Source organism: uncultured Bradyrhizobium sp. (assembly GCF_936943645.1).
Classification (GTDB): Bacteria; Pseudomonadota; Alphaproteobacteria; order Rhizobiales; family Xanthobacteraceae; genus Bradyrhizobium.
In genome coordinates this window covers 1-54861 of sequence record NZ_CAKZJO010000014.1, presented here as the reverse complement: position 1 = coordinate 54861, position 54861 = coordinate 1, and the positions used below count along the sequence as shown (strand labels likewise).

General features: G+C 65.4%; 51 protein-coding genes. 29 read left to right on the top strand and 22 right to left on the bottom strand.

Going from position 1 to position 54861, the window contains the following annotated elements; translation table 11 throughout:
• Window positions 1–76 precede the first annotated feature (76 nt).
• Window positions 77–1339, bottom strand: a complete 1263-nt coding sequence (locus tag Q0743_RS01775) for an NAD(P)/FAD-dependent oxidoreductase (RefSeq protein ID WP_298239878.1) — start codon at window positions 1337–1339, stop codon at window positions 77–79.
• 310 nt (window positions 1340–1649) lie between these two features.
• Between Q0743_RS01775 and Q0743_RS01770 the strand changes: the two genes are divergently transcribed.
• Window positions 1650–2822, top strand: a complete 1173-nt coding sequence (locus Q0743_RS01770) for an ABC transporter substrate-binding protein (RefSeq protein ID WP_298239877.1) — start codon at window positions 1650–1652, stop codon at window positions 2820–2822.
• Between the two features lie 211 nt (window positions 2823–3033).
• Here the strand turns inward: Q0743_RS01770 and Q0743_RS01765 are convergent, their stop codons facing one another.
• The 12 genes from Q0743_RS01765 to kaiC all read right to left on the bottom strand — a co-directional run bounded on the left by Q0743_RS01765 (window position 3034) and on the right by kaiC (window position 16225).
• Entirely contained in the window at window positions 3034–4911 is a 1878-nt protein-coding gene (locus Q0743_RS01765; RefSeq protein ID WP_298239876.1) for a sugar phosphate isomerase/epimerase and 4-hydroxyphenylpyruvate domain-containing protein, read from the bottom strand.
• Window positions 4908–5966: a Gfo/Idh/MocA family oxidoreductase gene (locus Q0743_RS01760; RefSeq protein WP_298239875.1), complete on the bottom strand. Its 1059-nt coding sequence runs from the start codon at window positions 5964–5966 to the stop codon at window positions 4908–4910. The genes Q0743_RS01765 and Q0743_RS01760 overlap by 4 nt, the downstream gene beginning before the upstream one ends.
• On the bottom strand, window positions 5963–6700 hold the full coding sequence (locus Q0743_RS01755; protein WP_298239874.1) for an ABC transporter ATP-binding protein: 738 nt from the start codon (window positions 6698–6700) through the stop codon (window positions 5963–5965). The genes Q0743_RS01760 and Q0743_RS01755 overlap by 4 nt, the downstream gene beginning before the upstream one ends.
• A gap of 10 nt (window positions 6701–6710) precedes the next feature.
• Complete coding sequence (locus Q0743_RS01750; RefSeq protein ID WP_298239873.1) at window positions 6711–7454, bottom strand: ABC transporter ATP-binding protein; 744 nt, start codon at window positions 7452–7454, stop codon at window positions 6711–6713.
• Window positions 7451–8449 (bottom strand): branched-chain amino acid ABC transporter permease, encoded by a 999-nt coding sequence (locus tag Q0743_RS01745; RefSeq protein ID WP_298239872.1) that lies wholly within the window; start codon window positions 8447–8449, stop codon window positions 7451–7453. The genes Q0743_RS01750 and Q0743_RS01745 overlap by 4 nt, the downstream gene beginning before the upstream one ends.
• The gene (locus Q0743_RS01740) at window positions 8446–9321 is read right to left on the bottom strand and encodes a branched-chain amino acid ABC transporter permease (RefSeq protein ID WP_298239871.1); all 876 of its coding nucleotides are present in this window, start codon (window positions 9319–9321) and stop codon (window positions 8446–8448) included. The genes Q0743_RS01745 and Q0743_RS01740 overlap by 4 nt, the downstream gene beginning before the upstream one ends.
• 187 nt (window positions 9322–9508) lie before the next feature.
• Window positions 9509–10639 (bottom strand): ABC transporter substrate-binding protein, encoded by a 1131-nt coding sequence (locus tag Q0743_RS01735; protein WP_298239870.1) that lies wholly within the window; start codon window positions 10637–10639, stop codon window positions 9509–9511.
• A gap of 58 nt (window positions 10640–10697) precedes the next feature.
• On the bottom strand, window positions 10698–11576 hold the full coding sequence (locus Q0743_RS01730; protein WP_298239869.1) for a shikimate dehydrogenase: 879 nt from the start codon (window positions 11574–11576) through the stop codon (window positions 10698–10700).
• Between the two features lie 144 nt (window positions 11577–11720).
• The gene (locus Q0743_RS01725) at window positions 11721–12683 is read right to left on the bottom strand and encodes a LysR family transcriptional regulator (RefSeq protein ID WP_298239868.1); all 963 of its coding nucleotides are present in this window, start codon (window positions 12681–12683) and stop codon (window positions 11721–11723) included.
• 69 nt (window positions 12684–12752) lie between these two features.
• A complete protein-coding gene (locus tag Q0743_RS01720; protein ID WP_298239867.1) occupies window positions 12753–14231 on the bottom strand; it encodes an HWE histidine kinase domain-containing protein in 1479 nt (492 codons plus the stop codon).
• A 5-nt stretch (window positions 14232–14236) separates the two neighbouring features.
• A complete protein-coding gene (locus tag Q0743_RS01715) occupies window positions 14237–14524 on the bottom strand; it encodes a circadian clock KaiB family protein (protein WP_298239866.1) in 288 nt (95 codons plus the stop codon).
• 3 nt (window positions 14525–14527) lie between these two features.
• Window positions 14528–16225 (bottom strand): circadian clock protein KaiC, encoded by a 1698-nt coding sequence (kaiC, locus tag Q0743_RS01710; protein ID WP_298239865.1) that lies wholly within the window; start codon window positions 16223–16225, stop codon window positions 14528–14530.
• A 38-nt stretch (window positions 16226–16263) separates the two neighbouring features.
• Here kaiC and Q0743_RS01705 point away from each other — a divergent pair, with 38 nt between their 5' ends.
• Complete coding sequence (locus Q0743_RS01705) at window positions 16264–16761, top strand: hypothetical protein (RefSeq protein ID WP_298239864.1); 498 nt, start codon at window positions 16264–16266, stop codon at window positions 16759–16761.
• 159 nt (window positions 16762–16920) lie between these two features.
• Here the strand turns inward: Q0743_RS01705 and Q0743_RS01700 are convergent, their stop codons facing one another.
• Window positions 16921–17097, bottom strand: a complete 177-nt coding sequence (locus Q0743_RS01700) for a hypothetical protein (RefSeq protein WP_298239863.1) — start codon at window positions 17095–17097, stop codon at window positions 16921–16923.
• Window positions 17098–17262: 165 nt separating this feature from the next.
• Between Q0743_RS01700 and Q0743_RS01695 the strand changes: the two genes are divergently transcribed.
• From Q0743_RS01695 to Q0743_RS01665, 7 genes are all read left to right on the top strand, one after another.
• Window positions 17263–18000, top strand: a complete 738-nt coding sequence (locus tag Q0743_RS01695; protein ID WP_298239862.1) for a LuxR family transcriptional regulator — start codon at window positions 17263–17265, stop codon at window positions 17998–18000.
• An 82-nt stretch (window positions 18001–18082) separates the two neighbouring features.
• Window positions 18083–18742 (top strand): acyl-homoserine-lactone synthase, encoded by a 660-nt coding sequence (locus Q0743_RS01690; protein WP_298239861.1) that lies wholly within the window; start codon window positions 18083–18085, stop codon window positions 18740–18742.
• Between the two features lies 1 nt (window position 18743).
• Window positions 18744–18962, top strand: coding sequence for a hypothetical protein (locus tag Q0743_RS01685; protein ID WP_097661687.1), 219 nt, complete (start codon window positions 18744–18746; stop codon window positions 18960–18962).
• Window positions 18963–19255: 293 nt separating this feature from the next.
• Window positions 19256–20173: a branched-chain amino acid ABC transporter permease gene (locus tag Q0743_RS01680; RefSeq protein ID WP_220014723.1), complete on the top strand. Its 918-nt coding sequence runs from the start codon at window positions 19256–19258 to the stop codon at window positions 20171–20173.
• Window positions 20170–21114, top strand: a complete 945-nt coding sequence (locus Q0743_RS01675; protein WP_298239860.1) for a branched-chain amino acid ABC transporter permease — start codon at window positions 20170–20172, stop codon at window positions 21112–21114. Before Q0743_RS01680 ends, Q0743_RS01675 begins: the two co-directional genes overlap by 4 nt.
• Window positions 21107–21874 carry an ABC transporter ATP-binding protein gene (locus Q0743_RS01670; protein WP_298239859.1) on the top strand — a complete coding sequence of 256 codons (768 nt, stop codon included), beginning with the start codon at window positions 21107–21109 and terminating at the stop codon, window positions 21872–21874. Before Q0743_RS01675 ends, Q0743_RS01670 begins: the two co-directional genes overlap by 8 nt.
• A complete protein-coding gene (locus Q0743_RS01665) occupies window positions 21867–22580 on the top strand; it encodes an ABC transporter ATP-binding protein (RefSeq protein WP_298239858.1) in 714 nt (237 codons plus the stop codon). The genes Q0743_RS01670 and Q0743_RS01665 overlap by 8 nt, the downstream gene beginning before the upstream one ends.
• A 122-nt stretch (window positions 22581–22702) precedes the next feature.
• Here Q0743_RS01665 and Q0743_RS01660 read toward each other — a convergent pair whose 3' ends face one another.
• Window positions 22703–24151 carry a glutamine synthetase family protein gene (locus Q0743_RS01660; protein WP_298239857.1) on the bottom strand — a complete coding sequence of 483 codons (1449 nt, stop codon included), beginning with the start codon at window positions 24149–24151 and terminating at the stop codon, window positions 22703–22705.
• Window positions 24152–24455: 304 nt separating this feature from the next.
• Window positions 24456–25814, bottom strand: a complete 1359-nt coding sequence (locus tag Q0743_RS01655) for an aromatic ring-hydroxylating dioxygenase subunit alpha (protein WP_298239856.1) — start codon at window positions 25812–25814, stop codon at window positions 24456–24458.
• Window positions 25815–25925: 111 nt separating this feature from the next.
• Here Q0743_RS01655 and Q0743_RS01650 point away from each other — a divergent pair, with 111 nt between their 5' ends.
• Both Q0743_RS01650 and ybaL read left to right on the top strand, forming a co-directional pair.
• A complete protein-coding gene (locus Q0743_RS01650) occupies window positions 25926–26711 on the top strand; it encodes an IclR family transcriptional regulator C-terminal domain-containing protein (protein WP_298239855.1) in 786 nt (261 codons plus the stop codon).
• A gap of 61 nt (window positions 26712–26772) precedes the next feature.
• The gene (gene ybaL, locus Q0743_RS01645; protein WP_298239854.1) at window positions 26773–28509 is read left to right on the top strand and encodes a YbaL family putative K(+) efflux transporter; all 1737 of its coding nucleotides are present in this window, start codon (window positions 26773–26775) and stop codon (window positions 28507–28509) included.
• Between the two features lie 17 nt (window positions 28510–28526).
• Here the strand turns inward: ybaL and Q0743_RS01640 are convergent, their stop codons facing one another.
• The 3 genes from Q0743_RS01640 to Q0743_RS01630 all read right to left on the bottom strand — a co-directional run bounded on the left by Q0743_RS01640 (window position 28527) and on the right by Q0743_RS01630 (window position 30835).
• Complete coding sequence (locus Q0743_RS01640; RefSeq protein ID WP_298239853.1) at window positions 28527–29207, bottom strand: transglutaminase family protein; 681 nt, start codon at window positions 29205–29207, stop codon at window positions 28527–28529.
• 89 nt (window positions 29208–29296) lie between these two features.
• Window positions 29297–29692 (bottom strand): group II truncated hemoglobin, encoded by a 396-nt coding sequence (locus Q0743_RS01635; protein ID WP_298239852.1) that lies wholly within the window; start codon window positions 29690–29692, stop codon window positions 29297–29299.
• A gap of 234 nt (window positions 29693–29926) precedes the next feature.
• The gene (locus Q0743_RS01630; RefSeq protein ID WP_298239851.1) at window positions 29927–30835 is read right to left on the bottom strand and encodes a helix-turn-helix transcriptional regulator; all 909 of its coding nucleotides are present in this window, start codon (window positions 30833–30835) and stop codon (window positions 29927–29929) included.
• Window positions 30836–30956: 121 nt separating this feature from the next.
• Here Q0743_RS01630 and Q0743_RS01625 point away from each other — a divergent pair, with 121 nt between their 5' ends.
• From Q0743_RS01625 to boxB, 5 genes are all read left to right on the top strand, one after another.
• Complete coding sequence (locus Q0743_RS01625; RefSeq protein ID WP_298239850.1) at window positions 30957–32498, top strand: benzoate-CoA ligase family protein; 1542 nt, start codon at window positions 30957–30959, stop codon at window positions 32496–32498.
• A 119-nt stretch (window positions 32499–32617) separates the two neighbouring features.
• Window positions 32618–33436 (top strand): alpha/beta hydrolase, encoded by an 819-nt coding sequence (locus Q0743_RS01620; RefSeq protein ID WP_298239849.1) that lies wholly within the window; start codon window positions 32618–32620, stop codon window positions 33434–33436.
• An 18-nt stretch (window positions 33437–33454) separates the two neighbouring features.
• Window positions 33455–33979, top strand: a complete 525-nt coding sequence (locus Q0743_RS01615) for a DUF309 domain-containing protein (protein WP_298239848.1) — start codon at window positions 33455–33457, stop codon at window positions 33977–33979.
• Window positions 33980–34094: 115 nt separating this feature from the next.
• Complete coding sequence (gene boxC / locus Q0743_RS01610) at window positions 34095–35783, top strand: 2,3-epoxybenzoyl-CoA dihydrolase (RefSeq protein ID WP_298239847.1); 1689 nt, start codon at window positions 34095–34097, stop codon at window positions 35781–35783.
• 151 nt (window positions 35784–35934) lie between these two features.
• Complete coding sequence (gene boxB / locus Q0743_RS01605) at window positions 35935–37386, top strand: benzoyl-CoA 2,3-epoxidase subunit BoxB (protein ID WP_298239846.1); 1452 nt, start codon at window positions 35935–35937, stop codon at window positions 37384–37386.
• 236 nt (window positions 37387–37622) lie between these two features.
• On the opposite strand, the gene Q0743_RS01600 is transcribed toward boxB, so the two are convergent.
• Window positions 37623–38423, bottom strand: a complete 801-nt coding sequence (locus tag Q0743_RS01600) for an SDR family NAD(P)-dependent oxidoreductase (RefSeq protein ID WP_298239845.1) — start codon at window positions 38421–38423, stop codon at window positions 37623–37625.
• Window positions 38424–38697: 274 nt separating this feature from the next.
• Window positions 38698–39756: a polysaccharide deacetylase family protein gene (locus tag Q0743_RS01595; protein ID WP_298239844.1), complete on the bottom strand. Its 1059-nt coding sequence runs from the start codon at window positions 39754–39756 to the stop codon at window positions 38698–38700.
• A 164-nt stretch (window positions 39757–39920) separates the two neighbouring features.
• Between Q0743_RS01595 and Q0743_RS01590 the strand changes: the two genes are divergently transcribed.
• The 10 genes from Q0743_RS01590 (at window position 39921) to phoB (ending at window position 49913) form a co-directional block, all read left to right on the top strand.
• On the top strand, window positions 39921–41315 hold the full coding sequence (locus Q0743_RS01590) for an OmpA family protein (protein WP_298239843.1): 1395 nt from the start codon (window positions 39921–39923) through the stop codon (window positions 41313–41315).
• Window positions 41316–41317: 2 nt separating this feature from the next.
• On the top strand, window positions 41318–41620 hold the full coding sequence (locus tag Q0743_RS01585) for a hypothetical protein (protein WP_298239842.1): 303 nt from the start codon (window positions 41318–41320) through the stop codon (window positions 41618–41620).
• 455 nt (window positions 41621–42075) lie between these two features.
• On the top strand, window positions 42076–43134 hold the full coding sequence (locus Q0743_RS01580) for a lysylphosphatidylglycerol synthase domain-containing protein (RefSeq protein ID WP_298239841.1): 1059 nt from the start codon (window positions 42076–42078) through the stop codon (window positions 43132–43134).
• A 28-nt stretch (window positions 43135–43162) separates the two neighbouring features.
• A complete protein-coding gene (locus Q0743_RS01575; protein WP_298239840.1) occupies window positions 43163–44455 on the top strand; it encodes an ATP-binding protein in 1293 nt (430 codons plus the stop codon).
• A gap of 151 nt (window positions 44456–44606) precedes the next feature.
• Complete coding sequence (pstS, locus tag Q0743_RS01570; RefSeq protein WP_298239839.1) at window positions 44607–45620, top strand: phosphate ABC transporter substrate-binding protein PstS; 1014 nt, start codon at window positions 44607–44609, stop codon at window positions 45618–45620.
• A 183-nt stretch (window positions 45621–45803) separates the two neighbouring features.
• The gene (pstC, locus tag Q0743_RS01565) at window positions 45804–46793 is read left to right on the top strand and encodes a phosphate ABC transporter permease subunit PstC (protein ID WP_298239879.1); all 990 of its coding nucleotides are present in this window, start codon (window positions 45804–45806) and stop codon (window positions 46791–46793) included.
• Window position 46794: 1 nt separating this feature from the next.
• Window positions 46795–47640: a phosphate ABC transporter permease PstA gene (gene pstA, locus Q0743_RS01560; RefSeq protein WP_298239838.1), complete on the top strand. Its 846-nt coding sequence runs from the start codon at window positions 46795–46797 to the stop codon at window positions 47638–47640.
• Window positions 47637–48455: a phosphate ABC transporter ATP-binding protein PstB gene (gene pstB / locus Q0743_RS01555; protein ID WP_298239837.1), complete on the top strand. Its 819-nt coding sequence runs from the start codon at window positions 47637–47639 to the stop codon at window positions 48453–48455. Before pstA ends, pstB begins: the two co-directional genes overlap by 4 nt.
• An 11-nt stretch (window positions 48456–48466) precedes the next feature.
• Window positions 48467–49183 carry a phosphate signaling complex protein PhoU gene (gene phoU, locus Q0743_RS01550; RefSeq protein ID WP_298239836.1) on the top strand — a complete coding sequence of 239 codons (717 nt, stop codon included), beginning with the start codon at window positions 48467–48469 and terminating at the stop codon, window positions 49181–49183.
• A gap of 22 nt (window positions 49184–49205) precedes the next feature.
• Window positions 49206–49913, top strand: coding sequence for a phosphate regulon transcriptional regulator PhoB (phoB, locus tag Q0743_RS01545; RefSeq protein WP_298239835.1), 708 nt, complete (start codon window positions 49206–49208; stop codon window positions 49911–49913).
• Window positions 49914–50166: 253 nt separating this feature from the next.
• Here phoB and Q0743_RS01540 read toward each other — a convergent pair whose 3' ends face one another.
• Window positions 50167–50679, bottom strand: coding sequence for a GcrA family cell cycle regulator (locus Q0743_RS01540; RefSeq protein ID WP_014491301.1), 513 nt, complete (start codon window positions 50677–50679; stop codon window positions 50167–50169).
• A 459-nt stretch (window positions 50680–51138) separates the two neighbouring features.
• On the opposite strand from Q0743_RS01540, the gene Q0743_RS01535 reads away from it, so the two are divergent.
• From Q0743_RS01535 to Q0743_RS01525, 3 genes are all read left to right on the top strand, one after another.
• Entirely contained in the window at window positions 51139–52347 is a 1209-nt protein-coding gene (locus Q0743_RS01535) for an aspartate aminotransferase family protein (protein ID WP_298239834.1), read from the top strand.
• Window positions 52347–53282 carry an ornithine carbamoyltransferase gene (argF, locus tag Q0743_RS01530; RefSeq protein WP_298239833.1) on the top strand — a complete coding sequence of 312 codons (936 nt, stop codon included), beginning with the start codon at window positions 52347–52349 and terminating at the stop codon, window positions 53280–53282. Before Q0743_RS01535 ends, argF begins: the two co-directional genes overlap by 1 nt.
• Window positions 53283–53582: 300 nt before the next feature.
• Complete coding sequence (locus tag Q0743_RS01525) at window positions 53583–54590, top strand: Hsp33 family molecular chaperone (protein WP_298239832.1); 1008 nt, start codon at window positions 53583–53585, stop codon at window positions 54588–54590.
• Window positions 54591–54861: the final 271 nt, after the last annotated feature.

Genomic DNA, 54861 nt, shown 5'->3' with positions numbered 1-54861 from the left:
CCCCCCCCGTCTCATATTTCGCTGCGCTCCATGTGAGCCGACCCTCCCCCTCCAGGGGAGGGTAAGAGAAACGTCCCTACACCACCTTGCTGCTCCCTTGCGTGATCAGCCGCGCCGCGCGCTGGTCGCGCGCGTAGATCCAGAGCCAGCTCAGCGCGACGCTGAGCCGGTGGCGCAGGCCGATCAGGAAGTAGATGTGGGCGATGCCCCAGATCCACCAGGCGATGGCGCCGCGCAGCTTCACCCTGCCGAAGTCGATCACAGCCAGCCGCTTGCCGATCTGGGCGAGGCTGCCGGAGTGCTTGTAGCGGAACGCACCCTTGTTCTCGCCGCGCAGCCGCGCCCTGATCGTCTCCGCGACATGACGACCCTGTTGCTTCGCCGCCGGCGCGATGCCGGGCACCGGCTTGCCGTTCCAGGCGTTGATGCTGGTGGTGTCGCCGATCGCGAAGATCTCGGGATGGCCTGGAATGGTGAGGTCGGCTTCCACCTGCACGCGCCCGGCGCGATCGGCGGGTGCACCCAGCCATTCGGCCGCGGGCGAGGCGCGCACGCCGGCGGCCCAGATCCGTGTCTTGGCCTCGAGCAGCTTGCCGCCGAACACCACGCCCTCGCGATTGATCTCGGTGACCGCCTGCCCGAGCACGACTTCGACGCCGATCTTCTCCAGCGAGGCCTGCGCGTAGGCCGAGAGGTCGTCGGGGAAGCCCGCGAGTACGCGAGGTCCCGCCTCGATCAACACGACGCGCGCCTTGTGGGTGTCGATGTTGCGGAAGTCGGCGGGCAAGGTGTGATGCGCCATCTCGGCGATGGTGCCGGCGAGCTCGACGCCGGTCGGGCCGGCGCCGACGATGACGAAGGTCAGCCGCGCCGCGCGCTTTGCCGGATCGGTCTCGCGCTCGGCGCGCTCGAACGCCACCAGGATGTGCCGGCGCAGGGTGGTCGCATCCTCCAGCGTCTTCAGGCCGGGCGCCCATGCCTCCCATTCGTCATGGCCGAAATAGGCGTGGCGTGCGCCGGTCGCGAGCACCAGCGTGTCGTAGGGCACCTCGCTGCCGTCGTCGATCAGTACGCAGCGTCGTGCGGAATCCACGCCGCTCACGGTCGCAAACAGCGTCGTCACCTCACGCCTGTCGCGCATGAGATGGCGGATCGGCCAGGCGATCTCGCTGGTCGCAAGCGAGGCGGTCGCGACCTGATAGAGCAGCGGCTGGAACAGATGATGGTTGCGGCGGTCGATCAGCGTGATTTCGACCGGAGCGCCTGCCAGCCGGTAGGTCGCCTCCAGCCCGCCGAAGCCGGCGCCGACGATAACGACGCGATGGGGATGTGCGGCCATGATACGCCCTCGAATCTCGCTGCTGCTTTGTCCTCATTTAAGTGCGGATCGGCCGTCGCGGTCCAATAGAGGTTGTCAATCGCGGCATAGGCGGGGTGTATCGATCCGGCGCGAAAAAGCGCCGCAGGCCTGGTCAGGCCTTGGCCGAAGTAAGTAGCATTATATTTCTTGCCATCTCCGATCGGGGCGAAATATGGTGCAGGGGCAGGCGCTGAGCCATTGGCGGCTCGACAGATTTTGCGTTCAATAGAGAAGGCCCAAGGCGGCGATCACCCCGCTTGCGGGCTCAATCATAAGGAGGGGAGTGATTATGAAAACGGCATTCTGGCTGGCGGGCGCAGCGGCGCTGGTGCTGGCGAGCCCGGCTTTCGCCGGCGACACCATCAAGATCGGCTTCGTCTCGACCTTCAGCGGCCCGACCGCCGTGATCGGCAACGACATGCGCAACTCCTTCGAGCTGGCGCTGGACCACATGGGCCGCAAGATGGACGGTAAGCCGGTCGAGGTCATCTACGAGGACGACGGCCAGAAGCCCGACGTCGGCAAGCAGAAGACCGAGAAGCTGGTGCAGTCCGACAAGGTCGATTTCATCGTCGGCTACATCTGGTCGAACGTGCTGCTGGCTTCGCTGAAGACCGCGGTGGATTCGCAGACCTTCCTGATCTCGGCCAATGCCGGCCCCTCGCAGCTCGCCGGTGAGCTGTGCTCACCCTACGTGTTCTCGACTTCCTGGCAGAACGACCAGACGCCCGCCGCCATGGGCCTCTACATGAACCAGAAGGGCGTCAAGAGCGTGTTCCTGATCGGGCCGAACTACGCGGCCGGCAAGGATATGCTGGCGGGCGTGAAGAGCACCTTCAAGGGCGAGGTCAAGGGCGAGGAATACACGGTCTGGCCGAGCCAGCTCGATTTCTCCGCCGAGCTCTCCAAGGCGCGCGCCTCGGGCGCGGAATCGATCTTCGTGTTCTATCCGGGGGCTGCCGGCGTGCAGTTCCTCAATCAATACGCGCAGGCGGGCCTGAAGAGCACGATGCCGCTCTACACGGCCTTCACCGTCGACGAGCTGTCGCTGCCGCTGCAGAAGGACAACGCGCTTGGCGTTCCCGGCGCGCAGGAATGGGTCAACGACCTGCCCAACGAGCAGAACAAGCGCTTCGTCGCCGACTACCGCAAGAAGTACACGGGTCTCCGCCCGACCTATTACGGCGCGCAGGCCTATGACGCGGCGCAGTTGATCAACAGCGCGGTGGTCGCGGTGAAGGGCGACACCAGCAAGAAGGACGCGATGAAGGCCGAGATGGAGAAGGCCAACTTCAAGTCGCTGCGCGGTCCCTTCAAGTACGGCAAGAACCACATCCCGGTGCAGAGCTTCTACCTGCAGGACGTGGTCAAGGACGGCGACGGCCAGCTCTCGCTGAAGACGGTGGCGACCATCGTCGAGAACGATCAGGATCGCTTCCACGATAAGTGCGCGATGAAGTGAGGTTGATGCCTCCCGCTGCTTCTTCCCCTCTCCCCGCGTGCGGGGAGAGGGTCAGGGTGAGGGGGAGTCTCCGCTGGGACGGTGACAGCGAATTCCTCGATAGTTCCCACATCGTCATTGCGAGCGCAGCGAAGCAATCCAGGGTCTTTCCGCGGAGGGATTCTGGATTGCTTCGTCGCTCCGCTCCTCGCAATGACGGCGTGGAGAGAGCCTACACCCTTGGCATGCTGGCCGACCGCACCTCGCGCGCCTGCGCTGCCAGGCGGATGCCGGCATTGGCTGCGCCAAATCCCTGATAATCCCTCCGCTCGACGATCTCGAAGAAGAAGCGCTCGTCGAAGATGTGGGTGTAGACCTGGAAGAACTCGCCGTCGCCTTCGCGGTCGTAGAGGATGTGGTTGGCGCGCAGCTGCGCCATCAGCTCCGGCGCGAGATCGTATTTGGCTTCGATGTCGTCGTAATAATTGGCGGGGATGTCGAGGAAATCCGCACCGCGCTTGCGCATCGCCGCGACCGTCGCGAAGATGTCCCGGCACGAGAACGCGACGTGCTGCACGCCTGAGCCGAAGAACTCCGAGATGAAGCGCGCCGGCAGCGTGCGGTTGGCGGAGGAGCCGTTGAGCACGAAGCGCAGGCTCTGGTCGGCATTGACGATGGCCTGGCTCTGCACGAGGCCCCTGGGATCGGCGATCTCCATCTGCGGCAGGCGCTTCAAATCGAGGATGCCGGTGTAGAACAACAGCCAGGACAGCATCTCGTCATAGGGCATCGACTGCGCGATGTGATCGACGGCGAGCAGCGCATCCGCGCTGGCATCGCCAGGGACGGGGACGGGCTCGAAATCGGTGTCCCAATTCTTGCCGGCCTGATCGAGGAAATAGAGCAGGCTGCCGCCGACGCCGTGGATCGCGGGGATTTCCAGCTCTCCCGGCCCGACCGGCTGGTAGAAGGTGCGCGCCTTCAGCGTCTCGGCGCGCTGCATGGCAAGGCCGGCATTGTCGACGTCGAGCGCGATGGCGCAGACGCCGGGGCCGTGGGTGACGTAGTGGGAATGGGCAAAGCCGTCGGTCTCGCTGTTGATGACGAGCTCGACCTTGCCCTGAGACCAGCGCTCCACGGCCTTGCTGCGATGCGCCCCGGTCTTGCGGAAGCCGAGCTGCGAGAACAGGCGGGCGAGGTCGCCGGCCTTGCTCTCGTTGACGGCAAACTCGACGAAGCCGGTGCCGCGGCTCTTCGCCTTCGGGGCCAGCGGCTCGGCGGCAAATTTCGGCCAATCCGGCGCAAGCTGGTCCTCCAGCAGGATCAGCGAGCGCAGGCCGTCGAGTGCGGTCTGCGCGGCCGAGCCGGCGCGGAACTGGTCGTTGAAGATCTCCAGCGACAGCGGTCCGGCATAGCCGGTTGCAGCAATCGCCGCCATGAACGCGCCGACCGGTAGATCGCCCTGGCCGGGGAAGGAGCGGAAGTGCCGGCTCCATGACAGGATGTCGAGCTCGAGCTTCGGCGCGTCCGCGAGCTGCACCAGAAAGATCTTGTCGCCGGGGATCGAGGCCATCGCACGGGTCGGAAACCCCGGCGCCAGCGCGTGAAAGCTGTCGAGGATGACACCGATCGCGGGATGATCGGCGCGCCGCACGATCTCCCAGGCATCGCGGTAATCGTTGACGTGGCGGCCCCAGGCCAGCGCTTCGTAGCCGACGCGCAGGCCCCGCTTGGCGGCGTGATCGCCAAGCTCGCGAAAATCGTCCGCGGCACGGTCGATGCCGCCGAGCGAGGCGGGCGAGACGTTGGAGCAGATCAGCAAGAGATCGGTGCCGAGCTCCTGCATCAAATCGAACTTCCGCTCCGCGCGGGCGAAGTTGCGGGTACGCTGCGGCTCCGGCATGCCCTCGAAATCGCGGAACGGCTGGAACGCCGAAATCTTCAGGTCCAGATCGCCGCAGAGCTTTGCGATGTCGCGCGGGCCTGCGCCGAACGAGAGCAGATCGTTCTCGAAGATCTCGACCTCGTCGAAACCTGCGGCGGCGATGGCGCGGAGCTTCTCGTCGAGAGGGCCTGAGAGGGAGACGGTGGCGATCGAGCGCTTGTTCATGCGGCCTGCTCCATGATCCGCCCCGGTGAAACTTTTTGGCCCGTGCGCGCGGCCTCGCTGACGGCTTCGACGACGGCGAGTGTTCCCATCGCATCCTCGGCCGTGATCAAAGGCTGTTCCTGACCCCGGATGACCGCGCAGAAATGCCGGAGCTGCTCGACCAGCGGATCGAACGCCGCTGGTGTCATCGTCTCGCGCGACAGCGGCGCATACCAGCCGGGCTGCTGGGCGTAGGACCACAGCTCCATGTTCGGAACAGAGAGCGATCCCTTGGTGCCGGAGAAAATGTAACAGGGTTGATCCTGCTTGGGGTACGCAGCGTTCTCGCCCGATGCCAGCTCCCAGCTCCACGGTGCCGGAGTGGCATCGGACACTGTCACCGTTCCCAGCGCGCCATTCGCAAAACGCAGCAGCAGCGCGGCGGTGTCCTCGACGGCGAAGCCGCGCACCTTGTTCGAGGTCAGCGCTTGCACCTCGGCGATCTCGCCACAGACGAAGCGGAGATTGTCGATGTCGTGGATCAGGTTGATCAGCAGCGGCCCTCCGCCGGGCTCGCGGCGCCAGGTCACCTCGAAATAGTCGTCGGGCTTCTTCAACAGCCACAGGCTGACCACGGCGGTGAGCTGGCCGAGCCGGCCGCTCGTCACCGCCTCGCGCGCGGCCTTGATGATCGGATTGTGCCGGCGATGGTGGCCGACCAGCATCGGCACGCCGGTCTGCCTGACGGCGGCGCAAAGTCGTTGCGCGGTGGCGACGGTCTCGGTCACCGGCTTTTCGATCAGCGCCGGCACCCCCGCCGCCGCGCAATCGAGTGCCATCGGCAGATGCAGCGTATTGGGCGAGGCGATGATCAAGCCGTCGGGCTTTTCCTGCGCCAGCAGCGCCCGATGGTCGGCATAGCAGGCGACATTGCGGGCTTGCGCATAGTCCTTCGCAGCAGGCGAGGGGTCGGCAATGCCGGCGAGCTCGCAATCGTTCGAGGCTTCGATCAACTCGATATGCCGGCGGCCGATCAGGCCGGCGCCGGCAACGGCGATGCGCATGCGCGCACTCATGCCGCGCTCTCCTCCATGGCGCCGCCGAGGAAGAGCTGGCCGATGCGGGGGTCGTTCAGGATGCGCTTGGCGTCGTCGACCATGCGGGTCTGGCCGAGCTCGAGCACGATCCCGATGTCGGAGATCTCCAGCGCCGAGCGCGCGTTCTGCTCGATCATCAGGATGGTGACGCCGCGGTCGCGCAGGGATTTCAGGATGTCGAAGGTCTGCTGCACCATCAGCGGCGACAGGCCGATCGAGGGTTCGTCGATCAGGACGAGCTTCGGCTCCAGCAGCAGCGAGCGCGCGATCTCGAGCTGCTTCTGCTCGCCGCCGGAGAGCGTCGAGGCTTGCTGCGCGGATTTGCGGCGCAGCGCCGGAAACAGATCCAGCGCCGCCTCGATACGCGCGGGCAGATCGAGGCCCTTGCCGGCCGCGACGCCGCCGAGCTCGATGTTGCTGCGGACGGACAACTCCGGAAAGATGTTGCGGCCCTGCGGCACGTAGCAGATGCCGGCATTGAGCAGCGCGCGCTGGCTCAAGTTCGTGACGTCGCGGCCGGCGAAGCTGATCTTGCCTTCGCGCAGCCTGAGCAGGCCGAAGATCGCCTTGAATACGGTGGACTTGCCGGCGCCGTTGGGGCCGATGATCGTGGTGATGGTGGCCGGCGGCACCGAGAAATTGGTGCCGTTCAAGATCGTCATCTTGCCGTAGCCGCCGACGAGATTGTGCACCGAGAGGATCGGCTCGCTCATGGTCTCCTCCTCAATGTCCGAGATAGGCTTCGATCACGGCGGGGTTCTTGCGCACCTCGTCCGGGCGTCCCATCGCAAGCACCCTGCCTTCCGCCATCACCATCACGCGCGAGCATAGCGACATCACGAATTCCATGTTGTGCTCGATCACGACGAAGGTTGCGTTCTTCTCGCGGTTGATCGCGACCAGCCGGTCCTTGAGGTCCGCCAGCATCGACGGGTTGACGCCGCCGGCGGGCTCGTCGAGCAGCACGAGGCGCGGGCCGCCCATGAAGGCCATGGCGGCGTCGAGCAGCTTCTGCTGGCCGTAGGAGAGGCCGCCGGCCGGCTCGTCGGCGAGATGGTCGAGCTTGAAGAAGCCGATCATCTGGTTGGCGGCATCCGTCAGCCCGGCGTCGGAGCGGCCGACCAGGCGCGAGGCCATGTTGCCCTGGTGCTCCTGTCCCGCGAGGATCAGGTTCTCGCGCACCGAGAGTTTCGGGAACACCTGCAGCAGCTGGAAGGTGCGGCTGACGCCGAGCTTGTTGAGCTCGGAGGGACGCAGGCCCGTGACGAGCTTGCCGTCGAGCTTCACTTCGCCGCCACTTGGGGTGAGCTGGCCGAGGATGCAGTTGAACAGCGTGGACTTGCCGCAGCCGTTCGGTCCGATCAGGCCGAGGATCTCGCCCTCGCGCACGTCGAAAGAGACGCCGTTGACGGCGTGGATGCCACCGAAGCTCTTCTTGATGTCGCTGACTTCGAGGACCGCGCTCATTGTGCCGTCTCCAGGCGCGATTTTGCGACGGCGCGCAACGCTGAGGCGGCCTTGGTGCGGCGTTCAGCGAGATAGCGGTCGAGGATCCCCAGAATGCCGGTCGGCGACCAGATCAGCAGCAGCATCACCGCGATCGCGTAGAGCATCAGATAATACCCTTCCGTGAAGCGCAGCCATTCCGGCAGCAGCACCGCGATCATCGCCCCCAGGAACGGGCCGAAATAGAAGCCGGCGCCGCCGACGATCACCATCATCAGCAGGTCGAGCGAGAGCGACAGGTTGAAGGGAACGGGATCGATATACTGCGTCAGCGGCGCATAGAGCGCGCCGGCGACGCCGCCCAGCGCCGAGCCGATCGCAAAGGCCATCAGCGTGTAGCGCCGCGTGTCGATGCCGAGCGATTGCGCGCGCAAGGGGTTTTCGCGCAGCGCCATGAAGGCGCGCCCCCAGGGCGAGCGGATCAGCCACCACACCGCGAGCGACACGATTGCGAGTGAGCCGAGACAGACATAGTAGAACGGCAGCGGCTTGTTGGTCGCGAACCCGAAGACGTGCGGGCGCGGAATGTTGGAGATGCCGTAGATGCCCCCGGTGAGCCAGCTCTCGTTGCGGAACACCAGGAAGGCGAGGGTGGAGAAGGCCAGCGTGACGAAGGCGAGATAGTGGTGCTGCACGCGCAGCGCGGGATAGCCGAGCACCCAGCCGACCGCGAAGCTCAAGGCAATCGCGACCAGGATCGCGGCCGGCAGCGGCCAGCCATGGGTGGTCATGATCGCCGCGGCATAGGCGCCGATGCCGACGAACGCGCCCTGCGCCAGCGAGACCTGGCCGGCATAGCCGAGCGTGAGGTTGAGTCCCATCGCGGCGATGCTCATCACCGCCCATTGGCTCAGGATGAACAGGCCGTAGCGGTTGAAGTTCATGGGAATCACGATCAGTCCGACGATGACGATGAGGCCGAGCGCGATCTTCAGGGGTTTGGCGAAGCCGCTCATACGGTGCGCTCCTCGGCGCGGCCGAGCAGTCCTTGCGGCCGGAACAGGATGACGGCAATCAGGAAGATCATCGGTACCGCCGCGCGGTACTGCGTCGAGACATAGGCCGCCGCGAGATTGTCGAGCACGCCGATCAGGAGGCCGCCGGCGATCGCGCCGCGTACCTGGTTGAAGCCGCCGACGATCGCGGCGATGAAGGCGGCCTGGCCCAGCACCTCGCCGGAGGAGAATTTTGCCAGGTAAATCGGCGTGATCAGCAGCGAGGCCAGCGCGACCAGGAAGGCGTTGATCAGGAAGGTCAGCAGGATCATGCGTTCGACCGGCACGCCGATGATGCGCGCCACCGTCGGATTCTGCGCGGCCGCCTGCATCTGATGGCCGAGCGAGGTGCGGTTCAGCAGCGTCGTCAATCCGACGACGGCGAGGATGGCGACGACGAGGACGCCGATGCTTTGCAGCGAGACGGCATGGCCGAGGATGGAGACGTCACCGGTCGGCACGATCGAGGGGAAGGGCGAGGCTTCCGCGCTGAAGAACTGCTTGACCGCTTCCTTGATGCCGATGGCCAGCGCCATGGTCGCGATTGCCAGCGGCAGCACGCCGTGGCGCATCATCGGGTCGACCAGCAGCATCTTGAAGCCGAGTCCGAGCAGGATCATCGAGAGCAGGATGCCGAGGATGATCGCGAGCCAGAACGGCGCGCCCGCATGCATCGCCGCCAGCATCAGGAAGGCCGGCAGCATCACGAACTCGCCTTGCGCGAAATTGATGGTCTGCGAGGTCTGCCACAGCAGCGTGAAGCCGACCGCGACCAGCGCATAGATCGCGCCGGTGGCGAGCCCCGCGACCAGAAGATCGAATAGGTTGGACATGTTCCCCTCTATCTTCTCCCTCGCCCTGATCTCTCGTCTCCCTCGCCCCGCTTGCGGGGAGAGGGCGGGGTGAGGGGGAGTCTCCGCAAGGACGGTGACAGAGAGACTCGCGGAGAGTCCCCCTCACCCGGAATTTGCTGGCGCAAATTCCGGCCTCTCCCCGCCTGCGGGGAGAGGCGAAGTAATCTCACTTCACCTTGGGCAGCACCTGCTTCACGACCTGCTTGCCTTCGACCACCTCGACCAGGAAGCTCTGGCGGTCGATGTCGCCGGTGTCGCTGAAGGTGACGTCCATCAGGATGCCCGGCTCGTCCGCGGCCTTGATGGTGAGGCCGTGCAGCGTGTCGGCGAACTTCTTCGGATCCACCTTGCCCATCTTCTCGGTGGTGGCCTTCACCATGTAGACGGCGAGGTAGCCCTTCAGGCCGTTGTGATCAGGCACATAATTGTACTTCTTGGAGAACTTCTCGCGGAATTGCTTGACCAGATCGACCGGCGCGTCGGTGGTGAGGCCGACATGGCCGCGCGCACCGTTGGCGGCGTCGCCAGCGAGCTCGATCACCTTCTGGCCGATCAACGTGGTCTCGCCCATCAGCGGCGCGGTGACACCCTGACGCTTCAGCTCTTTCAGGATACGCGCGCTCTCTTCTTCGTTGAGATAGACGAACACGGCGTCAGGATTGGCGGCCTTGATCTTGCCGACGTCGGCGGCGAAATCGGCCTGGCCGGCTTCGGTCGAGAGGTCGGCGACCACCTTGGAGCCGAGCCGTTCGAGCTCCTTGCTCACCATGTCACGTCCGCCGCGGCCGAAATCATTGTTGACCCAGACCACCGCGACGGTCTTCGCCTTCATCTCGTCGTGGATGTATTTCGCGACCTTCGGCATCGAGGATTGCTGGCCGAACGAGGTGCGGAACAGGAACTTGTTGCCGGCCTGCGTCAGCTCGGCGGCTTCGCCGCCCATGATCTGCGCGATGCCGGCTTCGGCGGCGAGGGGCGCCGTCACCTTCACCGAGCCGGAATAGCCGGGCCCGAGCAGCACATAGGGCTCGGCGTCGAGCGCCTTCTGCACCTGGGCGCGCGCCACGCCCGGGTTGGACTGCGAGTCGGCATGGGTGACTTCCAGCTTGCGGCCGAGCACGCCGCCCTTGGCGTTGATCTCCTCGATCGCGAGGTCGATGCCGTTCTTCCAATTGGTGCCGACGGTGGCGCCGCCGCCGGACAGTTCGGCGACGTCGGCGAGCTTGATCGCCTGGGCGTGGACGCTGGTTGCAGCTGCGAAGGCAAGCAGGGCGCCTGCCAGAATGGTCGTCTTCATGGTCTCTCCTCCCATTGTCTGTCGATGTGGTCCGCGGCCTTGTGTCCGGCCGCTTCGGTTACGCTGCGTGATAGGCCGAGCTTCGTGCCGCCATCACCTCGTCGAATGCCTCTCCCATGACCTCGGTCGATGGGGCAAGGCCCGTGAAAAGTTCGAACGCGTCGGCCGCCTGATAGATCGCAAGCTCCCGCCCGGTCATGATCCGCGCGCCCTTGGCCTGCGCCGCCGCCAGCAGCGGCGTGATCAGCGGCGAATAGACGGCATCCGCGACCCACAGGTTTTCGCGCAGCAACGCCGCTGGCACCGGCGTGTCGCGGTTCGGCAGCATGCCGACCGGCGTGCCGTTGACGAGGCCGGTCGCGCCGTCGAGCGCGTCCTTGACGCTTCCTGCCACCCGCGCGCCGCCATGCCTGGTCAGCAGCGCGGCGAGCTTTTCGGCCCGCGCAGGCTCGCTGTCGAAGATTCGGAGGTCCGTCACCTCAAGGCTCGCCAGCGCGAACGCGATCGCCTTGCCGACGCCGCCGGCGCCGATCACCGCCACCGCATTCCCGGCGGGCGCCAGCAGCGGCGCCACCGCGCGGGCAAAGCCCGTGGTGTCGGTGTTGTGGCCGATCAGCCTGTTGTCCCTGACGACGACGGTGTTGACCGCGCCCATCGCGGATGCGCCGGGCGCCAGCTCGTCGAGCAGCGGGACCACTGCTTCCTTGTAGGGGTAGGTGACGTTGACGCCGGCAAAGCCGAGCCGCCGCACGCCTTCCAGCATCAGGCTGAGGCCGGTCGCATCGGCGCCCGCCACCTCGATGAGCTGATAATGGCCGCGCAGGCCGAGCGCCTCGGCGGCGCGCTCATGCATGGCGGGGGAGGCGGAATGCGCGATCGGCGCGCCGATCAGGCCGGTGAGGAGCTTCTTGCTGGCGGCGTATCCGCGCTTGGACATGGTTCGCTATCGTCTCAAAGGGAGCGTTCGGTCCCGGTCATTAGCGGGGAAACCCGCGGAATTCCAAGGGGGCTTCCAACACTGACGATAGCCTTTCCCTAGGCTAACACAATTACCCATTTATCCGACAAACCTAACATCATGTTATTTCTTCCGCGCGCGCGCCGGCGCGGCTTTGCCGCTGCCGCCCGGCACAGCTTTGCTGTTGCCGCGGGCCGGCTCCACCGCGCGCATCTCGGCGCGCAGCGCCTCGATGAAGGCCTCGGCATGCAGCGACAGCGGTGCGCCGCGCTTGACCGCGATGTAGGTGTCGAACCGCGTCGGCTCGGTGATCTTCAGCAGCTCGATCCCGGGATAGCCGCCATGGGCCACCGTGAACTGGTCGATGATGGCGATGCCGAGCCCCGCCTTCACCAGGGCGCAGACCGTGGTGCCGAAGCGCGCGCGGATGGTGATGTTGTAGTCCAGTCGGTGGCGCGCGAAGATCTCGGCCATGATCCGCCCATAGGGGTCGTTGGGATCGATGCCGATCAGCGGATAGCGGGTGATCTCGGCGGCCGAGACCTGCTTGCGGCCGGCGAGCTCGTGGCCCGGCGGCACGATGCAATACAGCTCGCCCGAGGCGAGCGGCATGAAGTCGAGCGCGGAATGCTCCAGGCGGTAGCTCATCGCCACGCACTCGCCGCGGCCGAGCATGAGATAGTCGATGGCCTCCTCTAGCTTGAGGATGTTGATGTCGATGCCGAGATCGGGATAGCGGTGCCGCACCCGCTCGATCGCGCGCGGCACCATCACCTGCGAGATGCTGGGCACCGAGCCGATGCGCAATTCGGAGAGGCCGCCGCGGCCGATCTTGGAGATGATCTCGGAGAGATCGTCGACCTTCTTGTAGACGCCGTTGATCTGTTCGAAGATGTTCTCGGCTTCCGGGGTCGGGAAGTAGCGGCCGTTCTGGCGCTGGAAGAAACGGATGCCGAGCGAGCGTTCGGTGTATTTGACGAGACGGCTGATACCGGGCGCCGAGACGTTGAGCAGCTTGGCCGCGCCGCCGATGGTGCCCGTCACCATCACGGCGCGGATCACTTCAACCTGGCGCAGCGTCATCATCGCTTTATGTCCCGAATGTTCTCTCGGGATCATCTCACGGAAGCGGCGCCGCCATCCAGCGACAATATGTCAGGAGTGGAAGTGGCCGTATTTCGGAATCAGGATCTGGCAAACCACGCCGGTCGGCCGGTATTCCAGCTTCGTGCCGCCGTTGGGGCCGCTGCCGAGGCTGCGCGAGATCAGCGTCTGGCCGAACCCCGAGACCGTCGGCGGAGTCACGAGGGGGCCGTCGCGCTCTTCCCACTCGATCTGCAAGGCACCGTCGTCGAGCAGACCGATCCGCCGCACCGACAGCTTGCCGGCCCGGGTCGACAACGCGCCGTATTTCACCGCGTTGGTCGTCAGCTCGTGGAAGACGAGCCCGAGCGAGACGGCGGTCTTGGAATCAACGGAGATGTCCAGCCCTTCCAGCGTGATGCGTCCGCTGGAGAGCGTCGCGTAGGGCGCCAGCTCGACGCTCAGCACGTCCTTGATCTCAAGGTTTTCCCAGGACGCGTTGGACAGCAGCGTGTGGGTCGCCGCCAGTGCCTGGATGCGGCCGGAGAAGGATTTCTGGAAGTCCTCGATCGTACGCTCGTGGGATGCGGTGCGCGCGGAGATCGCCAGCACCATGGCCAGCGTGTTCTTGACGCGGTGATCGAGCTCACCCATCAGGAGCGCCTGGCGACGCTCGGCGGCCTTGCGCTGCGACAGGTTGATCAGCGTCACCACGCAGCCCTGCGTCCGCTCGCCGGACACGACGAGCGGTGCTGCGCTGAGCATGACGTCGGTGACGTCGACCGCCGATGTTTTCACGGCGGCCTCGAGCCCTTGCACCGGGGTGCCGCCGGCGGCCATCGCGACGATGTCGCCGCCGGACATCAGCTCGGACGCATCGGCGAAGGTCAGCTCGATCGCCTCCTCGAAACGCTTGCCGATCGGAGCCTCGGCACAGATCCGCTCGGCGGCGGCATTGATGTGGGTCACCCGGCCGGCGCGGTCGCAGACGATGACGGCCTCGTTGGCGGATGCGAGCACGGACCGCGCGAGGCGCTCCGATTCCTTGGCGGCGGCGATCTGCTCGCGCTCGCTGATGTCCGTGAAGGTGACGGCGACGCCGCTGACGACGCCGAAATCGATCGGAGCGCCGGTGAGCAGGAAGCTGCTCTCGTTGTCACCGACGCGCACGTGGATTTCAGCGGATTGCCGTTCCTGCAGCGCCTGCGTGAGAAGCCGGCGGAACGTGGTCTGGTTGACGGCATCGAGCATGCCGAGCAGCGCCTGTCCCGAGAGCATGCCGGCCGGCCGGTCCAGCAAGGTGCACAGGGCCTGGTTGGCGTAGAGCAACTGTCCCTCGGCGTCGAACGCGGCGGCGCCGATGTCCATGGCTTCCATGAAGGTGCGGTAGGAGTGGCCGTCTCCTTCGAGCGTGAACACCTGTTCGGTAGCCCCGCCCTTGATGACGACGGCGTCGATCTCGCCCTCGCGAATGGCCCGGAGCGTCTCCTCGGCCTCGTAAAGCCGAGCCTCGAGTTCATCCCGGGTCAACGCCGATGCGAGCGATACCACCGTCATCATTCCTCGACAGACAGATGAACTAGAACCTTCTGGGTGTCGGAAAGGTCCCCGATGATCTTGCGAATCGGGACGGGAAGCTCCTTCACCAGGGTGGGGATCGCGACGATGCCGTGCTCGCGGGCAAGCTGCGGCTGCTTCTTGAGGTCGATGACCTCGACCCGGTACTTGCCGGCGAGGTGCTCGGAGCAGATCTTTTCGAGATTGCGGATCGCGGCGAGCGATTTCGGCGTCTCGCCCGCGACGTAGAGGACGAGCTTGACGGGCTCGTTGCTTGATGCGGCCATAGTTCAGTCCTGCTTCGTCTTGCCGGCGGAGTTGCTCATCCCGCGTCCGCGCGCCATTTCCGCGGAATCGGTCCGGCTTTGCCGGAGATAGACTTCTTCGGCCTTGACGAGGCGCTTGAGCTCCGCCTCGTCGGCGTCGATGTCGGCCCTGAGTGTCTCGATCTGGGCCAGTGCACGCCGGCGGCGCTGTCCGACCTGATCCTGGATCCGCGCGACCTCGGCCAGCCGGTCGACTTCGGCGCGCCGTGTGCGGGCCTCCTCGTTGCGCCGGGCCGATCCGGTCAATGCGCCGCTCTCGCCCAGATACGGCTCCAGCAGGTGGATGCCTTTGTTCGACATGACGAACTCGCGCACCTGGTTGGAATGGGAGATGCCGCGTGCCTTCAGCAGATAGAGCTCGCGGTTGAACTCGCCGTTGGCTTCACGGTTGAGCAGCAGGATCCAGCCGTCCATCAGTGACGACAGGCCGGCATCAGTCTCCGCCTGCTGGACATGAGCCAGATGGGTGAACACGGCGGTGATGCCGTTGGACTTGAGGTAGTCGACGATGCGCAGCAGCATCGCCTGCACCTCGCTGATGTCGGCCGCTCCGGTGAAGGCGGAGATCGGATCGAGCACGACGAGCTGCGGCTTGAACCTGCCGATCTCGCGCAACATGATCGCAAGATGCATCTCGAGCGAATAGAAGGTCGGTCGCGCCGCGATATAGCGCATCTGGCCGCTCTTCAACCATCTGCCGAGATCGGTGCCGATCGACTTCATGTTGCGGACGGTCTGCCCCTCGGACTCCTCGAAGGAGAGATAGAGCGCGCGCTCGCCGCGTGCGCAGGCGGCGTCCGCCATCATGCAGGCGAGCGAGCTCTTGCCGGAGCCGGCGACGCCGGTGAGCAGGATGCTGCTGCCGCGATAGAAGCCGCCGCCGGTCAGCATGGCGTCGAGGTCGGGCACTCCGGTCGAGATGCGCTCGTCGAACACCTTGTGACCGAGGCCGAGCGAGGAGACCGGCAGCACCGAGAAGCCGTCCTCGTCGATCAGGAACGGATATTCATTGGTGCCGTGCGCGGTGCCGCGATATTTGACGATGCGCAGGCGCCGCGTCGAGATCTGGTTGTCGACGCGATGATCGAGCAGGATGACGCAATCGGAGACGTACTCTTCGAGGCCCTGTCGCGTCAGGCTGCCGTCGCCGCGCTCGCCGGTGATGACCGCGGTCAGGCCCTTCTGCTTGAGCCAATCGAACAGGCGGCGGATTTCGGCCCGCAGGATCGCCGGATTGGAGAACGCCGAGAACAGGCTCTCGATCGTGTCGAGCACGATGCGCTTGGCACCGATCTGATCGACCGCGAATTCGAGCCGCAGGAACAGTGCCTCCAGATCGTAGTCGCCGATTTCGGCGACTTCGGAGGGATCGATCTCGATATGCTCGATATGGATCTTCGACTGATCGATCAGCCCCTGCAGGTCGAAGCCGAGCGAATCCACGTTGGCGACGATGTCGACGGGGCGCTCCTCGAAGGTCACGAAGACCCCGGGCTCGTCGTAGAGCCGCGCGCCGTTGAAGAGGAACGTCGATGCGAACAATGTCTTGCCGCAGCCGGCCGAGCCGCAGACCAGGGAGGGCCGTCCCGTGGGGAGACCTCCGAGTGTCAGATCGTCAAAGCCTTCGATGCCGGTTGCGGATTTCGTGATGCCGTCAGTCATGCCCAGTCCTGGTTCCGGGCGTTTTTTCTAAGCAAAGAATGACGGATCGCCTAGAGGGGAGTCACCGCAATTTTGTCGCGCTCCGCGGGAACGAAAGCGGCCGTTCCTGGTTGGCCCGCTTCGTCTGCGTTGGCGCGGCCACAATCGAGCTGGCAGTATTGGGCCACCGCTGGCAGCTTTCGGACAGCCGATCGCTTCTGCATGAGACGGTGGTGATCTCGGCCATCGGCTTCGTGATCGCCTCTCCGTTCACTTGTGAACATACGCCCTTGTTGCGCCGGCTCATAAGGGCCGTGACGGAGCTGCCGTGGGTCGGTGACGAGATGAGCGAGTTCGAAGGCCGCATGCAAACCATCCTGGATGCGGCGCTTGATGCGGCCTTCAGTCACGTCAGGCATGGCGGCGATCATGAGAGCAGGAAGCTGATTGCCGCGCGGCTGATGGAAGCCGCGCGCTCCGGTACGACGGCTTTGGATGAATTGACGTCGCTGGGCCGCAATGCGCTCACCGATCTCGGACATGGATCGTCGGGTTGAGATCGGACAGGGGCGCGATCCCATCCGCCCGCTCGACGCGTGCCCGAAGGCGGGATGACTGAGGGCTTCCGCTGAAATCGATTGACCATGCGCGCGTGCCGATGGTCGGGCATGCGGAGTGGCTCGCGCTGACGGCACTCACGCATCACACGACACGGCTCAGCTCGCCGGGCCCTCCGGCAACAGACTGTCAACCAGCTCCGCGTGCTCGCTCTGCAGGACCTGGCGCGCGAACTCGATGATCTTCTGCTTGTTTGCCGTATCGCGGACGGCGAAGAACACGCGGTTCAATTCCAGGCCGAGCACGCTGTTGAGGGCGATGTCCTCGTCTTGCATTTGGTTTTCCCGCTGCGGACGCGTCAGGTGTATCGTGACGTCAATTCTGCCACAAGTAGTTTAATTCTTCAGGCCGGAAGAGCACCGGGAAACTACGGTCGCAGCGAATTGAGGCAGCCCCCGAATACGTGCTATATGAAAGGGCGAAGGTCAGGAAACGTACCGATGTCCGCCGCAGACGCCGTTGATTATGGCCGGGAGGCACTCGACTTCATCGAAGGCCTGGGTATCTATCGCAAGGTGCCCGATGCCATGCATGCGCTCGAGACGGCGTTCGGTCGCTTCGGTTTCGAAACCATCATCGTGACGGGATTGCCCAATCCCGACCAGCGGTTCGCGCAGATGGTGCTTGCCAAGCGCTGGCCGGCGGGATGGTTCAGCCTCTACACCCAGAACAATTACGACCGGTTCGATCCCGTGGTGCGGCTCTGCCGCCAATCGGTCAATCCGTTCGAATGGTCGGAAGCGCCCTACGATGCCGAGCTCGAGCCGAACGCGGCCGAAGTGATGAACCGCGCCACCGATTTTCGCATGTCGCGGGGCTTCATCGTGCCGATCCATGGGCTCACCGGCTACGAGGCCGCGGTGTCGCTGGGCGGCGTTCATCTCGACCTCAATCCCCGCAGCAAGCCGGCACTGCACCTGATGGCGATGTACGGCTTCGACCACATCCGCCGTCTGCTCGCCCCGGCGCCTCATCCGTCGACGCGTCTCACCCCGCGCGAGCGGGAGGTGATCTCCTGGGCCTCGCAAGGCAAGTCAGCCTGGGAAATCGGCGAGATCCTGCACATCACGCAGCGCACGGCGGAAGAGCATCTTGCAACCGCCGCGCGCAAGCTCGGGGCCGTCAACCGTACGCATGCAGTGGCGCTTGCGATTCGGAACAAGATCATCAATCCCTGAGCGACCTACTGGGAAATTTCCCAATACCGAACCCCGCCGTTTTCGAAGAGTCTGCCCCCATTGAGGCTCACTGGGGGTTTTCATGATTCACGCCATTTCTGCGCTAAATCGCCACCTTTATGAAGACGTGATCGAGCAGCATTTCCGGCTGCGCCATGAGGTCTTCGTCGAGGAGCGGCGATGGGAGACGCTGCGCAAGCCGGATTGCCGCGAGATCGATTCCTATGACGATGAGGATACTGTCTATCTGCTCGCGCTCGAGGGCCGACGGGTCATCGGTGGCCATCGGCTCTATCCCACGACAAAGCCCTCGATGATGAGCGAGGTGTTCCCGCATCTGGCGTCGGTTCGCGGCTGCCCCGCGGATCCCTTGATCTGGGAATGGTCGCGCTATTTCGTCGTACGCGATCGTCGCGACGGTGCGCTCAACCTGCAACTGATGGCCGCGGTGCAGGAGTTCTGCCTCGCGCAGGGCATCACGCAGGTCAGCGCGATCATGGAAACCTGGTGGCTGCCGCGCTTCCACGAGGCCGGCTTCGTGGTGACCCCGCTCGGCCTGCCGGCCCTGGTGGAGAATGCATGGACCATGGCGGCCACCATCGACATTCGTCGCGAGACGGTCGACGCCCTGCACGATCGTATCGGCATGGCTTCGGTCGTGTGTCAGGACGGCCCGCATCTGGATGCCGTCGCCCGTGCCAACCTCTGCGGCGCCACTGCCGCGCAACGGAAGAGTGCCTGAGATGTCGAACATGATGCGGGACAGCCAGATCATGGCGCAGACCAGGGACGAGAATCTCGGCTACATGTCCGACATGGCGCTCGAGCTGGCGCAGATGGCGGAAGACTCGGGGTTGGCGACGCTCGCCTATCTGTTCCGGATGGCGGCGCTGGAGGCCTCGACGGCCAACAGCGTGCTCACCGAACCGGGCGACCTGCCCGAGCAGATGACGTCGCACTAGACGCCGCTCTTCGCTCCAACACATTGCGGCACCCTCTCCCCGGCAACGGGGGGAGGGTGATCGTTTGGGTGCGGCAGGTTGCCCCAGCCGGCTCGGCAGCCTTCTTGCAGGGGCGTTTCGACCGCATGCACCCGCATGCAACAAAGTGCATGTTGGGTGTCGAATCGCTCTTGCCTCGGAACGATACTGCCATTACCCATTTTTCCGCCTTGATGAGGCAGGGGGAGCTCTTTCACTGATGGCGACTGCGTTCGAACATCGGCGCGACACCGCGTGCGCCTGAAAGAGTCTTGATGCTGCTCGTCGTCGAACAGTTCCTGAACGGATTGCAGTTCGGCCTGCTGCTGTTCCTGCTCGCCGCCGGCCTGACGCTGGTGTTCGGGATCATGGATCTCGTCAACCTCGCGCACGGCTCGCTCTACATGATGGGCGCCTATTTCGCGGCGACCTTCGCGGCCTGGACCGGCAGCTTCTTGGCTGGTGCGCTGATGGCGCTCGGGGCCACACTCGTGCTCGGCATCGTGCTCGAGATGAGTGCGCTGCGGCATCTCTATGGCCGCGACCATCTCGACCACGTGCTCGCAACCTTCGGCCTGATCCTGTTCTTCAATGAAGCCGTGCGGCTGATCTGGGGCCCGGCGGGCCTCGCGCTGCCGCTGCCGGCCTGGCTCACGGTGCCGGTGCCGATCCTGCCCGGCATTCACTATCCCGCCTATCGTCTCGCCATCATCATCGTGGCGCTATTGGTCGCGCTGCTGCTCTATCTCGGCGTGATGCGCACCCGGATCGGCATGCTGATCCGCGCCGGGGCCTCCAACCGCGAGATGATCGGCGCGCTCGGCATCAACATCAAGCTGCTCTACACGCTGGTGTTCGGACTTGGTGCCGCGCTCGCGGGCCTTGCCGGACTGATGCAGGCGCCGATCCTCACCGTGCAGATCGGCATGGGCGAGAACATCCTGATCCTCGCCTTCGTCATCATCGTGATCGGCGGCATCGGCTCGATCCGCGGCGCCTTCCTCGCCGCGATCTTCGTCGGCATGATCGACACGCTCGGCCGGGCCTTCCTGCCCAATCTGCTCCGGCAGGTGCTGAGCGGCGCCGCCGCCTCCACCGCCGCGCCCGCATTGTCGTCCATGCTGATCTACCTCTTGATGGCGATCGTGCTGGTGGTGCGGCCGGAGGGGCTGTTTCCGGCCAACCGTCGATGAAGAGCTTTACCGTGAGCAAGGCCGTCACGGCCCTGATGCTGGCCGGTCTCGTGCTGCTGCCGCTCTATTCGCAGGCTTCCGGCAACATCTTCATCCTGACGCTGTTCACCCGCATCATCATTCTGGCGCTGGCGGCGGCGAGCCTGAACCTCATCATGGGGTTCGGCGGCATGATGAGTTTCGGTCACGCCGCCTATCTCGGCATCGGCGGCTACGCCGTCGGCATGCTGGCGCAGGAAGGCGTCGGAAGCGGCTGGATACAGTTTCCGGTCGCGCTCGCTGCCTCGGCGATCTACGCCCTCGTGATCGGCGCGCTCTCCTTGCGCACCCGCGGCGTCTATTTCATCATGATCACGCTCGCCTTCGCGCAGATGGCCTATTACGTCGCCTCGGGGCTCGCGCGTTACGGCGGCGACGACGGCCTCACCGTCTACAAGCGCAGCGATTTCTCCGGGCTGATCAACCTGTCGAACCGCACGCAGTTCTATTATCTCTGTCTTGCCTGCCTGCTCGGCGTGATCTTCCTGATCTGGCGCATCGTCAATTCGCGCTTCGGCCTCGTCGTGCAGGGCCTGCGCTCCAACGAGCAGCGCATGCAGGCGATCGGCTTCCCGGCCAAGCGCTACCAGCTGGTCTGCTTCGTCATCTCAGGCACCATGTGCGGTCTCGCCGGCGCGCTGCTCGCCAACAACACCGACTTCGTCAGCCCGGCCGTGATGTACTGGACCCGTTCCGGCGATCTCATGGTGATGGTGATCCTCGGCGGCATGGGCACGCTGTTCGGCCCTGTGATGGGCGCGGTGGTGTTCCTGCTGCTGGAAGAGTTCCTGTCGCAGATCACCGAATATTGGGCGCTGATCATGGGGCCGCTGTTGCTGCTGATCGTGCTGTTCGGCCGCGGCGGCATCATGGGCATGCTGGGGAGGGCTAACCGTGGCTGAACCCCTGCTCCGTGTCGAAAAGCTGGTGCGCCGCTTCGGCGGCATCATCGCGACCGACAACGTCTCGCTCGAGGTCGCCAGCGGCGAGCTGCACGCCATCATCGGCCCGAACGGTGCCGGCAAGACCACGCTGATCAGCCAGCTCACCGGACATCTGGCGCCGCATTCCGGCAGCGTTTCGCTGGCGGGCCGCGACATCACGTATTTGCCGGCCTATCGCCGCTGCGCGCTCGGCCTTGCGCGTTCGTTCCAGATCACCTCGCTGCTGCTCGACTTCACGGCGGCCGACAATGTCGCGCTGGCGGCGCAGGCCCATGCCGGCACCTCGTTCCGCTTCTTCGCCAATGCGCGCAAGGAGAAGGATCTGCGCGATGCCGCGCATGCCGCGCTCGATCGCGTCGGTCTCGCCCATCGCGCCGATGTGCTGGTGTCGAAGCTGAGCCACGGCGAGCGGCGTCAGATCGAGCTGGCGGTCGCGCTCGCCAGCAGGCCGAAACTGTTGCTGCTGGATGAGCCGATGGCCGGGCTCGGCGTCACCGAATCGCAGGGCATGGTGAAGCTGCTGCAGGAGCTGCGGAAAGAGGTCTCGATCGTGCTGGTCGAGCACGACATGCCCGCGGTGTTCGCGCTCGCCGATCGCATCTCGGTGCTGGTCTATGGCCGCGTCATCGCCTCGGGCGACCCGGACTCGATCCGCGCCAACGAAGACGTCAAGCGCGCCTATCTCGGCGATCAGCATGTGGTGACGCATCATGGCTGACACGTTGCTCGACGTTGACGGCATCGAGACCTGCTACGGCCTGTCCCAGGTGCTGTTCGGCCTGTCCTTGTCGATCAAGCCGGGCGAGATGGTCTCGCTGATGGGCCGCAACGGCATGGGCAAGACCACGACCATCCGCTCGATCATGGGCCTGACGCCGGCGCGGGCGGGCGCGATCCGCTTCGCGGGCACCGAGGTCAGGCTGCTGCCGTCCTACCGGATCGCAAAGCTCGGCGTCGGCCTCGTCCCCGAGGGACGCCAGATCTTTCCGAACCTCACCGTGCGCGAAAACCTGGTGGCGGCCGCCGCCGATCGCTTCGGCAGCCCCAATCCCTGGACGCTGGCCGCGATCTACGTGATGTTTCCGCGCCTCGCCGAGCGCGCGGCCAACATGGGCAACCAGCTCTCCGGCGGCGAGCAGCAGATGCTCGCGATCGGCCGCGCGCTGATGACCAATCCGAAGCTGCTGATTCTCGACGAAGCGACCGAAGGCCTCGCGCCGCTGATCCGCGAGGAAATCTGGAGCTGCCTCTCACTGCTCAAGAGTCGCGGCCAGTCGATCCTGGTCGTCGACAAGAACGTCGACCATCTCGCCCGCATCTGCGACCGCCACTTCATCATCGAGCGCGGCAAGACGGTGTGGAGCGGCACCTCCGACGAGCTGATGGCCGAGCCGGATCTGCAGCACAAATATCTGGGGATTTGAGGCGCAGCCCTCGCCCCGTCATTGCGAGGAGCCTTTGCGACGAAGCAATCCAGAAACCCTCCGCGGAGATAGTCTGGATTGCTTCGCTGCGCTCGCAATGACGGCGGAGCGTGCTGCCGCGCTCAAAACACCTCGAAATACTCCCGGTGCTCCCAGTCGGTCACTTCGCTCAGGAAACGGTCGATCTCGGCGTTCTTGATGTGGGTGTAGTAGTCCACGAATTCGGCGCCCAGCTTCTCGCGGAAGAACGGATCGTCCTTCAGCGCACTCACGGCATCGCGCAGGCTCTTGGGCAGCAGCGGCGCCTTGGTCTCGTAGGGCGTGTCGGCGGACGGACCGGGATCGAGCTTGCGGTCGACGCCGTCGAGGCCCGAGAGGATTTGCGAGGCCATGTAGAGATAGGGATTGGCGGCGGGCTCGCCGATGCGGTTTTCCAGGCGCGTTGCGGCATCGCCTGCGCCACCGAGCACGCGGATCATCACGCCGCGATTGTCGCGGCCCCAGATCGCCCGGTCCGGGGCCAGCGAATAGGAACGGTAGCGCTTGTAGCCGTTGATGGTCGGGGTGGTGAACACAGTGGAGGCGCGGGCGTGGTCGAGCAGGCCGGCGAGCCAGGCTTGGCCGAATGCGCTGAGCGGCTCGCCGCCGTCCTTTGCTGTTTCCTTGGCCATGAACAGATTCTCGCCGCTCGCGCGCGAGACGACCGACTGGTGCAGGTGCCAGCCGCTGGCGAAGACGTTCGGCAGCTTCGGCCGGCACATGAAGGTGGCGTGGTAGCCATGGCGGCGCGCGATCTGCTTCACGGCGCTGCGAAACAGCACCATGTTGTCGGCGGGCTCCAGCCCCTTCTTCGGCGCGAAGGTGAATTCGCACTGGCTCGGTCCGAACTCGACCTCGACGGAGCGCAAGGGCAGGCCGAGCGCGACGATGTCCCGGCGCAGGATCTCCAGCACCGGCTCCATCTGATCGAAGCGCTGCTCGGTGAGGTATTGATAGCCGTGGCTGAGCAGGCTCACCGAGGGCGGCGTGCCGGGCTGGCCGGCGTCCTCGGGGCGCATATGCGCATCGTCGAGCTTGAAGATGTGGAATTCGACCTCGAGGCCGGCGACGAAATCGTGGCCGCGGGCGCCGAGCTCATCAAGCACCTTGCGATAGAGCGAGCGCGTCGCGAACGGCACCGGGCGGCCGTCGCTGAAATAGAGATCGCAAAGCACCCAGCCCGTCGTCGGCGTCCAGGGCAGCACGCGGAAGGTGGTGGGATCAGGCACCATCAGCACGTCGGCCGCGCCCTCCATCTCCTTCATGCCGAAGCCGCCGCCCGCGGTGAACACCGGAAATACCGTGCGGTGCGAGGTGTCCTTGGCGAGCATGGTGGTGGTGATGGAGCCGCCGCTCTCCAGCGACGCTATCGCTTCGGAGGCGATGATGGTCTTGCCGCGCAAAATGCCGTGCTGGTCGGGGAAGGCGAGGCGGATGACCTCGAGATTCCTCTCCTCGACGATCCGGCGCATGCGCGCCGCGGCGTCCCTCTGCTCATCCGACCACAGCGCATGACGCGCGACGAAAGTCACTTTTCAAGTCCTCCAGTCGTGAGGCGCGAAGCATGCGCCACATCCTCCGTCATTGCGAGGAGCCCCTGCGACGAAGCAATCCAGAGTCCCGCCGGGGAGGCAGTCTGGATTGCTTCGCTGCGCTCGCAATGACGAGGAGAGGCCGTCGCATGATCTCCACTGCCGTAGGGTGGGCAAAGCGACTTGTCCGCCGTAGCTCGAAGAGCGAAGGCGGAAGCGTGCCCACGATCTGTATCCTTCATGGAGAAATGGTGGGCACGGCGCTTTGCGCCTTTGTCCACCCTACGGGGTCCGTGCAAGAACGTCACTCCGCCGCCGTCAGCCGGTGCACGTTGTCGGCGATCTCCTTCGGCACCGGCGGGGCCCAGGGTGCACCGCGGCGGCGCTTGACGTCGACCTCCATCCAGTAGAGCTCCCAGCCTTGGGTCGGCCCGATGCCGTCCATGGTGGCCGGCCCCTGGATGCTGCGTGCTTTGCTCTCGTCCAGGAACAGCATCGGCTTCACGCCACCGCCGACCTTCTCGATTTCCTGCCGCAGCAGGCGGCGATACTGCACGATCGCCTTGTCGCTGGAGCCGAGATGCTCCTTGGTGCGGTCCTGGATCGCGCCCATCGATTCCACCGCCCATTGGTCGTGGACGTTGATGTCGTTGCCCATGCCGGTATAGGTCGCAGTCTGCTGCTCGTGCGGATCGAAGCCGTAATCGTTCGCCCGGTTCTTGCGCGACTTGTAATCGGGCAGCTCATAGAGCTCCAGCCGCTGGTCGCGCATCTTCTGCTTGTCGACCGGGCTCGAATAGCTGGTGAAGATCGCGTACCAGTAGCAGTTCTCGTCATCGACAGGCACATGCCACTGCGTGATCGTCATCTCCGTGCTCATGGGGATGACGAAGCCGTGCGGAAAGAGCTGGTTGGTGACGCGCACATGGGTGCGCTCCTCGTCGATCTCGCGCAGCGCGATCAGCCGCAGGCCGTATTCGGTGTGCTCGACATTGATGATGGGCCGGTCGTATTCGCGCAGGATCTTCGTCATCGGCAGGTCGGAGCCTGCCGACGCGCCGCGGAACTGCTTGCCGTAGGCGGTGGAGGTGTCCTCGTCCTCGAAGAAGCGATGCAGGTAGGAGGCGTGCGCGGGATCGATGCCGACCTCCAGCGCCTGCAACCAGTTGCAGGCCATGTGGCCCTTGAAGGCGAAAGTGTGCGTGCCGGGCGCGACGAAGCAATCGATCTCCGGGAAAGCCGGCGGCTCACCTTCACCGAGATAGGCCCAGAGGATGCCGCTCTTCTCCACCACGGGATAGGAGCGCTGCCGGATGTTCTGGCAGAGGTTTGAATCCTTCGGCTCGGCCGGCGTCTCGATGCACTGTCCGGTGGCGTCGAACAGCCAGCCGTGGAAGGCGCAGCGCAGGCCGCCATGCTCGAGCCTGCCGAAGGCGAGGTCGGCGCCGCGATGGGCGCAGTGGCGATCCATCAGGCCGTAGCGCCCGGTCTCGTCGCGGAACAGCACGAGGTTCTCGCCGAGCAATCGCACCGGGCGGATCGGCCGCGCGCCCTCCAGCTCATCCACCAGCGCCGCCGGCTGCCAATAGCTCCGCATCAGCTTGCCGCAGGGATCCCTAGGCCCGGTGCGGGTGATCAGGTCGTTCTGCTCCTGGCTCATCATGGCGTATGCATCCTTGTGGAGTGGCGTTTGTTCGCCTATTGAACGAATGGGCGAATTATGACATGCCTCGGATCGGCAGCAAGTACTATTTTGCAGGATTGTCCCAAGGCCATGCCGAAGCTGAAGCGGAGTGAGACCGACGAGCGCGCGACGGATTTCGTCGAGGCGCTCGATCGCGGCCTGCGGCTGCTGCAGTGCTTCGGCACGGCTGCCGGGCCGATGACACTGAGCGATCTCGCCCGCGCGGCCGATCTGCCGCGCGCCACCGCGCGGCGCATGCTGTTCACCCTCCAGCGCGGCGGCTACGTCTCAGGCGATGGCAAGCTGTTCTCACTGACGCCGCATGTGCTGACGCTCGCGGCGTCCTACCTGCGCTCCAATCAGCTCGTCGCGGTGCTGCAGCCCGTGCTCGATCGCGTCGCGACCGCGGCGAACGAAATCTCCTCGCTCGCGGTGCTCGACGGCGACGACGTCGTGTTCATCGCACGCAGCAGTCCGGCGCGGATGTTCTCCGGCGGACTGGAGATCGGCTACCGGCTGCCGGCGTTCTGCACTTCGGTCGGCCGCACCATGCTCGGCCAGCTCGACGATGCCGATCTCGCTGTGCGCCTGAAAGCCATGGCACGCGAGACGCTGACGCCGCAGACAATGACGGATCCCGAGGCGCTGCTCGCCCGCATCGTCGCCGACCGCGCGCAGGGCTATTCGCTGGTGGACCGCGAGGCCGAGCCGCATTTCCGCTCGATCTCGGTTCCCGTGCGCCGCTACGACAATGTGATCGTCGCCGCCATCAATATGGGCGCGCATGTCGACCGCGTGCCGGCGCAGGAATTGATCGAGCGTTTCCTGCCATTGCTGCGCGAGGGCGCGGACTCCGTGCGCTCGCAATTGCTGTGAGCTGCGACCCGCGCGCACAGGTCGCGGTGCATGGCTGGGCCTGCTGTGTCAAAAGGCAAAAATGCCGCATGACACACCTCTCATCGCCACCATCGTCGTTGGACTCGGACTAGCCTTCGTACTTGGAACCATCGCGCAGCGGTTCCGCATTCCGCCGCTGGTCGGCTATCTCCTCGCCGGCGTTGCGGTGGGTCCGTTCACGCCGGGCTTCGTCGCCGACCAGGCGCTCGCCATCGAGCTCTCGGAGCTCGGTATCATCCTGCTGATGTTCGGCGTCGGCCTGCATTTCTCGCTGCAGGATCTGCTCAGCGTCCGCAACATCGCCGTTCCCGGTGCCGTCGTGCAAATTGCCGCCGCGACGCTGATGGGGCTCGGTCTTGCGTGGCTGATGGGCTGGAGCATGAGTGCCGGCCTGGTGTTCGGCCTCGCTCTGTCCGTCGCCAGCACCGTGGTGCTGCTCCGCGCGCTGCAGGAGCGGCGCCTGATGGAAACCGATCGCGGCCGCATCGCGGTCGGCTGGCTGATCGTCGAGGACCTCGCGATGGTGCTCGTGCTGGTGCTGTTCCCCGCCATCGCCAGCCTGCAGGGCGGCGGCGACGGCAAGCCCGCGTTCGAGCCGCTCGCCGCGCAGCTCGGCCTCGGTCTTGCCGGCGTCGTGATGCTGACCATCGTCAAGATCGTCGTCTTCATCGGCTTGATGCTGGTGGTCGGACGCCGCGTGATCCCCTGGATCCTGCATTACATCGCCCATACCGGCTCCCGCGAATTGTTCCGCCTCGCGGTGCTGGCGATTGCGCTGTGCGTTGCCTTCGGGGCGACGAAGCTGTTCGACGTCTCGCTGGCGCTGGGCGCGTTCTTCGCCGGCATGATGCTGCGGGAATCGCCGCTCAGCGCGCGGGCCGCGCAGGAATCGCTGCCGCTGCGCGATGCCTTTGCCGTGCTGTTCTTCGTCTCGGTCGGGATGATGTTCGATCCGATGAGCGTGGTGCGCGAGCCCTGGCCGCTGTTGGCGACGCTCGTGATCGTCATGCTCGGCAAATCGGTCGCCGCGTTCCTGATTGTGATCCTGTTCCGCCATCCGGTCGCGACTGCGCTGACGATCTCGGCGAGCCTGTCGCAGATCGGCGAGTTCTCCTTCATCCTGGCCGAGCTCGGCGTCGCCTCGCAGATCCTGCCGCGCGAGGGCCGCGACCTGATCATGGCCGGTGCGATCCTCTCCATCATGTTCAACCCGCTGATGTTCGCGGCCGCCACCTGGCTCGCGCCGCGCCTCGATCCCCGGCGGGATTCGCCGCAAGCCAAGGCTGCCGTGCCCGAGCCGATCCGCACCACCGATCTCACCGACCACACCATCGTGATCGGCTATGGCCGCGTCGGCGCGCTGGTCGGCGACGCCCTGCAGCAGCGGCAATGGCCGTTCCTCGTCGCCGAGACCGGCGAGAGCGCGCTGGCGAAGCTGAAGCAGGGCGGCATCGAGACCGTCACGGGCAATGCCGCGCAGCCCGAGATTCTCGGCGCCACCAATCCGTCGCGGGCGCGGCATCTGGTGATCGCGATCCCGGAAGCGTTCGAGGCGGGGCAGATCGTGCAGCAGGCACGCGCGGCCAATCCCGACATCCGCATCATCGCGCGGGCGCATGCGGATGCCGAGGTCGATCATTTGAAGGGGCTGGGCGCTGACGTCGTCATCATGGGCGAGCGGGAAATCGCACGCGGCATGATCGAGGAGCTGGAGAGGCGAGTTCCGGATGCTGCCCAGCAAGATCCCCGCGCGCTCGCGGTCGGTTCGGTCGTTTGACCGCGGGCACCTCCGCGCTACCGTTGCTCCGCCTCGCGCTCCATGTCGCGGTTTGAGAGATCCTCGCCCTGCATGTTGGCGTAGTCGCGCGCCATCTCGCGCATCAGGAATTTCGCCGGGACGTCGTGATAGGTGCCGCGGTCGTTGACATATTGCATGTAGGCGCGGCCCTCGCCGTCGAAGGGATGCAACAGCGCGTCGCTGTGGCCGTCGAAATCGAGCGGCGCCACGCCCACCTTGGCGCAGAGCGTGTCGTTGAAGGTCGGCGTCGCCTTGCGCCAGGCGCCGTCGACATGCACCTCGGTGAAGCCGTGCCAGGTGAAGATGTCGGTGCCCATGCTGGCGCGCAGCTTCTCCGTGGTGAGGTGGTTCTTCACGTCGGCAAAGCCGACCCGGGCGGGAATGCCGTGGACGCGGCAGGCGGCGGCATAGAGCGCGGCCTTGCCGACGCAATAGCCTTGCCCCGCGGCGAGCACGCTCGAGGCGCGAAACGTCTCGGCGACGCGCATGCTGACATAGGGGTTGTAGCGGATGCCGTCGCGCACCGCCTTGTAGAGCACGCTCGCCTTCTCGCGCGCGTTCGCATCCGCGCGCACGGCGCCGTTCGCGAATTGCTGCACGGCTGGATGATCGCTGTCGATGTACTCGCCGGGATCGGTGTAGAGGCGGCGGATCGTGTCGGGAAGGATGTCGGTCATGCCTGGAGCTTAGCAGGCGATGGCCGAGGAACTCAAATCACTCACTGAGGATGCGCAGCTTCGAATTGCGTCGAGGCGCTGCCGCCAACTCACTGCCGGTTGCGCATCCAGTCCGCGAGGCCCGATATCGCCTTGTCCAGCTCCTGTCGCGCCGCGGGGTCGGCGATCGTCTCGTCCATCGCACCGCGCATGCACAGCATCCACGCGTCGCGCTCGGCATCGCCGATGGCAAAGCCCATATGGCGCTGCCGCAGCCGCGGATGGCCCTTCTCGGGCGTGTAAAGCCGCGGGCCGCCGGTCCATTCGGTGAGATAGCGCTTCAGCACGTCCGTGATCAGACCGAGATCGCCAGCATGCATCGCACGGATGATCTTCGCCTCCGGCAGCGTGTCCATGCGCTCATAGAAGCGATCGACCAGCGCGTCGATGGTGGCACTGCCGCCGATCCGCTCGAACATGGAGGTGGTGATTTCGGTGGAGGTCATGGGAGGTCTCAAGCTGGCTCTTGGGCTCGCATATAAGGGTGTTGTGGCGCTTCCACAAATTCCACTGTCGTCCCGGACAAGCGAGCGTCAGCGAGCGCTGATCCGGGACCCATAGCCACAGGGAGGTGTTTGGCGAAGACTCGTGGTTGCCATCTCGCGCCGCCACTCTTCCCTGTGGCTATGGGTCCCGGATCTGCGCTTGCGCTTGTCCGGGACGACAGCGGAAGGCTCGCCCTACAGCGCCACACTCCGCAGCCCGAAGCTACGGGCTTCGTTCTGCAGCACCGGGCGCACGGCATCGATCAGCCGCGCCGCCGCCGCATCGACGGAAAGCCCCGCGGTATCCACCACCGCCGTCGCGCGCGAATACAGCGGTTCGCGGCTGAGCAGGATGTTGCGCAGCTCGGCCATGGCGGAGCGGTCGTCGGCCATCGGACGCAGATCGCCCTGGCGGCGTACGCGGGCCATGTGCTCCTCCGGCTCGGCCTTCAGCCAGATCGTGTAGAACGAGTTCAGGATCTGGTCGAAGGTCAGCGGCTCCGAGACGATGCCGCCGCCGGTCGCCAGCACCATCAGCTCGTTGCGCGCGAGCAATTGCTGCAGCGCCGCCTGCTCCATGCGGCGAAAACCTTCCTGGCCGTACAGCGCGATGATCTCGGCGACCGAGAGGCCGTTCTGCTGCTCGACCTCCTTGTTGAGCTCGACGAAGCTCCAGCCGATCTTCTTCGCCAGCATCCGCCCGAGCGTCGACTTGCCGGCGCCGCGCAGCCCGATCAGCGCGATGCCGCAGAACGGCGCGCGCCGCGGTGCGTTGGCGCCGCCGCCGGCGAGCAGATCCTTGGCCTGCGCGATCTGGCTGGGGGTCGCCTTGCGCAAGAGGTCGCGAAACATCTGCCAGTCCGGCGTCGGCTCGACGCTCGGCAGCAGGTCTTCGAGATGCGCGCCCATTGCGTCGGAGACGCGCCGCAGCAGCACGATGGAGACGTTGCCCTTGCCGCTTTCGAGCTGCGCGATGTACCGCTCCGAAATCCCGGAGACCTTGGCGAGCACTTTGCGCGACATGCCGCGCAGCGCGCGCATGGTGCGCACGCGTTGGCCGAGCTGTTCGAGGAAGTGGGATTCGGCGTCGGGACTGTCGGTCATGAGCCTTCTTTACAGATGTCCTGCGGCGCGTTTTAATGAAACATAGTGCCTGCTGGCATTGACAGCAAGCCGCCGCGGTGTCTTTCTATGAATTATAATTCTAAATTCGGGGGAGAAGTCCGTGAGCGAGGGATCCTACAACGCGGTGACCTGGCTGCTCGACCGTAACGTCGAGCAGGGCCGCGGCAGCAAGCTGGCCTTCGACGACACCGTCTCGCGGCTCACCTATGGCGAGCTGCAGCGCGAGACCTGCCGCGCCGCGAACATGCTGCGCCGGCTCGGCGTCCGCCGCGAGGAGCGCGTGGCGATGATCATGCTGGATACGGTCGACTTCCCGGTCGTGTTTCTGGGCGCGATCCGCGCCGGCATCGTGCCGGTGCCGCTGAACACGCTGCTGACCGCGGACCAATACGCCTACATCCTCGCCGACTGCCGCGCCCGCGTGCTGTTCGTGTCCGAGGCGCTCTATCCTGTCATCAAGGACGTCGTCGGCCGCATGCCGGATCTCGAGCATGTCGTGGTGTCCGGCGCCAAGCAGAACGGGCACAAGCAGCTTGCAGAAGAGCTCGCCGGTGAGAGCGACCAGTTCACCACCGCCGCGACGCATCCGGACGAGCCGGCGTTCTGGCTCTATTCCTCCGGCTCGACCGGCATGCCGAAGGGCGTGCGCCACATCCACTCGAATCTGCAGGCGACTGCCGACACCTACGCGAGCCAAGTGCTCGGCATCCGCGAGAGCGATGTGTGCCTGTCCGCGGCAAAGCTGTTCTTCGCCTATGGCCTCGGCAATGCGCTGACCTTCCCGATGTCGGTCGGCGCCAGTGTGATCCTCAACAGCGAGCGTCCGACCCCGGCGCGCATGTTCGACCTGATGAACCGCTACAAGCCCTCGATCTTCTACGGCGTGCCGACCCTGTTCGCGGCCATGCTCAACGACGAGACCATGAAGGCTGAACGTGGTGGCGGGAATTTGCGCATCTGCACCTCCGCCGGCGAGGCGCTCCCCGAGTCCGTCGGCAACAGCTGGAAGGCGCGCTTCTGCGTCGACATTCTCGACGGCGTCGGCTCGACCGAGCTGTTGCACATCTTCCTGTCGAACGCGCCCGGCGACATCAAATACGGTTCATCAGGCAAGCCGGTGCCGGGCTATGCGGTGCGGCTCGTCAACGAGGCCGGGCAGGACGTCGCCGACGGCGAGGTCGGCGAGCTGCTGGTCGATGCGCCCTCGGCCGGCGAGGGCTACTGGAATCAGCGCCACAAGAGCCGCCGCACCTTCGAGGGGCCGTGGACGCGCACCGGCGATAAATATGTCCGCGACGGCGAAGGCCGCTACACCTTCTGCGGCCGCGCCGACGACATGTTCAAGGTGTCAGGCATCTGGGTCTCGCCGTTCGAGGTCGAGAGCGCGCTGATCACGCATCCCGCCGTGCTGGAAGCGGCCGTGGTGCCGGAAGCCGACCCGGAAGGCTTGCTGAAGCCGAAGGCATTTGTCGTGCTGCGCCCGGGTGCGACCACCACGGAGCTGCAGGAGATGCTCAAGGAGCACGTCAAGCAGAAGATCGGCCCGTGGAAATATCCGCGCTGGATCGACGTGGTGGATTCCTTGCCGAAGACGGCGACCGGCAAGATCCAGCGGTTCAAGCTGCGTGAGGGTGCGCATTGATGATGCGAACTGCACTTGCTTACCCTCCCCTGGAGGGGTCCGGGACGAGCTACGTTCGTCCCGGACCCCTCCAGGGGAGGGTGGGCATCTCGGCCCTGGCTAGGAATGGGACTTCGACCATGACCAATCTCACCCCCACCGGCTTCCTCGGCATCGGCGGCGCCAGCCTCGAATACAAATGGCTCGCGCCCGCATCGGCCGATGCTCCCACCATCGTGATGCTGCATGAAGGCCTCGGCTCGGTCGGCCTCTGGGGCGACATGCCGGAGAAGCTGCAGCAAGCGACCGGCGCCGGCATCTTCGCCTATTCGCGTGCGGGCTACGGCCAGTCGAGCAAGGTCGCATTGCCGCGGCCGCTGGACTACATGCAGCGCGAAGCGCTCGACGTGCTGCCGAAGATCCTCGATGCAATTCCGTTCAAGCGCGGCCTCTTGCTCGGCCATTCCGACGGCGCCTCGATCGCAACCATCTATGCCGGTTCACACCAGGATCATCGTTTGCAGGGCATCGCGCTGATCGCGCCGCATTTCATCGTCGAGGACGTCTCGGTGGCATCCATCGCCGAGATCAAGACGACCTTCGAGACCACCGACCTCAAGGCAAAGCTGGCGCGCTGGCACAAGGACGTCGACAACGCCTTCTACGGCTGGAACGGCGCCTGGCTCGATCCGAAATTCCGCGACTGGGACATCTCCGAATACCTCGCCTATATCCGCGTACCCGTCCTGATCCTGCAGGGCGAGAATGATCAATATGGGACATTGCGACAGGTCGAAATTGCCAGGGAAGAGTGCTACTGTCCGGTAGATTTTAAATTCATTTCAGAGGCGGGCCATTCCCCGCATCGTGAAGCGCCGGGGGCGACGCTTGACGCTATCGAGCAATTTGCAAGCGCGGCCCTGCGCGCCGATCAGGGACTTCAGATACACGCCGCATGAGCATGCGGAGGCACATCCATGAATGTGCCTTCACATGTGACCGGCCCATTGCCGTGGCCGCAATGGGCCTATGTGCCCGGCGAGGCCGGCGCGACTGAAGCCGATTCCGGGACGCTGGATATGGCCAAGGCGCTGGTGCCGTCCGCCTTTCGCGGCTACGTACCGGCGCGCCATCCGGCGCTGCGCTATGGCCTTGCGCTCAACGACCGCGGCTATTTCTGGGAGGCGCAGGAGGTGCTCGAGGCGGTGTGGGCGGCTGCGCCCCAGGGCGGCCGCGAGCGCATCCTGCTGCGCGCCTGCATCCACATCGCCAACGCGAATTTGCGGCTGCGCATGCAACGATCGCATTCGGCCGCGCGCCTGTTCGGCGACGCCCTGGCCGAGCTGAGGGCGCTGATCTCGCGCAAGGCGGTGGCGGCCGGCGACGGCTTCGTCGAAAGCTTTCCGGTCCCGGCTTTGGTCTTGCTGCTGCAGGCCAAGCTCGGCCGTCCCGAGCTCTCCAAGGCCGACTGGATCGCGCTCGGGGCGGTTGCGCGGTCCTAGTTTTCATGAAACAAAATGCATGTGGCGCCGGTTAAGGGCTAGACGCGCTCGAAAAGATGCACTATTGTGCATCTAACGCTACGGCGAAATGCATAATCAAGCTCAGGGATGACCCATGGCCGGGGAAGATCGGCGCCTCGCAGGCGGCGCGACATTCATCGATTTCCAGACCGAACCGTCCCGTTACAAGCACTGGAAGCTTGCGGTCGACGGCGACGTCGCGACGCTGACCATGGACGTCGACGAGAACGGCGGCCTGTTCGAGGGCTATCTGCTCAAGCTCAATTCCTACGATCTCGGCGTCGACATCGAGCTGGCGGATGCGGTCCAGCGCCTGCGCTTCGAGCATCCCGAGGTGAAGGTCGTTTTGATGCGCTCGGCCAAGAACCGCGTGTTCTGCGCCGGCGCCAACATCCGCATGCTCGCGGGCTCGACGCACGCCCACAAGGTCAATTTCTGCAAGTTCACCAACGAGACCCGCAACGGCATGGAAGACTCTTCGGAGAATTCCGGCCAGCGCTTCATCACGGTCGTGAACGGCTCGGCGGCCGGCGGGGGCTATGAGCTGGCGCTCGCGACCGACCACATCATCCTCGCCGACGACGGATCGTCTGCGGTGGCGCTGCCCGAAGTGCCGCTGCTGGCGGTGCTGCCCGGCACCGGCGGTCTCACCCGCGTCGTCGACAAGCGCAAGGTGCGCCGCGACCATGCCGATTTCTTCTGCACCATCGAAGAGGGCGTGAAGGGCAAGCGCGCCGTGCAGTGGCGCCTCGTCGACGAGATCGCGCCGAACTCCAAGCTGGAGGGCAAGATCGCCGAGCGCGCCAGGGAGTTCGCGGCGGCCTCGAAGCGCAAGGGCAGTGGCAAGGGCATCGCACTGACGCCGCTCAAGCGCGTCATCGATCAGAACAGCATCCGTTACGGCTTCGTCACCGTCGACATCGACCGCGCCGCCCGCATCGCCACAATCTCGATCAAGGCCCCTGAAGCTGCGCCGCCCGCCGATATCGACGGCATGATGGCGTTAGGGGCTGCGTTCTGGCCGCTGCAGGTCGCGCGCGAGCTCGACGATGCCATCCTGCATCTGCGCATCAACGAGCTCGAGATCGCCATGCTGGTGTTCAAGAGCCATGGCGACCGCGCCCTTGTGCTCGCGCATGACGCCTTCCTCGAAGCCAACAAGGCGCATTGGCTGGTCAACGAGATCAGGCATTACTGGAAGCGCGTGCTCAAGCGCATCGACGTCACCTCGCGCACGCTGGTGACGCTGGTCGAGCCCGGCTCCTGCTTCGCCGGCACGCTCGCCGAGCTCGTCTTCGCCGCGGACCGCTCCTACATGTTGATCGGTACGCGCCAGGGCGACAACCAGCCGCCGCCGGCGATCGAGCTCTCCGCCATGAATTTCGGCCCCTATCCGATGAGCCACGGCCTGACCCGGCTGCAATCGCGCTTCCAGGCCGACCCCTCCGATGTCGAGCGTGCGGAAGCCACCCTCGGCACCAGCCTCGACGCCGAGCAGGCCGAAGAGCTCGGCCTCGTCACCTTCGCCCTCGACGACATCGATTGGGACGACGAGGTCCGCGTGTTCCTGGAGGAGCGCGCCAGCTTCTCGCCCGACAGCCTCACCGGCATGGAAGCGAGCCTGCGCTTCGTCGGTCCCGAGACCATGGAATCAAAGATCTTCTCGCGCCTGACGGCCTGGCAGAACTGGATCTTCCAGCGCCCCAACGCCGTCGGCGAGGAAGGCGCACTGCGCCGCTACGGCAGCGGCCAGAAGCCGAAATTCGATATGACGCGGGTGTAACGACTTTCGTGTCCCGGGCGCGCTGCGGCATGCAATGCCGCTGCGCAGAACCGGGACCCAGACGGACCAGACAATAGGTCCCGGCTCAGCAGTGCAGCACTTCGCGCCGCACTGCGTCCGGGACACGAGACCGATCAAGGAGAGCACGGCCATGAACATGAACATCATGAACGTCGACTACTCGACCAAGATTCCGAACAACGTCAATCTCGCCGAAGACCGCCAGGTGCTCAAGGCGCTGGAGGGCTGGCATCCCGGCTACATGGACTGGTGGAGCGACATGGGCCCGGAGGGCTTCCAGGAATCGCTGGTGTACTTGCGCACCGCCTACTCCGTCGATCCGCGCGGCTGGGCCAAGTTCGACTACGTCCGCATGCCCGAATATCGCTGGGGCATTCTTCTCGCTCCGCAGGAAGAAAACCGCGTCGTTCCCTTCGGCGAGCATTATGGCGAGCCGGCCTGGCAGGAAGTCCCGGGCGAGCACCGCGCCATGCTGCGCCGCCTGATCGTGATCCAGGGCGACACCGAGCCGGCCTCGGTCGAGCAGCAGCGCCATCTCGGCAAGACCGCGCCCTCGCTCTACGACATGCGCAACCTGTTCCAGGTCAATGTCGAGGAAGGCCGCCACCTCTGGGCGATGGTCTACCTGCTGCAGAAATATTTCGGCCGCGACGGCCGCGAGGAAGCCGATGATTTGTTGCGCCGCCGCTCCGGCGACGCCGACGCGCCGCGCATGCTGGGCGCCTTCAACGAGGCGACGCCGGACTGGCTGTCCTTCTTCATGTTCACCTATTTCACCGACCGCGACGGCAAGATGCAGCTGCACTCGCTGGCGCAGTCGGGCTTCGATCCGCTGTCGCGCACCTGCCGCTTCATGCTGACCGAAGAAGCGCACCACATGTTCGTCGGCGAGACCGGCATCACCCGCGTCGTGCAGCGCACCTGCGATGCGATGAAGGCGGCCGGCATCACCGATCCCACCGACATCGCCAAGGTCCGCGCGCTCGGCGTGATCGATCTGCCGACCATCCAGAAGAAGCTGAACCTGCACTACACGCTGTCGCTCGACCTGTTCGGCTCGGAGGTCTCGACCAACGCCGCCAACGCCTTCAACGCCGGCATCAAGGGCCGCTATCACGAGACCCAGATCGAGGACGACCACCAGCTCAAGAACTCCACCTATCCGGTGCTCAAGCTGATCAACGGCGAGATCAAGCTGGTCGACGAGCCGGCGCTGACCGCGCTCAACATGCGCCTGCGCGACGATTACAGCCAGGACTGCGTCAAGGGCATGCTGCGCTGGAACAAGGTGATCACGACCGCGGGCTACGATTTCCAGCTCAAGCTGCCCAACGTCGCCTTCCATCGCCACATCGGCGAGTTCAAGGACGTGCATGCGACGCCCGAGGGCATCCTGATCGACAACGCCACCTGGGCCAGGCGCAAGGACGAGTGGCTGCCCTCGACCGCCGACGGCGACTTCATCACCTCGCTGATGCAGCCCGTCACCGAGCAAGGCAAGTTCGCCTCGTGGATCTCGCCGCCGAAGGTCGGCATCGACAACAAGCCCGGCGATTTCGAATACGTGAAGATCGAGTCGTAAGCGCGGCCTCATCCTCGACTGTCGTCCCGGACAAGCAAACGCCTGGCAACGCCAGGCGCTTGTGCAGATCGGGGACCCATAACCCCAGGGAGAGGTCGTGGCGCGAACAGGCAATCACGAGTCTTCGCCGAACTACTCCCTGTGATCATGGATCCCGGATCTGCGCGCGCTTGCGGCGCGCTTGTCCGGGACGACAGCGGAGTGTGCGGTGAGGGCGGAGCGTAAGCAGCCCCCGCCTACCCCGCAATCTCCAGTCCGGCATTCGCATAGACCACGCCGCCGTCGACGGCGATGGTGTTGCCGACCACGTAATCGCCCGCGCGCGAGGCGAGATAGATCGCAACGCCCGCCATGTCCTCGTCGCTGCCGATCCGCCGCGCCGGGATGCGCTTGGCGACCTCGTCCGCGTGGTCGCGCGCGGCGCGGTTCATGTCGGATTTGAACGCGCCCGGCGCGATCGCGGTGACGTTGATGTTGTCCTTGATCAGCTTGGTCGCCATGCGCCGCGTCAGATGGATCACGGCGGCCTTGCTGGCGGCGTAGGAATAGGTCTCGCTGGGATTGACGAAGATGCCGTCGACCGAGGCGATGTTGATCACCTTCGCCGGCCGTTCTGCGCTCGCGGCCGCGCGCAGCGGCTTCGCCAGCGCCTTGGTCAGGAAGAACAGCGACTTCACGTTGAGGTCCATCACCTTGTCCCAGCCGCTTTCGGGGAATTCGTCGAACTCCGCGCCCCAGGCCGCGCCCGCATTGTTGACGAGGATGTCGAGCTTCGGCTCCAGCTTGATGATCTCGGACGCGAGCCTGTCGCAGCCTTCGATGGTGGAGATGTCGATCGGCAGCGCGATGCACGCGCCGCCATACTGCGCGCTGAGCTCCTTGGCGGTGGCCTCGCACGGTCCGGCCTTGCGTGCGGTGATGTAGACCTTCGCCGCCCCGGCGCTGAGAAATCCCGCCGCGATCATCTTGCCGATGCCGCGCGAGCCGCCGGTCACCAGCGCGACGCGGCCGTTGAGCGAAAACATATCCTTGAACATGGTGCCTCCCTTGGTTGGCGCTGTTTTGGGCGGGGAGGACAGGGGAGTCAAGGAAGGGTGGGATCAGATGGGAGTTGGGCGCGATAAAGGTTCGGCAAACTCGATGTCGTCCCGGACAAGCGTCAGCGCAGATCCGGGACCCGTAGCCACAGGGAGTGCTTTGGCGAGGAGTGGTCGTTCGGGATTGGCCGCGCATACCAATCGAAAGATCACGCGGTATGGGTCCCGGATCTGCGCGCGCTTGGGGCGCGCTTGTCCGGGACGACAGCGGCGCCTACGCCGCCGCGATCCGGCGAAAGCCGTTCCACATCGCGGTCGCCGCGCCCGAGGTCAGCACCGGCAGAATTCTTGCGTCCTGATAATTGCCGTTGAGCGAGACGCGCGGCAGTGCCGTCATGTGGTCGGCATTCTCGGCGAACAGCATGCCCGGCCGCGTCGTCACGGCGGTCTTGAAGCCGGCCGTCGCGGCGAGGCCGAATTCGCGCGTGCCGGCGGCCTCGCGGTCGCCATAGGGATAGGCGAGATGCAGCACGGGGCGCTCCAGCGCCTGCTCGATCCGCGCGCGGCTCATCCCCAGCTCCTGCGCGGCGACGTCTTCCGCCAGCTTGGCGAGATTGCAATGGCTGACGCTATGCGCGCCGATCGTCACCAGCGGATCGGCGGCAAAGCTCTTCAACTCGTCCCAGGACAGACAGAGGCCGCGGCACAGCGCGACCATGTCGACGTCATATCTCGTGCAGAGCGCCTCGATCTCGCGCGCCAGATCGTGCTCGCCCGGCAGCGCGCGCAGCCAGTCGTGCAGGCGGTCGTAGGCGGCCTGCTTGGCCGCGGGCGTCGTCGCATCGAGCCGCAGCGCGGAGTGGCCGATCGTGACGTCGATCTGCTCGGCCTTGGCGATCACGGCCTCCAGCGCCGCCCACCATATCCGTCCGGTGCCCTCGGCAAAGTCGCTCGCGACATAGACCGTCAGCGGTGCGTCGAATTCGCGCAACACCGGCAGCGCGTGATCCAGATTGTCGCGATAGCCGTCGTCGAAGGTGAAGGCGGCGAAGCGGCGCTCGAACCGGCCCTGCACCAGCCGCTCATGCAGCTCGTCCATGGTGACGATGTCGATGTCGCGCGAGCGCAAATGGCACAGCGTCTCGCGCAGGAATTCGGGGGTGACTTCGAGGTGCCGGTTCGGCTGGAACGCGGCCTCGCGGGCCGGCCGGACGTGGTGCAGCATGAAAATGGCGCCGACGCCCGACAGAAGCGGGCGCAGCAGGTGGTGTGCGCCGCTGAAATAGAGTGCTCCCAGCCCGGCGCGGATGACGTTGTTACGCAGTTGTTTCATGACCGGCTGGCGGACTTTGGCATTCCGCCTTCAACTTACGGAAGAACCCTTGAAGAAAAAGTTATCCCGATTGTCCAGCCGGTGCCTTCGGAAGGGCGCCATTTCCGGTTTGACAGCCTGCCAAGGGTTTGTTTTGTCTCCGGTTCCAGAGTTCGGGTCGTCGAATGCAGAAGCTTTTCAGGTGGGCCAGCAAATGGTGGCCGGGGTTAGTTCCCCTGGCCGTCATGTGGGGATTTGCGGCCTGGAATAATACCTTACCGGTCGAGGCCGACCTGTCGGCCCGCAGCTCGGCCGCGCTGAAGGGGACCGTCCTGGACAAGACCCGGATCACGGTGGACGGCCGCGACGTCAGCCTGGTTGCGGACGCCTTCTCCGAGGAAGGCCGCCGCGACGCCGTGACGGCGGTCGAGACCGTCCCCGGCGTGCGCCTGGTCGACGACCGGACCCGCCTTGTTCCCGAGGCCAAACCCTTCGTCTGGAACGCCGAGCGCGACGTGGTGCGGGTGACCCTGTCGGGCTCCGCGCCGCTGCCGTCGATCAAGGGGCGACTGACCGAGGCGGCCCGCAAGGAGGTCGGCGGCGTCGAGGTGGCCGACCAGATGGGCCTGGCACGCGGCGCACCGCCGCGGTTCGAGGCCGCCGCGATGCTGCTGCTCGACCAGATCGGCAAGCTCAAGGACGGCAAGATCACGATCACGGACACCAAGGTCAATCTGTCGGGCATGGCGCGCGACCTCGGCGGCCGCGAGGCGATCGTGGCGGCGCTGAAGAACCTGCCGGAGGGCTTCTCGATCGCTGCCAACGACGTCAAGGCGCCGCCCTACATCTTCCAGGCCTACAAGGATCCGGTCGCCGCGACCGTGACGCTGACCGGCTATGTCCCCGACAACACCATCCACGCGGCGATCGCCACCAGCGCGTCGCGAAAATTCTTCACCGAGAAGGTCGTCGACAATCTCAAGGCCAGCATCGGCGCGCCCGGCTCCTTCAGCACGGCCGTGATCGCAGCGCTCGGCGCGCTGTCGCGGCTGTCGACCGGCACGCTCGTCGTCTCCGACCGCGAGGTGAAGCTGTCGGGCGATGCGCTCTATGAAGGTGCCGCCAACGACATCCGCGCCGGGCTCGGCAAGGACTTCCCGAAGAACTGGCAATACAAGCCGGAGATCACCGTGAAGCCCGCGGCGGGGCCGGTCGACGGCACCGTGTGCCAGCAATTGTTCACCGACCTCCTGGCCAAGGGCAAGATCCGCTTCGCGGCCAAGCGCGCCGACATCGATCCGGATTCCGCCGCCATTCTCGATCATCTGATCGAGACGGCGCTGCGCTGCCCCAATACCAATGTCGAGGTGGCCGGGCATACCGATGCCGACGGCGAGGGCGGCTTCAACCAGGCACTCTCGGAGAAGCGCGCACAGGCCGTGATCGATTATCTGGTCAAGGCAGGGCTGCCCGCCAGCCGCTTCACCGCGGTCGGCCATGGCAGCACGCAGCCGGTCGCCGGCAACGACACCGACGAAGGCAAGGCGCAGAACCGCCGCATCGAATTTCTGGTGAGGTGACGATGCCCTATCTGCTCTCGTTTCATATGGGCTGGCTGATCGGCTCGGTGCTGCTCGGCTTCTGCATGGGCTGGATCTCGGTGGTCCAGCGCGGCAACGGCACCTCGAAGGTGACCGCGCGCTGGCTCGCCGCGCTTGCCGCGGCCCTGGTCGCGGCCTCGTTCGCCCATGTCGTCCCCGGCCGCTTCGGCTACTGGCTCGATCTCGGCCTCGTCATGTTCGCCTGCTACCTCGTCGGCTGCACCATCGGGGCCTGGCTGCGCGACCGGGTGGTCGCGCGCACCGCACCGCCAGCCCCTCTGTGACGTTGCTCCGCACCCGCCCCCTCGGTCGGGAGCGTGGCGGAGCCGCCGCGGCCTTTCGGCACACCGGAAAATCCGTGAACAACAGCGTCGGCCGTCCCCTCTTTCAACAGGCGGCCGCCGCCCATAGATTGACGTCGGCTTAAGGCGTGACGGAACATTGTGCGGCCGAAATCATCAAAACTTCATGGCGCCTGCGCAGGATCGCCAGGGAGATTCGCCTCAAGCCTTGCCGCTAGAGGCGCCAAACCGTGCATCAGGAGCCCATAACCCTGCCTAAAATATTGAAGGCACGTGTTTTTGTTCGAATTGGCGAATTCCACTTCGCCCGAAAACGCGCTAGTGGAGGGGCAGGGGGCATGCGCGATGCCGGAGCCGGCGGCGAGGGGTCGTCGTGTGCCTGTGCGCCGTCCCGTCCGCCGGCCGTTCTGGCCGCTGAAGCGTTGTTCGAGGTCTAGATGCTGGAAGCCATACGCAGGACGACGTCGTTTCTGCGCGAGAAGCAAATCCTGCATAAGCTTGGCGTTGTGATCAGCGTCGCGGTCATCGGCATCGCTTGCTATGTGCTCTACCACATGCTGCGAGGCATCGATTTCAACGAGGTCCTCGAAGCGATCAAGAGCACCGAGCCGAGCCAGATCGCGATGGCGGCGCTGTTCGTCGCCGCGGGCTATTTCACGCTGACCTTCTACGATTTGTTCGCCACGCGCGCGATCGGCCATGCCCATGTGCCCTATCGCATCAACGCGCTTGCGGCCTTCACCTCCTATTCGATCGGCCACAATGTCGGTGCATCCGTCTTCACCGGCGGCGCGGTGCGCTACCGCATCTATTCGGCCTACGGCCTGAACGCGATCGACGTTGCAAAGATCTGCTTCCTCGCCGGCCTGACGTTCTGGCTCGGCAATGCCGCCGTGCTCGGCCTCGGCATTTCCTATCATCCGGAGGCGGCCGCCTCGATCGACCAGCTTCCGCCGTGGCTGAACCGCACGCTGGCGCTGATGATCATTGTCGGGCTGGTCGGCTACGTGGTCTGGGTCTGGACCCAGCCGCGCGTGGTCGGCCGCGGGCCCTGGACCGTGGTGCTGCCGGGCGGCCCGCTAACGCTGCTCCAGATCGCGATCGGCATCATCGATCTCGGCTTCTGTGCGCTCGCGATGTACGTGCTGGTCCCGGACGAGCCCAATCTCGGTTTCGTGGTGGTCGCGGTGATCTTCGTCTCGGCGACGCTGCTCGGCTTCGCCAGCCATTCGCCCGGCGGGCTCGGGGTGTTCGACGCCGCCATGCTGGTCGGCCTCTGGCAGATGGACCGCGAGGAGCTGCTCGGCGGCATGCTGCTGTTCCGCGTCCTCTATTATCTCTCCCCTTTCGTCATCTCTGTAATCTTGCTGACGTTTCGCGAAGTTATCATCGGCGCACGATCGAAGCGCCTGCAGCAGGCGGCGCTCAAGCTCGACCCAGGTCCGGCGCCTGAAGCCGCTTATGTGAGAGAGCGCAGCGACGGCGCCAAATCTTAAGGTAAGCCCTCCAGGAGAAGTCCGCCCGATGGCGATCGACGCCCCTTCTTCTCCCGCCGCTCAGCCCTGGTCCGACCGGCTGCGGCATTCGACCATCATCCTGATCGCCGCGGCGCTGGCGCTGTCCGTCGTCGTCTCGCTCGGCGAAATGTCGGCGCTGCATGCAATTGCCGTGTTCCTCTGCATTGCGGCGGCGGCACTGATCCCCTGGCGCCTGCACGATGCCGCGGCCTCCCGCGAGGACGTCAGGCGCATCAACCCGGTCGAGAGCGCGGCGGTGGCCGCGGTCGTCGCCGGCATGCCGGATCCGGCGGTGCTGCTCGACCGCGCCGGCCGCGTCATCCACCTCAATGCCGCCGCAGCCCAGCTTGCGCCGGCACTGCGCCGGAACGAGCTTGCCCAGTTCGCGCTGCGCTCGCCGGAGATCATCACGGCGCTGCGCGAGTCGATCGCGACCACCGAGCCGCGGCGCGCGACCTATCTCGACCACGTCCCGGTCGATCGCTGGATGGAGCTCATGATCACGCCGGTGCCGGTGCCGACCAGCTTCGGCGGCGCCGACAAATGCATGCTGATGACCTTCCACGACCAGACGCCGCTGCGCCGGGTCGAGGAGATGCGCGCCGACTTCGTCGCCAATGCCAGCCACGAGCTGCGCACGCCGCTGGCCGCGCTGTCGGGTTTCATCGACACGCTGCAGGGCCAAGCCAAGGACGATCCCAAGGCGCGCGAGCGCTTCCTCGGCATCATGCACAACCAGGCCACCCGCATGGCGCGCCTGATCGACGATCTGCTGTCGCTGTCGCGGGTCGAGCTGTCGGCCCATGTCCGGCCCGACACCCTGGTCGACCTGCTGCCGATCATCCGCCAGGTCGCCGACGGGCTGGAGCCGCTGGCGCGCGAGCGGCAGGTCGAGGTCGAGATCCATCTGCCCGAAGGGCCGGTGATGATCGCCGGCGACCGCGAGGAGCTGCTCCGCCTGTTCGAGAATTTGATCGAGAACGCGCTCAAATACGGCGCCTCGGGCGGACGCGTCATCGTGTCGCTGACCTCGGCCGCAGCCACTGATGGAACTCAGGAAATCCGGATCATGGTGCGCGATTTCGGCCCCGGCATCGCGCCCGAGCACCTGCCGCGGCTCACGGAGCGGTTCTACCGGGTGGACGTCGGCGACAGCCGCTCGCAGGGCGGAACCGGGCTCGGATTATCGCTGGTGAAACATATTCTTAACCGCCATCGCGGCCGGCTTTTGATCGAAAGCGTGCCCAAGCAGGGTGCGACTTTCACCGCCTGCTTTCCCCAGGCTAAGACTTTAGTTTAGGCTAAAAACACAAGCGATTTCAGTCGCTTGATGGTGTCATCCGACTGTCACGAAACCTTCGTAAAAGCACAGCCGACCGCTCTTAAAGGGGGCGGCGCGGGGAGCGCGATCGGGCGCGGATGGCGCTTCGCTCCCCCCAATGGAGACCAGCATGAATTTCCTCAAGACGATCGTCGCTGCCGGCATGGTCGCCGCTTCGACGACGGCAGCCTTTGCTGCCGACATCACCGGCGCCGGCGCGACGTTCCCGTTCCCGATCTATTCGAAGTGGGCTGACGCCTACAAAAAGGAGACCAGCAACGGTCTGAACTACCAGTCGATCGGTTCCGGCGGCGGCATCAAGCAGATCCAGGCCAAGACCGTGACCTTCGGCGCGACCGACATGCCGCTCAAGGCCGAGCAGCTCGAGAAGGACGGGCTTGCGCAGTGGCCGATGGTGATGGGTGCCATCGTTGCCGTCGTCAATCTCGAAGGCGTGAAGCCGGGCGAGATGGTGTTCGACGGCGAGACGCTGGCCAACGTCTATCTCGGCAAGATCACCAAGTGGGATGATCCGGCCATCAAGAAGCTCAATCCGAACGTGAAGCTGCCGTCGGAGGCGATCACCGTCGTCCGCCGCTCGGACGGTTCGGGCACCACCTTCAACTTCACCAACTATCTGTCCAAGGCCAGCGCGGACTGGAAGAGCAAGGTCGGTGAGGGCACCGCGGTCGAGTGGCCGGTCGGCGTCGGCGCCAAGGGCAACGAAGGCGTTTCGGGCAACATCAGCCAGACCAAGAACTCGATCGGCTACGTCGAGTATGCCTATGCCAAGCAGAACAAGCTGACCTACACCGGTCTCGTCAACAAGGCCGGCAAGACCGTGCAGCCGACCGTCGAAGCCTTCCAGGCGGCCGCCTCCAACGCCGACTGGGCCAAGGCGCCCGGCTATTACGTCATCCTGACCGACCAGCCCGGCGAGAAGTCCTGGCCGATCACGGCGGCGACCTTCATCCTGATGCACAAGGCCGCGACCGACAAGGCCGCCTCGCAGGAAGCCATCAAGTTCTTCCGCTGGGCCTTCAAGAACGGCGGCAAGGCGGCTGAAGAGCTCGACTACATCCCGATGCCGGACAGCGTCGTCCAGCAGATCGAGAAGACCTGGGCTGCCGAGATCAAGAGCTGAGCAAGGTCTCGTGTCCCGGACGCGGTGCGGCATGAAATGCCGCTCCGCAGAGCCGGGACCCACAAGAGCTGGGCCCCGGCTCTGCGTCGCAGCACTTCGCGCTGCGCCGCATCCGGGGCACGGCACCAAAAACACCAAGAACAAGCGTATATATAACGGGTACAGGGGATCGGCGTGGCAGAGATGGCCGTTCAGAGCGACGTAATCGACGACGCCGGACCGTATGACCGCGCCAAGGCCTTGAGCGCGTTCAAGCTCGGTGACGTCACCTTTTACTGGATCACGCGGTTGTCCGCGATCTCGGTGCTGCTGATCCTCGGCGGCATCATCATCTCCCTGATCGTCGGCGCGTTCCCGGCGATCAAGGAATACGGCCTCTCCTTCCTGTGGACGCAGCGATGGGCGCCGTCGGCAGATCCGCCCGTGCTCGGCGCGCTCGGCCCGATGTACGGCACGCTCGTCACCTCCTTCATCGCGATGCTGATCGCCATTCCGGTCGGTCTCGGCATTGCGATCTTCCTCACCGAGCTCTGCCCGCAATGGCTGCGCCGCCCGATCGGCATGGCGGTCGAGCTGCTCGCCGGCATTCCCTCCATCATCTACGGCATGTGGGGCTTCTTCGTGCTCGGCCCGTTCCTGGCCAACACCTTCCAGCCCTTCATGATCAGGATCTTCGACGGCGTGCCCGTGCTGGGCGCGATCTTCGCAGGCCCCCCGTCCTATCTCAGCCTGTTCAACGCCGCGCTGATCCTCGCCATCATGGTGCTGCCCTTCATCACCTCGATCTCGGTCGACGTGTTCAAGACGGTGCCGCCGGTGCTGAAGGAAGCCGCCTACGGCGTCGGCTGCACCACCTGGGAAGTCGTCCGCAGCGTGGTGATCCCCTACACCCGCGTCGGCATCATCGGCGGGGTCATGCTGGCGCTGGGCCGCGCGCTCGGCGAGACCATGGCGGTGACCTTCATCATCGGCAATTCGTTCCGGATCTCGTCGTCGATCTTCGCCCCGGGCACCACGATCTCGGCGGCGATCGCCTCCGAGTTCGCCGAGAGCGACGGCCTGCACCAGTCCGGGCTGATCCTGCTCGGCCTCCTGCTGTTCGTGCTGACGTTCTTCGTGCTCGCGGCCGCGCGGCTGATGCTGCTGCGCCTGGAAAAGAAGGCGGGGAAGTGACATGAACCCGATCTATTCACGCCGCCGCCGCAAGGACATCGTGGTCCGAGGGCTCTGTATTGCCGCCGCAGCGTTCGGCGTCACCTGGCTCGCGCTGATCCTGATCACGCTGCTCTACAACGGCGTCGCGGGGCTCAATCTCCAGCTCTTCACCGAGAACACGCCGCCGCCCGGCTCGACCGAAGGCGGCCTGCTCAACGCCATCGTCGGCTCGCTGATCATGACCGTGCTCGGCGTCGGCATCGGCGCGCCGCTCGGCCTGTTCGCCGGCACCTATCTCGCCGAGTACGGCCGCAACGACCGCCTGACCTCGGTGATCCGCTTCATCAACGACATCCTGCTCTCGGCGCCCTCGATCATCATCGGCCTGTTCATCTATGGCGCGGTGGTGGTGCCGATGCGCGGCTTCTCGGCAATCGCGGGCGCGCTCGCGCTCGCCGTCATCGTCATCCCGGTGGTGCTGCGCACCACCGAGGACATGCTGCTGCTGGTGCCGAACGCGCTGCGCGAGGCGGCAAGCGCGCTCGGCCTGCCGCGCTCGCTGGTGATCAAGCGCATCGCCTACCGTGCGGCCCGGTCGGGCCTCATCACCGGCGTTCTGTTGGCCACCGCCCGCGTCGCCGGCGAGACGGCGCCGCTGCTCTTCACCGCGCTGTCGAACCAGTTCTTCAGCCTCGGCCTGAACAAGACGATGGCGAACCTGCCCGTCACCATCAACAATTTCGTGCAGAGCCCCTACGCCTATTGGAAGCAGCTCGCCTGGAGCGGCGCGCTGCTGATCACGCTCACCGTGCTTGCCCTGAACATTGGCGCCCGCATCCTCGGCGCCGAGAGGACTGCAAAATGACCGATTTGTCCGTATCCATGAGTTCCAACGCTCACCTCGCCTCGCACCCGTTGCCGGAGGCGCCGGCCAAGGTGACGGTGCGCAACCTCAATTTCTATTACGGCGAGCACCACGCGCTGAAGAACATCAATCTGACGCTCGGCACCAATCGCGTCACCGCGTTCATCGGCCCGTCCGGTTGCGGCAAGTCCACGCTGCTGCGCATCTTCAACCGGATGTACGACCTCTATCCGGGCCAGCGCGTCACCGGCCAGCTGATGCTGGACCAGACCAACATCCTCGACCCCAAGCTCGACCTCAATCTGCTGCGCGCCCGGGTCGGCATGGTGTTCCAGAAGCCGACGCCGTTCCCGATGACGATCTACGAGAACATCGCCTTCGGCATCCGCCTCTACGAGAAGATCTCGAAGTCCGAGATGGACGACCGCGTCGAGAAGGCGCTGCGCGGCGGCGCGCTGTGGAACGAGGTCAAGGACAAGCTCAACGCCTCCGGCCTGTCGCTCTCCGGCGGCCAGCAGCAGCGCCTGTGCATCGCCCGCACCGTGGCGGTTCGGCCCGAGGTGATCCTGTTCGACGAGCCCTGCTCGGCGCTCGATCCGATCTCGACCGCCAAGGTCGAGGAGCTGATCCAGGAACTGTCGGAGAACTACACGATCGCGATCGTCACCCACAACATGCAGCAGGCGGCCCGCGTCTCCGACAAGACCGCCTTCATGTATCTCGGTGAGCTGATCGAGTTCGACGACACCAGCAAGATCTTCACGTCGCCGACCGACCGGCGCACGCAGGACTACATTACCGGCCGGTTCGGCTGAGGAGACGCAATATGGGTACTGAACATACCGCAAAGGCCTTCGACACCGACCTCCAGGAGCTCACCCGCCTGGTCGCCGAGATGGGCGGCATCGCCGAGCGCATGATCGTCGATTCCGTCGATGCGCTGATCCGCCGCGACGTCGCGCTCGGCCAGCGCGTCGTCACCATCGACGCCGATCTCGACGCGCTGCAGCGGCGCATCGAGGAGCGCGCCGTGCTCACCATCGCCCGCCGCCAGCCGATGGCCGTCGACCTGCGCGAGATCGTCGGTGCCATGCGCGTTGCGACCGACCTCGAGCGGATCGGCGACCTCGCCAAGAACATGGGCAAGCGCGTCGCCGCGCTGGAGACCGATTTCCATCCGCTCAAGCTGTTCCGCGGCCTCGAGCACATGACCGACCTCGTGCAGCAGCAGGTCAAGAGCGTGCTGGACGCCTATGCCGCGCACGATCTGCCGGCGGCGATGGCGGTGTGGAAGGGCGACGAGGAGGTCGATGCGATCTGCACCTCGCTGTTCCGCGAGCTCCTCACCTACATGATGGAGGATCCGCGCAACATCTCGTTCTGCATCCATCTGATGTTCTGCGCCAAGAACATCGAGCGCATCGGCGACCACGCCACCAACATCGCCGAGACCGTGTTCTACATGATCGAGGGCCAGGCGATCACCGACAAGCGGCCGAAGGGCGACATGACGACGTTCGCCACGACGATCCCGAATACCTGAAGACCTAAGGAGCGACGACACCATGGGCGCACGCATTATGGTGGTTGAGGACGAGGAAGCTCTCACCGAGCTTCTCCGCTACAACCTCGAAGGCGACGGCTATGACGTCGAGACGGTGATGCGCGGCGACGACGCCGACACCCGCCTCAAGGAACACATCCCCGATCTGATCGTGCTCGACTGGATGCTGCCGGGGCTGTCAGGCATCGAGCTGTGCCGGCGCCTGCGTACCCGGCCCGAGACCAAGCAGCTGCCGATCATCATGCTCACCGCGCGCGGCGAGGAGAGCGAGCGGGTGCGCGGCCTTGCGACCGGCGCCGACGATTACATCGTCAAGCCGTTCTCGGTGCCGGAGCTTCTGGCGCGCGTGAAGGGCCTGCTCAGGCGCGCCAGCCCCGAGCGGCTCGCCACCGTGCTCGCCTTTGGCGACATCGAGCTCGACCGCGACAAGCGCCGCGTGGCGCGTTCCGGCCGGCCGATCGATCTCGGCCCGACCGAATATCGCCTCCTGGAGTTCTTCCTGGAGCATCCCGGCCGCGTGTTCTCGCGTGAGCAGCTGCTCGACAGCGTCTGGGGCCGCGACATCTACATCGACGAGCGCACCGTGGACGTGCATATTGGCCGTCTGCGCAAGCTGCTCAATCTCGGCCGCGAGCAGGATCCCATCCGCACCGTCCGCGGCGCCGGCTACGCGCTGGATGATCGCTTCGCGAAGGCCGAGACGACGTAAGCTGGTTTAGCGAGCTATTGCGACACTCTCAGTGTCGTCCCGGACAAGCGTCAGCGCAGATCCGGGACCCATAACCACAGGGTGTGATTGTCTTGCGAAAAGGTAACTCCGAGTCCCCGTAACCACGCCTTGCGGTGGTTATGGGTCCCGGATCTGCGCACGCTTTTGGCGCGCTTGTCCGGGACGACATCGGATGTCTTGAGCCGTCATCGTGTGACGGCTGCCGTCCTTGCATTCAGCGAAATCCGCGATCTCAGCGCGGGCCCGGCTTGGCCGGCGCACGCCGGCGATCCGCCGCCGGCTGATACGCCACGCGCGAGTGCTGGGCGCAGTAGGGCAGGCCCGAGAGCGCCTTGCCGCCGCAGAAGAAGAAATCCGGGCTCGATGGATCGCCGACCGGCCAGTGGCAGGTCGCCTCGTTCAATTCGAGCAGCGACAGCCGCTGGCTCATCGGCACCACGTTGTCGTAGGTAACGGGCTCGGCCTCGACCTCGACCTCGAAAGCCTGCGCCAGCGCGGTGTTGCCGCGCGCGATCGGGCGGGTCACCCGCATCATGTGCTGCGCGGGACGCGCCTTGCGCGGCCGCGGCGCTGCCGATGAAGGGCTCTTGGCGCGGCCGGACAGACCGAGCCTGTGCACTTTGCCGATCACGGCATTGCGGGTCACATTGCCGAGCTCAGCCGCGATCTGGCTGGCCGACAATCCGGCCTCCCAGAGCTTTTTCAGCTGCTCGACGCGATCGTCGGACCAGGTCAAAACCGTCATTGCACCCTTTCCCTCGCCACGCGGCTGCCGTCCTGGCGCCCTTGCGGCGAATGCCTAAGCCTCGAAAAACCCGTGCCGCCAGAATCCCTTAAGGCTCGCCGGGCGCTTGACTGCCGCCCGAACGTTTACGCCGGTACATGAGGACTCTTGGGATCAGAACCGCTGCACGAGATGTCGTATCTGACAGTCCAAACGCTACAATATGGCGTGACTCACGCGCAAGAGTCCGCCGACTCGCTTCCACATGTTCCGTGGTGAAAAACCCGCAAAATCGCCACCGCAAGACTACGGAATCAGCGTTTCCTGAGGCTTTCCGGGTGGCATTGACACCCGTTTCACCAGGCCTAAGATGCTCCCGCGTGCCGCCCTTAAAAGGCGGCACGTTTCGTTTTCCGGGCCGGTCAATGGTGCGTTGCGCAATGCAACCATCACACCGTCCGCAACATTCAAGTGGCCGTCATGACTAACAGCGCAGCCCCGCATTTGCTCCCCGTTTTTGCCAGGGCCGATCTCGGTTTTGAGCGCGGCGAAGGCTGCTGGCTGATCGCGACCAATGGCGACCGCTATCTCGACTTCACCTCGGGCGTTGCCGTGAACGCGCTCGGCCATTGCCATCCGCATCTGATCAAGGCGCTGCAGGAGCAGGCGACCAAGCTCTGGCACATGTCGAACCTGTTCCAGAGCCCGGACGGCGAAAAGCTCGCGAGCCGCCTGTGCAACGAGAGCTTTGCGGACTTCGTGTTCTTCTGCAATTCCGGCGCCGAGGCGCTGGAGGGCGTGATCAAGCTGGTCCGCCATCATCATTTCTCCAAGGGCCATCCGGAGCGCTATCGCCTCATCACCTTCGAAGGCGCCTTCCACGGCCGCACGCTGGCAACGCTCGCCGCGACCGGCTCTGCAAAATATCTCGAAGGTTTCGGCCCGCCGATGGACGGCTTCGACCAGGTGCAGCATGGCGACATCGAGGCGGTGAAGAAGGCGATCGGTCCGAACACTGCCGGCATCCTGATCGAGCCGATCCAGGGCGAGGGCGGCGTGCGCTCGGCGCCGCCGACCTTCCTGAAGGCTTTGCGCCAGCTCTGCGACGAGAAGGGCCTGCTGCTCGCCTTCGACGAGGTGCAGACCGGCATGGGCCGCGCCGGCGATCTGTTCGCCTATCGGCGCACCGGCGTCACGCCCGACGTGATGTCGCTGGCGAAGGCACTCGGCGGCGGCTTTCCGATCGGTGCTGTGCTGGCGACCGCGGACGCGGCCGCCGGCATGGGCCCCGGCTCGCACGGCTCCACCTTCGGCGGCAATCCGCTGGCGATCTCGGCGGCCAATGCGGTGCTCGACGTCATGCTCAAGCCCGGCTTCTTCGACCACGTGCAGAAGATGTCGCTGCTGCTCAAGCAGAAGCTCGCCTCCGTGATCGACCGGCACCCCGACATCGTCAGCGAGGTGCGCGGCGAGGGCCTGCTGATCGGCATCAAGGCCGTGGTGCCCTCCGGCGATCTCGTCGCCGCCTTGCGCAACGAAAAGCTGCTCACGGTCGGGGCCGGCGACAATGTCGTGCGCTTCCTGCCGCCTTTGATCGTCACCGAAGCCGAGATCGAGGACAGCGTCAGCAGGCTGGAGCGCGCCTGCACCGCGATCTCCTCCAGTCAGACCAAGCGGGCGGCAAGCTGATGAGCAAGTCTCCCACCAAGGCACCGAAGCACTTCCTCGACATCAACGAGCTGCCGTTGTCGGAGCTCAAGCGCATGCTCGCGGCCTCCTCCGCCATGAAGGCGAAGCAGAAGGCGCATCAGCCGGTGCGGCCGCTCGAAGGCAAGACGCTGGCGATGATCTTCGAGCGTCCCTCGACCCGCACCCGCGTCTCGTTCGACGTCGCCATGCGCCAGCTCGGCGGCGAGCCCATCATGCTCACCGGCGCCGAGATGCAGCTCGGCCGCGGCGAGACCATCGCCGACACCGCACGCGTTCTCTCGCGCTATGTCGATGCCATCATGATCCGCATCCTCAATCACGACGCGCTGCTCGAGCTTGCGGAATACGCGACGGTGCCCGTCATCAACGGCCTGACGCGGCGTTCGCATCCGTGCCAGGTGATGGCCGACCTCATGACCTATGAGGAGCATCGCGGCTCGATCGAGGGCAAGACGGTGGCCTGGACCGGCGACGACAACAACGTGCTGGCGTCCTGGGCGCATGCCGCCGAGCGCTTCAAATTCCAGCTCAACGTCGCCACCCCTCCCGAGCTCGCGCCGAAAAAGGCGATGCGCGACTGGGTCAAGGCGACGGGCGCGCCGATCATGCTCGGCACCGATCCGGAAGCCGCCGTGCGCGGCGCCGATTGCGTCGTCACCGACACCTGGGTGTCGATGGGCGACAAGGAAGGCGAGCACCGCCACAACGTGCTCAAGCCCTACCAGGTCAACAGCAAGCTGATGTCGCTCGCCAAGCCCGACGCGCTGTTCATGCACTGTCTCCCCGCCCATCGCGGCGAGGAGGTCACCGACGAGGTGATCGACGGCCCGCAGTCGGTCGTGTTCGACGAGGCCGAAAACCGCCTGCACGCGCAGAAGGGCATTCTGGCCTGGTGTTTTGACGCGGTGAAGTAGGCCGAGCTGGAAGCCCGGCGGCCGCCTCACACACTCCGCTGTCGTCCCGGACAAGCGCGCCTCAAGCGCGCGCAGATCCGGGACCCATAACCACAGGGTCGAGTTTGGCGACGACTCGGAGTTGTCATCCCGTGCTACGATGCAATCCTGTGGTTATGGATCCCGGGTTCGCGCTATCGCGCGCCCAGGGACGACACTGAGTTTGAGACTGCTTGGTACAATCCCAGTCGCATCCGGAGCACCCCACACCACCGCCCGCGCCCCTTCCATTCCGTCCCCTCCGACCCCAGATAACGCCCCATGGTTTCCCAATCCCCTGACATGAAAACCGGGTCCGAAGGCCCGGTTCGTGCGCCATCCGCGGTTCCGATCGACGATGCCGTGCTGCCCTACGAGGTCGACGCGCTCGACGTGCGCGGGCGCCTGGTGCGCCTTGGCCCTGCGCTCGACGACATCCTGACCAAGCACGATTACCCGGCGCCGGTCGGCAAGCTGCTCGGCGAGGCCATCGTGCTGACGACGCTGCTCGGCTCGGCGCTGAAATTCGAGGGCCGCTTCATCCTGCAGGCCCAGACCGACGGTCCGGTGTCGTTCCTGGTGGTGGACTACCAGGCGCCGGATCGCCTGCGTGCCTATGCGCGCTTCGATGCCGCACGCCTCGGCGATACCAGGGATTCCGGCACGCTGCTGGGCCGCGGCCATCTCGCCATGACCATCGACCAGGGGCCCGACATGAGCCGCTACCAGGGCCTGGTCGCGCTCGACGGCGGCAGCCTGGAAGACGCCGCCCACGAATATTTCCTGCGCTCCGAGCAGATCCCGACCAAGGTGCGTCTGGCGGTCGGCGAGGAATGGCGCTCCAATGACGGCGGCAAGCATCGCTGGCGCGCCGGCGGCATGCTGATGCAGTTTCTGCCCAAGGCGCCGGAGCGCGCGCGGCAGGCGGACCTGCATCCCGGCGACGCGCCCGAAGGTGCCGAAGTGCACGCTGTCGCGGAGGACGATGCCTGGGTCGAGGCGCGCTCGCTGATCGAGACCGTCGAGGACGTCGAGCTGATCGATCCCGAGCTCTCCGGCGAGCGGCTGCTGTTCCGCCTGTTCCACGAGCGCGGCGTGCGTGTGTTCAATCCGCTGGCCCTGAAGGCGCAATGCTCCTGCTCGCGCGACGCGGTCGCCTCGATGCTCAAGAGCTTCTCGCCGGACGATCGCGCCGCCATGGTGAAGGACGACAAGGTCGTGGTGACTTGCGAGTTCTGCTCGTCGGTCTACCAGTTCACCCCGCACGAGGCGGGCGTGGAAGACGCGTGAGCGAGCTCTCGTAGGGTGGGCAAAGGCGCAAAGCGCCGTGCCCACGATCTGCGTGTGACTGGTGAGGATGCGTGGGCACGTCGCGCAAGCGCGCGCCTTTGCCCACCCTACGGCACCACCCCTGTGGTCGCGCTCTGTCAATCCATCCGCCCGAAAATATTTCGCTTTACCGAAATTCGGTTTTGGCGTATGTGTTTCCCATCCCGGCTCTACCTTGAGGGGCGATCTCGTCGTCGTCTTGATCGCGAGCCGGGCTTGCGGTGGACGCGGC

Coding starts and splice junctions, on each gene's coding strand:
- Q0743_RS01775 (WP_298239878.1), bottom strand. CDS start 1,339: ATGGCCGCACATCCCCATCGCGTCGTTATCGTCGGCGCCGGCTTCGGC.
- Q0743_RS01770 (WP_298239877.1), top strand. CDS start 1,650: ATGAAAACGGCATTCTGGCTGGCGGGCGCAGCGGCGCTGGTGCTGGCG.
- Q0743_RS01765 (WP_298239876.1), bottom strand. CDS start 4,911: ATGAACAAGCGCTCGATCGCCACCGTCTCCCTCTCAGGCCCTCTCGAC.
- Q0743_RS01760 (WP_298239875.1), bottom strand. CDS start 5,966: ATGAGTGCGCGCATGCGCATCGCCGTTGCCGGCGCCGGCCTGATCGGC.
- Q0743_RS01755 (WP_298239874.1), bottom strand. CDS start 6,700: ATGAGCGAGCCGATCCTCTCGGTGCACAATCTCGTCGGCGGCTACGGC.
- Q0743_RS01750 (WP_298239873.1), bottom strand. CDS start 7,454: ATGAGCGCGGTCCTCGAAGTCAGCGACATCAAGAAGAGCTTCGGTGGC.
- Q0743_RS01745 (WP_298239872.1), bottom strand. CDS start 8,449: ATGAGCGGCTTCGCCAAACCCCTGAAGATCGCGCTCGGCCTCATCGTC.
- Q0743_RS01740 (WP_298239871.1), bottom strand. CDS start 9,321: ATGTCCAACCTATTCGATCTTCTGGTCGCGGGGCTCGCCACCGGCGCG.
- Q0743_RS01735 (WP_298239870.1), bottom strand. CDS start 10,639: ATGAAGACGACCATTCTGGCAGGCGCCCTGCTTGCCTTCGCAGCTGCA.
- Q0743_RS01730 (WP_298239869.1), bottom strand. CDS start 11,576: ATGTCCAAGCGCGGATACGCCGCCAGCAAGAAGCTCCTCACCGGCCTG.
- Q0743_RS01725 (WP_298239868.1), bottom strand. CDS start 12,683: ATGATGACGCTGCGCCAGGTTGAAGTGATCCGCGCCGTGATGGTGACG.
- Q0743_RS01715 (WP_298239866.1), bottom strand. CDS start 14,524: ATGGCCGCATCAAGCAACGAGCCCGTCAAGCTCGTCCTCTACGTCGCG.
- kaiC (WP_298239865.1), bottom strand. CDS start 16,225: ATGACTGACGGCATCACGAAATCCGCAACCGGCATCGAAGGCTTTGAC.
- Q0743_RS01705 (WP_298239864.1), top strand. CDS start 16,264: ATGACGGATCGCCTAGAGGGGAGTCACCGCAATTTTGTCGCGCTCCGC.
- Q0743_RS01700 (WP_298239863.1), bottom strand. CDS start 17,097: ATGCAAGACGAGGACATCGCCCTCAACAGCGTGCTCGGCCTGGAATTG.
- Q0743_RS01695 (WP_298239862.1), top strand. CDS start 17,263: ATGTCCGCCGCAGACGCCGTTGATTATGGCCGGGAGGCACTCGACTTC.
- Q0743_RS01690 (WP_298239861.1), top strand. CDS start 18,083: ATGATTCACGCCATTTCTGCGCTAAATCGCCACCTTTATGAAGACGTG.
- Q0743_RS01685 (WP_097661687.1), top strand. CDS start 18,744: ATGTCGAACATGATGCGGGACAGCCAGATCATGGCGCAGACCAGGGAC.
- Q0743_RS01680 (WP_220014723.1), top strand. CDS start 19,256: ATGCTGCTCGTCGTCGAACAGTTCCTGAACGGATTGCAGTTCGGCCTG.
- Q0743_RS01675 (WP_298239860.1), top strand. CDS start 20,170: ATGAAGAGCTTTACCGTGAGCAAGGCCGTCACGGCCCTGATGCTGGCC.
- Q0743_RS01665 (WP_298239858.1), top strand. CDS start 21,867: ATGGCTGACACGTTGCTCGACGTTGACGGCATCGAGACCTGCTACGGC.
- Q0743_RS01655 (WP_298239856.1), bottom strand. CDS start 25,814: ATGATGAGCCAGGAGCAGAACGACCTGATCACCCGCACCGGGCCTAGG.
- Q0743_RS01650 (WP_298239855.1), top strand. CDS start 25,926: ATGCCGAAGCTGAAGCGGAGTGAGACCGACGAGCGCGCGACGGATTTC.
- ybaL (WP_298239854.1), top strand. CDS start 26,773: ATGCCGCATGACACACCTCTCATCGCCACCATCGTCGTTGGACTCGGA.
- Q0743_RS01640 (WP_298239853.1), bottom strand. CDS start 29,207: ATGACCGACATCCTTCCCGACACGATCCGCCGCCTCTACACCGATCCC.
- Q0743_RS01635 (WP_298239852.1), bottom strand. CDS start 29,692: ATGACCTCCACCGAAATCACCACCTCCATGTTCGAGCGGATCGGCGGC.
- Q0743_RS01630 (WP_298239851.1), bottom strand. CDS start 30,835: ATGACCGACAGTCCCGACGCCGAATCCCACTTCCTCGAACAGCTCGGC.
- Q0743_RS01620 (WP_298239849.1), top strand. CDS start 32,618: ATGACCAATCTCACCCCCACCGGCTTCCTCGGCATCGGCGGCGCCAGC.
- Q0743_RS01615 (WP_298239848.1), top strand. CDS start 33,455: ATGAATGTGCCTTCACATGTGACCGGCCCATTGCCGTGGCCGCAATGG.
- boxC (WP_298239847.1), top strand. CDS start 34,095: ATGGCCGGGGAAGATCGGCGCCTCGCAGGCGGCGCGACATTCATCGAT.
- boxB (WP_298239846.1), top strand. CDS start 35,935: ATGAACATGAACATCATGAACGTCGACTACTCGACCAAGATTCCGAAC.
- Q0743_RS01600 (WP_298239845.1), bottom strand. CDS start 38,423: ATGTTCAAGGATATGTTTTCGCTCAACGGCCGCGTCGCGCTGGTGACC.
- Q0743_RS01595 (WP_298239844.1), bottom strand. CDS start 39,756: ATGAAACAACTGCGTAACAACGTCATCCGCGCCGGGCTGGGAGCACTC.
- Q0743_RS01590 (WP_298239843.1), top strand. CDS start 39,921: ATGCAGAAGCTTTTCAGGTGGGCCAGCAAATGGTGGCCGGGGTTAGTT.
- Q0743_RS01585 (WP_298239842.1), top strand. CDS start 41,318: ATGCCCTATCTGCTCTCGTTTCATATGGGCTGGCTGATCGGCTCGGTG.
- Q0743_RS01580 (WP_298239841.1), top strand. CDS start 42,076: ATGCTGGAAGCCATACGCAGGACGACGTCGTTTCTGCGCGAGAAGCAA.
- Q0743_RS01575 (WP_298239840.1), top strand. CDS start 43,163: ATGGCGATCGACGCCCCTTCTTCTCCCGCCGCTCAGCCCTGGTCCGAC.
- pstS (WP_298239839.1), top strand. CDS start 44,607: ATGAATTTCCTCAAGACGATCGTCGCTGCCGGCATGGTCGCCGCTTCG.
- pstC (WP_298239879.1), top strand. CDS start 45,804: ATGGCCGTTCAGAGCGACGTAATCGACGACGCCGGACCGTATGACCGC.
- pstA (WP_298239838.1), top strand. CDS start 46,795: ATGAACCCGATCTATTCACGCCGCCGCCGCAAGGACATCGTGGTCCGA.
- pstB (WP_298239837.1), top strand. CDS start 47,637: ATGACCGATTTGTCCGTATCCATGAGTTCCAACGCTCACCTCGCCTCG.
- phoU (WP_298239836.1), top strand. CDS start 48,467: ATGGGTACTGAACATACCGCAAAGGCCTTCGACACCGACCTCCAGGAG.
- phoB (WP_298239835.1), top strand. CDS start 49,206: ATGGGCGCACGCATTATGGTGGTTGAGGACGAGGAAGCTCTCACCGAG.
- Q0743_RS01540 (WP_014491301.1), bottom strand. CDS start 50,679: ATGACGGTTTTGACCTGGTCCGACGATCGCGTCGAGCAGCTGAAAAAG.
- Q0743_RS01535 (WP_298239834.1), top strand. CDS start 51,139: ATGACTAACAGCGCAGCCCCGCATTTGCTCCCCGTTTTTGCCAGGGCC.
- argF (WP_298239833.1), top strand. CDS start 52,347: ATGAGCAAGTCTCCCACCAAGGCACCGAAGCACTTCCTCGACATCAAC.
- Q0743_RS01525 (WP_298239832.1), top strand. CDS start 53,583: ATGGTTTCCCAATCCCCTGACATGAAAACCGGGTCCGAAGGCCCGGTT.